This window comes from Staphylococcus auricularis, from assembly GCF_051172115.1.
In the GTDB taxonomy this organism is placed as follows: domain Bacteria; phylum Bacillota; class Bacilli; order Staphylococcales; family Staphylococcaceae; genus Staphylococcus; species Staphylococcus auricularis_A.
Genome location: NZ_JBPIZN010000001.1, coordinates 749,728 through 807,398 on the forward strand (window position 1 = coordinate 749,728; position 57,671 = coordinate 807,398).

Sequence of the window (57,671 nt, forward strand, 5' to 3'; positions counted from 1 at the left end):
AGATATTGAAATAGATGAATATGAAGATGAAGCTACGCATATTGTTGGTTATAACGATGCAGAGGAAGCGATTGCATGCGCCCGTTTTCGTCCCTACTCAAATGACGCAACGATCAAAGTAGAACGTGTAGCGATAGCATCAAATCAACGTGGTCAAGGTCTCGGATTTCAATTGATGCGCTTTATAGAAGAACAAGCGCGTAACGTTGGATATACACAAGCAATATTAAATGCACAAAGTCATGCACAAGGTTTTTATGAACGTCTCGGTTATCAAGTCACTGGCATCCCTTTTCTTGAAGCAAATATCGAACATATCACGATGAAAAAGCTACTTTAGCGCCGGTTCAATTGTTACAGAATTATAAATTGACAAATTTTTTAAAATTTAAATGAAGCGCATCATAGTGGTTCTTAAGCGTCATTCGTACTGTATTATATTCTTTTTTTAAATTACTTTTATATTACAATCTAGTAAAGTCCTGTCGTAGCGCCTTTTCACGTAATATAATAGTGAGTGATTATAGAGAAAAAAGGAGTAATTTTATGGCGAAGAAAAAGTTTTCATATAAAGTGCCTTCCATTGTTGCACTTACTTTAGCAGGGACAGTTTTGGCTACACACCATCAAGCAGAAGCATCTGAAGTAACGCAAGATGACAACAAGAACGTACTCGATGATGAACAAACGTTAAAACATGCTGGTGAGATCAAAGACGAAGTAAGTCAACCTACAGCAAATATTTCAGGGACACAAGTTTACAAAGATCCTTCCGTTATTCATAACGATGACGCAGAGGATGAATCATTACAATATGATGCAGCATTAGATGAACTTGACGCTTCAACTGAAGATGAAGCTGATCATTCTAATGAAGTTCCCGAGGCATCTCAAGCTATAAATCAACAAGATAAAGCACTCCAATCTACACAAGAAACTGAAGAGAATTCAGAAGAAGACATAGAAACTGCTGAGGCAGAAAATGAAGAATCTGAACATGAAGACGTCTCTTCAGAAGAAAATGATGAATCTGATGAAACTGAATTAGAACAACAAGCAGAGAACGATGATACTACAACTGACGAACAACAAGTTTCAGATGACAAAACAGCGTTTGAAACATCAACTCATAATCAAGAAGACGCTGACGAAGCACAAGCTGCCAGTCATAATACATACCAAGATGATGAAGCTTCAGCAGAGGAAAAACAAGAATCAACTGTTCAAGAAGATGAAGCTCATTCATTCGACGACACTACATTAGATAAAGACAAAGCGGATTCAGAATCTAAACAAGATATCGAATCAACTGAAGAAGATTACAAAACATTGAATGAGACTGAAACTTCAAGTGAAGAAGATACTGCTAAACAAGAAAATACAGATGCATCCGAAGCTAACCTTTCTCAAGCAGAAGATGATTCTAAAACAGTAGATGATGCTGAAACTTCTGAACAACCAGAAGCTGATGTAGAAAATCAAGAAGATGCACAAGCTTCTAATAATGCCAATAAACAAAATGAAAATGCGAAACTTAATCAAGTTGAATCTGATAAAACAACAGGCAATGATGAAGTAGAAAATGACGAAGCTAACAAAGAAACAGCTGAACAAGCAACTACTAAAAAATCAGCACAACAAGAACTTGCTAATCATCAACGTCAAGAAGATGACCAAACTGAAGTAGTTAAACCTTCAGATAAAGTCAAAACAGATGAAGAAGAAGGTCAAAATAATGCGCAAGACAAACAACAAGACACTGAAAAAGTTCAAGCAGATCAACCATCTGAGCCAGCAGAAACAACAAATAAATCTGACAAAAACGAAACAACTGAAGCCTCTAACGAATCTGATGAGAATGAAGCGACCGAAGAAGCAAACGATTCTGTTGAAGATGAATCAACTGATGCAACTTCTGAACAAAACGATCAAAATGACGACGATTCAGATGATAACCAATCTATAAAAGATGATGGAGAACAAGCTACTGATGAAGACGACGAATCTGAAGATCAAGCAGAATTATCATCACTTGAAACAGATGAAGAGCAACCAGATAACGACGTAGTTGAATCAAATGAAAATGAAGAAGCAGAATCATCTACAGTAACAACTTATCGCTTAGACGATGATCAAAATACAGATGAAGTACGCCTTCATTTATTAACTTCAAACCAACCTACTATACCTTTAGGCGCTTCTTCTGAACAAGGTAACACTGAAGAAAGCGTGCCAGTGACCTTAAACAGAAGTGCTACTCCACGTGTCGCAACTACACGCCAAGCACAAGTTCAAGGAAGTTCACGTGAAGCAAATGAAAGAGCGACGTCTTCATTACCAAAATATGAGCCACAAGTAGAGTCACCGATCAATGACTATATTCGTCAACAAAACTTCCCTGTTCCTGAATATGAAAATAGTATCGCTGATTTCTTACCGAAAAATAGTTATCGCTATGGACATCCTGAAGGTATTGTGATACACGACACTGCAAATGATAATTCAACGATTGATAGTGAAATCAATTATATGAAAAATAATTACAATGCGGCATTCGTTCATGCTTTCGTAGACGGTGACCACATTATTGAAACAGCAAATACAGATTATGGTGCTTGGGGCGCAGGTCCTTATGCCAATGAACGCTTTATCCATGTTGAACTTGTACACACACATGACTTTGAATCATTTGCACGTTCAATCAATAACTATGCAGATTATGCAGCCACTAATTTACAATATTATGGTTTAGAACCTGACAGTGCAGAATATGATGGACAAGGTACAGTTTGGACACACAATGCGGTATCAAATCACTTAGGCGGTACAGACCACACTGATCCAATTGGTTACCTTGAAGCTAACAATTATTCATATGATGAGTTGTATGACTTAATTAACGAAAAATATTTAATTAAAGAAGGTAAAGTTGCTCCATGGGGTACAGAACCTCATACATCTACAACGCCAAAACCAGCAGACAAACCGAGTCAACCTTCTAATACTACAGACAATCAATCAAGTGGATTAACCGTTACCCCACTCGCTGATGCGATTGGTACCGTTGCAAAAGATAATCACGGTTTATACAGCACGGTCTATGATGAAGTTGGTACACAAAACAACACAATCGGTGGTAATACCTACAAACTATCTAAAAAAGCAACATTAAATGATGATGCGTTCTATCTTATTAATGATGCAGGCAACGACTTAGGCTGGGTTCAAGACGAAGATATTTTAGATAAAAAATACAACACATCTCAAACACACAAAAAAGCTGAAGAAGAAACAAAATCTAGTTCTTCCGACAAAAAAGAATCTTCAAGTAAGAAAGATTCAGCTAAAAAAGACGATTCATCTAGCAAAAAAGAATCTTCAAGCAAAAAAGATTCAGCTAAAAAAGACAACTCTTCTAGCAAAAATGAATCATCAAGCAAAAAAGATTCAACTAAAAAAGACAACTCTTCCAGCAAAAAAGAATCTTCTAGTAAAAAAGATTCAACTAAAAAAGACAGCTCTTCTAGCAAAAAAGAATTTTCAAGCAAAAAAGATTCAGCTAAAAAAGACGATTCATCCAGCAAAAAAGAATCTTCTAGTAAAAAAGATTCAACTAAGAAAGACAACTCTTCTAGCAAAAAAGAATCTTCTAGCAAAAAAGATTCAAGCAAAAAAGACAATGATTCAAACAAAAAAGATACAAATAAACAAAGCACTGTCAAAACAACTTCTGTAAATCAACTTGGAACAGTGAAATCTAATAATAATGGTATCTATGCAACAATTTACGATGACGAAAGTAAACCTGCAGACCATATAACTAACAAAACTTACAAAGTAACTAAAAAAGCAGAATACAACAATGAATCATTTGTTTTACTACAAAACGTTAATCAACCTACCCCAATCGGTTGGGTTAAAACTGAAGATGTGAAAGCAAGACCTTTAGGTAAAACAAAAACTAAAAATGGTGAATACAAAGTTAAACGTAACAACGATGGTCTATACAGCGTACCTATGGGCGGCAAAGAGCAATGCATAGACCCACTTGATGGCGATAAAAATTATAAATTTAAAGCGTCTAAAGCTGTAAAAGTTGGCGATGACGAATACGTTTACGGTAGTGTGAATAACAAAACGGGTTGGATTGCAAGTGATGATCTTAAACAAAACAAATCATCTAACAGTCAAACGAACACATCAAAAGCCGAACCATCACGCCATAAAACATTAGTCATCAATAACAAAGACGGCGAATATTATACTTCACCTAATGCATCTTCTGGTAAATCACTCGCTGATTATTATAACTCAGCATTTTCAATCATCGGTAAAGCGAAAGTAGAAGGTGAAACATGGTATTACGGTACGCTTTCTAACGGTAAAAAAGTTTGGATCAAATCCGACGATTTAGCTAAATCAGTGATTAATTATCTCAAAACAGGTATGACACTTGATGAAGCTGTGTCACTTCAATTCGAAATGGGTGCTAATCCTCAAATTCAACACAACGCTGGTACTTGGGATGATGCAAGTTACGCAGAAGTGAAACAAGCGATGGACACTGAAGGTTTAGCTCATGACGCAACTCAGAAATATCAATTTTTACGTCTAGATAAACCACAAAATATCGCAGTTAATGACCTTAATAAACTGTTAGATGGTAAAGGTATTTTAGCGGGTCAAGGTGAAGCATTCAGCGAAGCAGCGAATACTTACGGACTCAACAAAGTTTACCTTATTTCACACGCGTTATTAGAAACAGGTAATGGTACATCTACCCTTGCCACTGGCGGTAATGCAGATGGCTCAAATAAAAAATATTACAACATGTACGGTATCGGCGCATACGACAATGATGCCATTACAACAGGTTTCAACTACGCGAAAGCACAAGGCTGGGATACAGTGAAAAAAGCGATCGTTGGCGGTGCACAATTTATCGCAGGATCATTTATCCAAGATGGCCAAAACACACTTTACAAAATGCGTTGGAATCCTGATAACCCCGGCACACACCAATACGCAACTGATGTGAACTGGGCACGTCAAAATGCATCCATCATGAAACAAATGTATGATGCCATGGACGAAGCAGGTAAATTCTTCGACGTAGATACGTACAGAAAATAACACCTTATGAGCTAAATCATTCTTGCTTTAGCTCTAACTCAAATATTTTCTCTATAACAAAGTAAAGTCCTCTATTTAGCACACGATGCTAAGTAGAGGACTTTTTGTTTAACGTATGGAAACACTCTACGTTAGTAGAGCGATAATTGTTTCGCTGTCAATTTTTCTAATAATACATTTAATTCGTGTACATCCGCTTCTGTTAAGCTCTGGCAACGTGCTTCAATCAAACGATATCTCGCTTCATTGATTTCGAGAATGAGTGCTCTCGCTTTATCTGTCAGTAAGATTTCTTTACATCTTAAATCTGAATCTGATTGACGGCTCGTTAAGTATCCCAATTGTCTTAACTTCTTAATCCATCGTGACACAATGGATTGTTCTTTACTCATTTTCATCGTTAAATCGTATTGTGACATTACTTCATAATTGTACAGCAATCTTAAAATTTCAAGCTGTTCTACGGACAGATCGGCACGTTGTCCAAAACGGCGGCTGACCAAATTTAACTCATTACTCGTTGTCGTAATGAGTTGTTCTAGTTGTTGATACATCATGTTCTCCCGACCATTTGTTTAATAATTTCACCCATCATTCATAATTATTTAATATTATAATTGGCTTCATAACAATATACAATATTTATTTTCAACATCTTGAATCATTTTGTTGTAATTCTTTTGATAGTTATAATAAATTATATATATACTGCGCCACAAAGGAGTCACACTATGAGTAAAGTCGCACAAAGGGACTATTATTTTGATAATATCCGTGCATTTTTAATATATTTAGTCGTCTTCGGCCATTTATTACAGCCTTATACTGAAGGTAACTCAGACTTAACTGCGCTATATTTACTGATATATAGTTTTCATATGCCTGGTTTCCTATTTATTTCAGGCTATTTTGCGAAAAATGTAGGAAAAGAAGGCTACTTAGAAAAAATTGCGAAAAAACTTTTAGTACCCTATTTCATATTCTTTGTGTTCTTTTCATTCTACTATTATTTCACAGGTAAAAATGACACGTTGACACTCGATCCATTTAATCCGGAATTCGCCTTATGGTTCTTATTAACACTATTTTTCTTCCATGTCATTTTAGTGATCGTGAAAGATTTCAATCCCTATATCGTCTTTCCAGTCGCAATCATCATTTCACTCTTGGCTGGTTTTTCAGAAGATATTAATTCATACTTAAGCTTTTCACGTACAATCGTGTTCTTCCCTATCTTCTACCTCGGTTATTTATTTAATCGATCTCATACAGAACAGTTGAGAAATAAAAAATGGTTGCCAATATCCATCACGATTCTGGTGAGCTTCTTTATCTTTTATTATTTCTATCCGATTAACTCAGACTGGTTATTGGGAAGTACACCTTACGTTTCATTAGGCGAAGCTGAGAATAGTATTTACAGTCCAATCAAACGGCTTTTATTATATGGAGTCATTTTACTGACCATGTTCTCGTTCTTTAATTTAATGCCAGAACGACCCCAATGGTTTACTTATATTGGACGCAGAACCATGCAGGTGTATCTGTTACATGGCATTGTAATTGGTTTAGTCAGAGGTTTAGGCTTACATCCATTTAAAGATCCGACATCACCCCTCACCTACATTTACTTAATCATCGCATCACTCATCATCGTGCTCGTACTATCCAGTCGCTTTGTATGTAAATGGACCAATCCCGTCATCCAATTACAACGACCATCTAAATTCAAAGGTTAAATAAAATCACATCGATTTAGAGGCTGAGAGGCATTTTCCATCTCAGTCTCTTTTTTATGATGATCTCCCTTCGTCATCTCTCTATCGAAAATGAGTTCCACAGTTAACTATAAACGTTTTAACTCCCGTTCTTGCTTCTCTCTATGTTAAAATGAGAATTATTAAAAAATTAAGTCAATAAAAATTGAGTTATGTTTTTTTCAAAAATAACTATACATATGTTCAATAAATCATTTTGAACAATAAAACGCAACAAATGAGGTGAACGCGATGAAACTCGCATTAAATACATATTCTAAATATTTGAGACCGCCGAGTATTCGACAATTTTCCAATCGTATGAAAGGTATCGATGACTGTATCAATCTCACAGTAGGACAGCCTGACTTTCCGATGCCAGACGTCGTTAAACAAGCTTATATTACAGCGATTGAACAAGATCAAACTGCCTATTCGCATAATAAAGGCTTACTTGAAACGAGAGAAGCCATCAGTCAATATTTCGAATCTCGCTACGGATTTACATATGATGCTGAAGGAGAAATTATCGTGACCAATGGTGCTTCAGAAGCATTAGATACTGCATTACGAAGCATTCTAAATGAAGGTGATGAGGTACTCATTCCTGCCCCAACCTATGCAGGCTATATTCCACTTATTGAAATGTTAGGCGCAACTCCAGTATTCATCGATACGTCTGACACAAACTATAAAGTGACACCACAAGCGATTGAAAACCATATTTCTTCACGCACCAAAGCCATTCTCTTGAATTATCCATCGAACCCTACAGGCGTTGTGTTATCTTACCAAGAAGTTTCATCGATTGCTCACACTTTACAACATCATGAAATTTTTATTTTGAGTGATGAAATCTATGCTGAAAATACATTTTCTCAACCGCATGTCTCTTTTGCACAATTTCCTGAGATTAGAGACCAATTATTATTAATTAGTGGATTGAGTAAATCGCACGCCGCAACAGGTATACGGATTGGCTTCTTATTAGGCCCTGCCTATTTAATTGAGAAACTCACGTTTGCGCATGCATATAACTGTATTTGCGCAAATGTACCCGCTCAATACGCAACGATTGCTGCTTTGAACGAAGGCATCACTGCACCTCAAACGATGAATGATGCTTATATCGAACGCAAAAATTATTTGAGTGATAAACTCAAAGCCTTAGGTTTCCAACTCGATGCGCAACCCGAAGGTGCATTCTATATCTTCCCTAACATCTCACACTACACGGAGAACGATTTTGATTTCTGTGTCGACGTCCTTGAACAGGCGCATGTAGCGATGGTTCCAGGCTCATCATTTACTGAAATAGGCAAAGGCCATGTGCGTATTTCGTATGCTTATGACATAGCATCTATTCAAGAAGGGATGGATCGCTTAGAACGTTATTTAAGTACCCGCTATCCGACAAAGTTCAAAAACAGTAGTTCGTATTGAAATAGGTAAAACAATGCTTATATACGAGGTATAGGCCGCCTTATCGTTAAGCTTAGAAAAAAATCGAAACCTTTACGACTGATTAACAAAACACGCTTGTATATTCGCCACTTTTAAACAACCGAACATATATCAATTAGCAAAATAAAAAGCGCGATTGAAAGTCTTTAATCATAGCACTTTCAACTGCGCTTTTTTATGAATACATATTGTCCCTTTGTGTTCGTTTCACTGAACTTAATTTCTTTTGTATCAATTTGAAGCAATCACCTTGTCTAAATGTGGCTTGTCTTAGTCCTCTTTATCAGCATTGTCAATAATGTTATTATCAGTGAATTTACGTAGTATTCTATAATATTCTACTGCGTCTTCTTCACTCATTTTGAACTGTCCAAATACGTGTCTAGAAATTTTATTAAAGTCTTGTTTTAATTTCGTACCTTTTTCAGTTAAATGAATTTGTACTCGTCGTTCATCTTCTTGTGTACGCACACGATTGATCAGTTCTTTTTTCTCTAATCGTTTGATAATCGGACTAATCGTACCAGAATCTAGATAAAGTTCCTTACAAAGCGTCTTAACATAAATCGGTCTGTCATTATCTAAATACAAGAGCATGATATAGTTAGGAAAACTAATATCATACTGTTTCAAATACTGATTGAATTGATTAACTACTTCTTTATGTGAAACATAGATTAAGAAGCAGAGTTCTTTTCTCATTTCGTCATCGTATTGATTTGTCATATACACTCACCTCGTTTAGTTTAATATAGTACGTATATTTATAAGTGTCAAATATATTTAAATGAAAATAAATACCAATCAATTAATTAATGATAAAAACTATATAAATGGATAGACTTTTTTTATAAAATTTTATGAACCATTTTAGACATAAAATAAAAGCGATTGTCAAGTTAAATTCTAAGCTGACAATCGCTTTTAAGCTTAACTTTACTTAAGGGAATTTTGGAAATTGGTCAAAATCAGGTTTGCGTTTTTCTTTAAATGCGTCTCTACCTTCTTTGGCTTCGTCTGTTGTATAGTACAATAGCGTTGCATCTCCAGCCATTTGTTGTAAGCCTGCAAGTCCATCTGTATCAGCATTCATCGCAGCTTTTAAGAAGCGTAAGGCAGTCGGTGAGTGTTGCATGATTTGTTCACACCATTTCACGGTTTCATTTTCGACTTCATCTAATGGTACAACTGTGTTCACTAAGCCCATTTCAAGCGCTTCTTGGGCATTGTATTGACGGCATAAATACCAAATTTCACGTGCTTTTTTATGACCGACGATACGTGCTAAATAGCCAGAACCATATCCAGCATCAAATGAACCAACCTTAGGACCAGTTTGACCGAAAATTGCATTATCAGCAGCAATTGTTAAATCGCAAACTACATTTAATACGTTACCGCCACCGATTGCGTAGCCTCTTACCATCGCGATAACTGGTTTAGGAATCACTCGAATTAAGCGTTGTAAATCTAAAACATTTAATCTAGGAATTTGATCATCACCAACATAGCCGCCGTGACCACGTACTTTTTGATCTCCTCCTGAACAGAATGCTTTATCTCCTTCACCAGTTAAAATGATTACGCCGATGCGTTCATCGTCACGAGCTCGGCTAAAGGCATCTAACATTTCTTGTACGGTATTAGGTGTAAATGCATTGCGCACTTCTGGACGATTAATCGTTATCTTAGCAATGCCATTATAATACTCATATTTAATTTCCTTGTATTCTTTAATTGCCTCCCATGTTCTTGTCATGTTTGTCCTCCTTAATTTATAAAGCTTAATACCATTTTATCAAATCTCGTTGCATCTTCCACGTGAATCGTATGTCCACAGTCAGGAATGTTTTCTTGTTGTACATCCGGAATCTCTTTAGACATCTGATTCGCAATACGGTTGAATTTTTGATCTAATGCACCGGTCATTAATAACGTTGGTACCTCTAATTGTGGGAGTTGTGACCACATATCAGGCATAAAGCCTGTCCCATAATCCTTTAAAGCCTTTGCTAAACGCTCTGGTTGCTGACTTAAACGTTGTTCACGTATGGCGCGTTGTTGTGCTTTGGGTAACTGTTTTTGCGTATAAAATAGCGGGAGTTTCTCCCAATCGTTAACGAAGACTTCTAGCCCTGCTATTTCTAATACTTTAGCTCTAGCAAGATCGACCTTTTGTCGTTCTTCTCGATCTGCCTCGCTCTGGATACCAGGTGACGTACTTTCTAATATGAGTCCAGTTAATGCAATTTTACCATATAATGCATAATAAAGTGCAATGCGACCTCCCATAGAATATCCTTGTAAATAAATGTCGTAACGCTCAAATTGAGACAATGTTTCATCTAAAGCTTGTGCGATGAAAGGGAAATCCCACGTTTGCGTCATATCCGATACGTCTTGACCATGGCCAGGTAAATCAATTGTGAGTACATGGCAGTGCTCAGTAAAATCTTCTATAAAAGGTTCATATGTCGTTTGATCACTGATAAATCCATGTAATAATACTAGGAGTTTCGTTGACGACTCTGGCCCCTCGTAAAAATTATAATAAAGCATGTATCAAATCACCTAACTTCTGATATAAAACCTGATGTTGTGCGTGATTATCGTCACGATCTGTCACTATTTCATAGATGTGTGCACCAAATGAGGATAACTGCGTCATTTCAAACGTTTGTAATGATTCAATGCGTTCAAATGTGAAATCATACAATAGTGCTGCGTGTTTAAAATCGAGACCTGTTGGTGTACCAAATAAGCGTTCGAAATAATTTCCTGCTGCTGAACGTTGGGGTAAATAAGAAAAAATACCCCCTCCATCGTTATTGAGCAAAATAATATTTAATGGAATCTCGTTGAGTTTAGACATTAATAAACCATTCATGTCATGGTAAAATGCAAGATCTCCGATTAATAACGTCACTTTTTTATGTGCTGCCATACCTAATGCAGTAGAAACGACACCATCGATACCATTAGCACCCCGGTTCGCATAGACATTCGCTTTACAATCGATTAATAAGTTATCTATATCGCGGATAGGCATACTATTGCTAACAAATAAATGATCGTCTTTGGTTAATTTTTTCAATAACCGATCAATATATGCCGCTTCATCTGTCGCTTGTTTCATATGTCGTTTTACTTCAGTCCGGCTTTGTTTTTCCAACTGTTGCCATTGACTGAGCCAGTGATGTCTGCGTTTCGCAGGTTGATCTGCTAACGCTCTGAAGAAGTCATTAGCAGACATTTCATACGTGATATGTGGCGGCACTGGGAAACTACCAGGTTCGTCATGATTTTGGACAAGAATTTGATACGCATCTGTGCTTTTCAGCCATTGGTTTAACGCTTTAGAAATGACTGGTTTCCCTACTCGAATTACAAATTGTACATCATCTAGTGGTAAATCCGCACGTAATAATAAATCATACGTTGTGATGACATTTGGATGATCATATTGTCTTAGCTGACTTAATGGATCCGCTAAAATAGGCATCTCATGTATGGTTGCAAAGGTAAAGATTTGATCGATCTCTTGATGTTGCATATCTCCGACGATGATTAACCCGCGTTCTTTTCTAAACAATGCGTTTAAGCGGTCAAACGATGCTGTTTTTTGATATTGCGGGATGGTTTTATGCTGCGTAGTTAACCAATCTGTCATCGACAAATCAGGTGTTAACGGTTCGCGAAATGGGATATTAAAATGAATCGGGCCTCGATGTGGTCCGTAGAAATATTGGCTTGCCTTTTGCATTTGAAATTGTACCGTTTCGACCATATAGTTCGGTTGATCTTCATCAGCAATTTGAAAATCAAATTGAAATGCAGCGTAATTTTGGAACATTTGACTTTGATTAATCGCTTGAGGTGCAGCGATTCCTCTCAGTTCATGCGGGCGATCACTCGTAAGCACGATTAATGGTAAATGACTCATGTGACTTTCAGCGACGGCTGGTGTGTAATTCGCTGCAGCAGTTCCTGACGTACATAATACTGCTACAGGACGTCCACTTCCTTTAATTAATCCTAACGCAAAGAAGGCAGCACTGCGTTCGTCCAGATGAACCCATGATTTCATGGCAGGATGCGCTTCGATTGCAATCGCTAACGGCGTTGACCGGGACCCAGGACTTATCACGACTTCACGTACACCATAGGCATATAATTCAGATACAAATGTGAAGACCTCTTTCGTCAACGCTTCAATATGTTTAGTTGTTGTCATGATTTTCCACTCCTAACGCGCGCATCATCGGTGTAAATTTCACAGCTGTTTCAGCGACTTCACTATCCGCTACAGAGTCACTCACTATACCGCAACCAGCAAATAATGTAGCTTGATTCCCTTTGATTAACATTGAACGAATGGCAACGATAAATTCACAATTATTATAAATATCGATAAACCCAACTGGGGAACCATATAGTCCTCTTGTCCCAAACTCATTCTGTTCAATATACTCTACCGCTTCATCTTTCGGATAACCACCTAACGCAGGGGTTGGATGTAGATAATCTAATAATCCGATATAAGAGCCATCTTTTAATGGTGCTTTGATTTCAGTGTATAGATGATACATAGAATCATTTTTTAGAATATCAGGAATATCATTATATTCTACATCTTCGACATAGTCGTCGATATCATTTAAGATGCTTTTCACGACAAAGCGATGTTCATTTAGATTCTTCTCATCTTCTAAGAAAGCATTGACGTTCGCTTGATCTTTCGCCTCATCATGTGTACGTTTTATTGTCCCTGCCACTGCTTTTGTAGATAAGACATTGTCATTCACTTCCATGAGCTGTTCAGGCGTTTGTGAAAAGAAGATGCTGTCGCCTGATTCTAAGATGAAGATATAGCTATTAAATTCGTTTTGTAATGCGCGTTGTAAAATAATTGGAATATAAATCGGTTTCTCAAATAAATATAAACGACGACGTGCTAACACGATTTTTTTACTTTCATCTAATTGTTCGATGGTTTGTTGTACTAAATCACGCCATTCATCTTTATAGATATCATCTTGTTTTTTGATTGCACCCATGTCTTCAGGTGTAGCTTCAACTGTAGACGTTAAGTGAGAAATAATCGCTTGAAAGTCGCCGATATCAAATGTTTCACGTTCTGTGGTATACGTGATATAAGAATGGTCACCTTTTATTGTTACTAATACTTCAGGTAAAATGAAGTGATTGATGCCAAACTGTCTCCATTCATCATCTGATTTATGTGCAGAAAATTGAAAGCCACCGCATAACTTAAGATGGTGCTGTTCTGAACATGGATGAATGAATGAAATCTCTTTTCTATCTTTTTCCCATTCGTGGAAGATAGATTGTTTTTTTTCTACATCATTTTTATATTTTTTAAGTGCTTTGTAGCCGAAAAATGACATACTGTCATCATTTTTACGAAAATAAAACCGATCATCAAAGTCTGATTCAGTTAATTGAAAAAGTGTCACTGGATTTAAGGCATAGTCTAACTCAGCTTCTACAGAAACCCATTTTCGATTACTTTCATATACAGCTTCGGTAATTTCGTCTACTTTGACTTCCACCGTCATTCATGTCACTTCTTTCGTATTTCTAATTATACTCATTATAAAATTATATCATTTTTAACACAAACAGTACTAGTATCTACCGTGAATCTATCGTTACTGGTCGCATGATTGACCTTTCATAGTTCTTCTATTAAAATTAATTTGATTTATCAATTAAACAAACTAATAGATGAGAGGTAATAATATAATGGTTTCTCAATATCAACAGTATTCTACTGTGCGTAAGTATTGGCAACTCATGAGACCCCATACCTTAACTGCTGCAGTCATTCCTGTGTTGGTCGGAACGGCTACAGCGAAACTGTTCCTCTTAGGTAGTGAAGAACATCTTAAACTATCATTATTCTTAGGCATGTTACTCGCTTGCTTACTGATTCAAGCAGCAACGAACATGTTTAATGAATATTACGATTTTAAGAAAGGATTGGATGACCCGACATCCGTTGGGATTGGCGGCGCCATCGTCAATAAAGATATGACGCCACAAAAAGTGCTCAACTTAGCCATTGCCTTCTACATTATCGCAGCACTTATCGGTATATTTCTAGCCATCCAAAGTTCGCTCTGGATTTTACCGGTTGGACTTGTGTGCATGGCAGTGGGTTATCTATACACTGGTGGACCGTTCCCAATATCATGGACGCCACTCGGTGAGATCTTCTCAGGTCTCTTCATGGGTATGATTATTATTTTAATTTCGTTTTATATCCAAACGGGCGTACTTGATGGTTATGCCGTATGGATGAGTATTCCTATCGTCATTACGATTGGTTTAATCAATATGGCGAACAACATTCGTGACCGTGTTAAAGATAAGGCAAAAGGTCGTAAAACCCTACCCATCTTACTCGGTAAACGTTTATCTATCATCGTAATGGCTGCGATGTATATCATCGCCTACCTATGGGTTGTATTTACAGCATTGTTTAAAATCGAAGGATCATTGTTCTACTTACTCGTATTACTTTCCTTCCCAATGCCTATTAAAGTGATTAACCGCTTCAAGAAAAATGATACACCTGCAACGATGATGCCAGCGATGGCTGCGACAGGGCAAACGAATACAATGTTTGGTCTGCTCTATGCCCTAGGTATTTATATCAGTGGACTACTCGCAGGAATTTAATAAAAATAAAAGAGGTCGAGACAAGTTGTTTCATCTAAACAATCCATGTCTCAACCTCTTTTTTTATATTATTTTAAGAGCATATGATGATGAAGGTGACCATATAAATCAATGTCACTTTCACGTTCAAAACCTAATTTTTTATAGAGTCTTAACGCATTTGTGTTTTCTTCATCGCAGTTTAAACTCCATTTATATTCAGGGTGTTCATTCACCACGTGTTTAATCAATCCTGTAGCAACGCCTCTGCCTCTGTATTCAGGGAATGTTGCGACAGTTTCGATATACCATTCATCATCGTTTGCCTCTTCTAACGGCATCGGTTGACCTAATTCACGAATATCATCGTCCATGTCAATTTGCATCCATGCATCTTCTAGTTGACGCTCATCCTTACCAGGATAAGCTACTAAGCAGCCTGCAACTTCTCCATCAATTTCATCCACCCAAGCGTGACTATAATGACCTCGATAGTTCACATCAACAATACTTTGTTCAAGCACATCGATTAAACGTGATTTTTCAATTTTTTTGACATGTTCTATTTCGAGTTCTTCTAAAATGATGTAATCAAGCTCTGCTAAAGCGGACTTATCAGTTGCTTCGGCCTTTCTAATCATAAATATCCCTCTATCTTTTTAATTTGTGTTACATCTCCAGTATATCTAACTCACATAGGTACCTAAAGTAATCAGCTTTGCACCATGATTTTACTGTATACGTCATGTTGTGATGGTGGCTCCTAGTTAACTGCTTCATAAAAGCCCGTTATGTATAAAAAACTTCCTACAAACACTCATATCAATGTTGTAGGAAGTTGGGTTTCATTTTGACTTGTGTTATTGCTTATAAGTATTTGGCAACAGTCTGATCGATGACGGTCATGTCGTGTCTGCGATAACCACATGCTACTAATAAATTGCCTGGATCTTGTTTATCTTGCTGTAGATCTTGATGGCCTGGCATGTGGTCCCAATGATTAATATGCCACGACCGACAAAGTGCAGCCATTACACGACAAGCATTATCAAGCGATTTGAGGGTACGTGCGCGACTCGTAAAATAGCAAGCCTCTAATCCAATTGCTGCATCATTAGCATGATAACCATACCATTGCACATCTTGAGTCGTGTCATATCTTACATGCCATGCTTTTTCATCAGTAGGTATACAGACGATGGCTTCATGATCATCGACAAAGAGGTGCGCAGAAGCGGTACGAGCTATATCTATATTGTAGGTATTGATATAATAATCGACATTATTTTGTGCAGTACTGTTAATATTCCCAGTATCGTGAAACACAGTAAATATCGGCTGACCTGTCGTCATCTTTTGCCCTGAGCGCCTCGAACCGATGGGTAAAAGTTGCCGATAAACAGGCACACCATTCCAATAAGCTATAAACTATTTCATTCTATCATTCCCCTTTCTTCGCTTGAATATTTAAACGCTGCTTAACTGAATCTGGTACAGGGACATCGAGTGCAATCGCATTTTCTAAAATACTTGTTGCCTCTCCTAAGACAAAGAACAAGACAGAGCTATTGATGAGTAACCCATTCAAATGAAAGATAAGATCAATCAAGTTCGTCATGATAAGTACACAAATATAAGCAATTTTCTTAATGTACCCTAACATCGCACGGCGACTCCAAAGTTCATCCAGATAAAAAGCTTTCAGGACACCAGTAACAATGTCCGCAAACATTAGAATGAATAAGCCATACATGAGTTGATGATTCCCTGAATATAACAAATAATACAGATTAACCACATGAATATCGTAATTCATCATAAGACCTCCCCTCTTATCATTGGTCTATCTTATATATCGAATATTTTGGGACAGGGAGCCAAAAAAGGTCCTACCATATGACATGAACACATTTTCCAAAAAACAAAAAAGAGGAGAAACATCCTCTAGTAGGATGCATCTCCTCATATGCAAAGTATACGAACATAACCACTCTTTAAGGTTCACCTTAGCTTCTTAAAATGGAGTGTTGTATATATCGGTTTGTCGTTTTCACCAGTTAAGTGTCACTAACGAATCATACGTTGTAACTCAAATCTATACCTAAGCGTGGAATAGTAATAAGATCACGACAGCAGCAATCTGAGCGACAATCGTTGTAGCAATGCGTTTCGTGTAAAAATAACTCAATGATAACACGAGTTGTAATAAGAAAATGAAAATCACAATCCACATACTATCTAAATAGATAAATAGTGATGCAGAACACAATGCTGTAATAATGATACTTAACCATGCTGGGAAATTCAGTTTATCTAACTCACGCTGTAAAACGGATCTCATATAAAGCTCATGACATGGCATCACAAATACTAACGTCACAAACATTTGCCATTTATAATAAACACCAGTTCTTGGTAGTTCTCTTATTAATGACGTATATTTAATTTCTGATGAAATCGCAGCTAATATCAGTTGGATTGCAATTAATATCAGTGATGTAATCAGACCAATAAAGATTGATGTCAGTAATCGTTTGGATTCTATATCTCGTTGATAGAACACATAGCTGATGCCTGCAATTAGCATAATACCAGTATATAAATACCAGTACTCTTGTTTTTCACCCCACATAACGATGAGAATAATGTGAAATACAATGAAGCTAAGAATAAACCATATTAAAGCTTTCGAGATTTTTTTCATGTTTTTATCCTTCTTGATCAACTATTTTATATCTTTTATGGTTAATCACCGTTTTTTCAGGTAGATCTAATTGATTGAAGTTATCCATAATAGTTAAATCTACAATGACTGAGTTATCGTTGATTTTTTCTACACGGCCTCTTAAACCGTCATAAAATTCTACAATATCTCCTACTTCTGCTACAGTCATTTTCTAACCTCCTCAAAGTGCTAACTAGATAATATTGTACTAAAAACATTCTAACAAATAAACAAATATCATTGTAAATTTAAAACATTCAAGGATTATACTTTCTTTTGAAAAACAACGATGTAATCGTTGCATTTTTACATAAAATATAGCATAACTAACATAAGGGCTTATATAAAAGGCAAAGGAGTGGAGCACTATGAAATTTGTAAGTAATCACGATATCACAGATCCAACACTCAATTTGGCAATTGAAGAATATGTATTAAAATATTTGCCGAATGATGACAGTTATTTTCTATTCTATGTGAATCGACCATCCATTATTATTGGGAAAAATCAAAATACGATTGAAGAAGTGAACAAATCGTATGTCGACGAACATAACATCGATGTGGTACGTCGTATTTCTGGAGGCGGTGCTGTCTATCACGATACTGGAAATTTAAACTTTAGTTTTATTACAGATGATGACGGTAACAGTTTCCACAACTTTAAAAAATTCGCTGAACCGATTGTAGAAGCATTGAAATCTTTAGGTGTCGATGCTGAAATGTCAGGTAGAAATGATATTCAAGTCGGTAACGCAAAAATTTCAGGAAACGCAATGGTGAAAGTCCAAGATAGAATGTTTAGTCATGGTACACTCATGTTAAACAGTGATTTGAATGAGGTTCAAAATGCATTACGTGTGAACCCTGCGAAAATCAAATCAAAAGGGATTAAATCCGTGCGTAATCGTGTCGCTAACTTAGAAGAATTTTTAGATGAACCGATGGACATTGCGTCGCTTAAACAAATTATCTTGAAATCAATTTTTGGAGAAGCGAGCGCTGAAGAATATGTACTGACAGATGAAGACTGGGAAAAAATCGAAGAATTAAGCCAACGTAAATACAAACAGTGGGATTGGAATTATGGACAAAATCCAAACTATAATTTTGAACGTGAAGAAAAATTTGAAAAAGGCTTCGTACAAGTTAAATTTGACGTGAAAAAAGGACGTATCGAACACGCTAAAATATTCGGAGACTTCTTCGGTGAAGATAACGTCGCAGATTTAGAACATGCCCTAGAAGGTACATTGCATGATTTTGATAGTATTAAAGAAGCGTTATCACCATATGATCTATATCAATACTTTGGTGACATAGATCGCCACGAACTCATTCGTTTGATGTCTTAAGCCGAAATTAGAATATAAATTAAAAGGTCTATTTTCTAATGTGCTACGTCGCATAGAAATAGACCTTTTTTATTCATTCAATGATTGGTGCAAACACGAGTTAATCATCAAAACGATCCTCCAATTGATGATATTCTGTAACATAACGATTAAAATCCTCGCTATTTTTATTTTTGAGTGCTTCATCGATGTATGCTTCTAACTCTTTTTTTCTCACATTGCGCAATGCTTCTTCAATGATATAACCAACACCAATCTCATTGACTTCTTTAATCATTTGTTCAAGCTGATTGCTGTGTGCGTAAGTATAGTGTTCCATATAGTCTCCTCCTTACTCAATTTGTATAGAAATAGTATACATCTTATATGTTTTGAAATCAATGAATTTTCAGATATTTATTTAGTACTTTCACATCGTCAAAAAGATTACAGTTTTTAAAATATAGAAGCGAACTTTTAGCTGATTTTAAATTGTGTTATATTGAAAAAATAATTTAATTTATGCCTTTATTTTACGTTATCGGTCGTATATTATTAATTTACATCCCAACCGAAAAGGAGGCATTTTTATGAATTTTCATTATGTCATTAAACAAGGAGATATGGCTTTAATCCCTAGTGATTCAGTCCATGATATGTTTGAAAGAACTACGATATTAAAGTATAACGATGAGCCCTTCACCGTCAAAGAACGGACTCAGAAGATCATCGAACGTTCTTGCAGATTTTATGGCAGCACCTATGCTTACAAAAAAGAAGATACGATACGTATTACAGGTATTACAAGTAAACCGCCGCTATTATTCACGCCACTGTTCCCTACTTATTTCTTTCCTACCCACTCCGATCGAAAGCAAGAAAATGCATGGATTAACATTCACTACCTTAAATCGATCAAACCCCTCAAAGATAGAAAATGTAAAATCATTTTTGTCGATAAACAAACCGTCACACCTAACGTCTCAGCACATAGTATCAATCATCAATTCCTCAATACAGCCCTCTATTATTATATGATGGATCGTCTCGCAAGTGTCACAACCTTTGATCCAGATGCTCCCATTGACTATTCTAAGCCACAACTTAATATTTACGAAGCACTAGCCAAATACTCAATTTTAGAGAAAAAGTAGCTACCTATCTATTCTTATCTCATTCAGATTGTCCCATGTAAAACCAAAAAATGCGGAGTATTATATTAATTTAGTGTAAATATTCCGCTAATTTTTTTAACTTTACCTCTTGAAAAATTCACTGTAGTTGCTATAATTATATTTGTGCTTGATAAGAGATACATATTCAACAGATTAATCCACAGTAGCTCAGTGGTAGAGCTATCGGCTGTTAACCGATCGGTCGTAGGTTCGAATCCTACCTGTGGAGCCATATGGAAACGTACTCAAGTTGGCTGAAGAGGCGCCCCTGCTAAGGGTGTAGGTCGCGAGAGCGGCGCGAGGGTTCGAATCCCTCCGTTTCCGTTTTGATAATTTCGAGATACCCCAAAACCTTGATATGACAAGGTTTTGGGCTTTTTATTTTGTGACAAAATATAGTAAAATCGAACAAAAAGGACACTTTTGAGGCCTATTCTACAGTGGGCATAGTAAACTCAATAGCCCCCTCCCAATTCGCTGTTAACGTTGTCTTACCGCTTCTACTCATACTTCACTTGTGAGTATCGTCATTTTTAATACAATACTTTATCCTTATCGAGTATACCCCTATTTTACTACGTAACGTTGAAGCCTTTTTTAAGCTCATATTAAAAAACTCATCTTTTTCATCCCTTTTTTGTTAAATATGTCATTTAATCTTAACATTGGCTAAATTATTTTTTGTGTATACTATATTTGGAGGTGTAGACACATGCCACAATTTAACATCATTCATTCCAATGACGTCTACCAAACGATTATTCATGATTTGGAATTACAAGAAGAGAAAAATGCCTATTTAAAATCAAAGTTATTGGAACCTTTTAAAGAAAAATTCAAAATACAGCACATCCCTTTCGATCAACCATTCAACGGGTTTGATGTCATCTCATTTTATAATTCTATGCATATCGCTGCAGATGATCTTAATTCATCTCATCTACCATTAGTAGAACAATTTGACGATGATTTTTGGCAAACGTGTGAGAATGCGATGCAAGAGGCAATCGATTATTTTGAAAATCACGACGTACATCCTACTGTTGAGACGTATACATTTTCAGCCTTTCTCGGCGATGCGCAAAAACCAGCAATGGCTCTCAATAGCAATTACAGTGGTGATGGCGGTATCCCTGGTTACCTCTTTATCTCCCTCGTTCCTAATGATTACACGTTAGCGCGTGTGAAAGCAGCAATTGCGCATGAAATGAATCATAATATCAGATATCAGTTCGTTCAATGGGACGGTGGCTCTTTAGCGGAAATGATTGTATCTGAAGGCTTAGCGGAAAACTTTGTAGAAGCATTGTATGGCTCAGATGTCGTTGGCCCCTGGGCGAAAAACGTAGACGAAACAACACTCAAAGAAACGGTTAAGCCTATGATTAAAGCACACTTGGACATCAACAATTTATTTGAAGCGATGCCTTATTTATACGGCGATGATATGACCGTACAAAGTGGTGGCAAACCTGTAGGACTGCCACATGCGGCAGGTTATACATGTGGTTATGAATTGATTAAGTACTTCATGGAAAAAACGGGCACACCTATTCATGAGGCGACGCAATTGGCTGCGAGTGATATTCTCGCGCAAGTAGAAGACTTCTGGAATGTATGAAATATTTGCGTCCAGCAAGTCGTGAATAACCCTCTACAATTCAACAATAAAGCAAAAAAGACAGCTCATTGAGGCTGTCTTTTTATCGTGTATTAATGTTGTACGGTAAAGTTATTTTTGAGTTTTGGCGTGTAATCCTGTTGCGCAATTTGATCAGCAATTAATTCACCGAGTGTCGTATCTGAAATTTGATGGATATAAGCGTCATGTAACATGTGTTTAAAGCTGCGATAACAATAGTCTGTCATCGTTACACGATAATTATGATCTAACTGTATGCCTTCTAGCGTCACGCGCTGATATGGCGGTGCGCTCATATCAATATGATACTCAAATCCTTGCCAGAACGTACACAGCGTCTCATCCACGATTGTTAAACTCAATCTTCCTTCATTAAAGGCGAGATGCGCATAACTGTATTCAAGTATATTTTTAATATCTTGGCCTTTAATCGTTATATCAGCTGGGTAATCTGGATGTGGGCAGGCGTTATAAATATCATGATGTGTAACCATTCCCAGTAAGCCATGCTCACCATTTTTCGGCATATGGACGCAACTAATCGCATTGGTATAAACGGATTGAATACTATCTTGTAGGAGTTGTGTAAATGGATGCGGGGTTGTCACAACATCTTCTAACCCTTCTATATGCATCTCTACAGGCTTCGCTGCCACACATTCTTCACTCCAATACTCAACTGCCTTTCGATCATAGTGCGTTGTATTCAATAGCATGTCGTCTTCTTCATACTTATTCAAATCAATGACTTGAGGCGTCACGTGCTCGAGTTCGTACGATGTCGTATGCTTGATAAAACTCAACTCAATATGGACCAGTTGTTCTGCATTCTGGCCTGCTTGGACATAGACCGTTTTGTCATCATTGCCAATATACGTCTGGCGTTGATGTCCCGTAATTAATAGATCAATGACCCCTACGCTTTTAATGAGCTTTTCTGCTTCATTTGCATTAAGTGCGCGATCGACGTGAGATTGACTTAAGCGGTCTAAGCCACCGTGGTATATCGCAATGAGGAAATCTGGTGCTTCATTTTCATAAATATAAAGAATCCAACGTTTCGCAGACGTAAGCATCTTCTCAATACGTACTTCCGGTTCGAGTTCAAAGTATTCTCGGTCCATTAAACCTTCCGACGTCAAACCGATAATAGCAACTTTTACCCCGTTGAAAATTTTTGTCGTGAATGGTGTAGAAAAATAAGGTTCTCTTGTTTGTGCATACTCAATATTGGCAGATAACCAAGGAAATCGTGATAATGCCACTGCTTTGGAAAAGAATGATAATCCGAATTTAAATTCTTTCGGGCTAATACCGCTCGCATCGTATTGCATTGCATTCATTAATTTTATTAACGGATGACGTTTATAAGGGGCAACGACTGCATAGTAAAAGGCAGCAATTGATCCTGCGAGACTTCCACCACTATCGAGTAATAAGACGTTATCGTTGTTTTGACGTACTTCTTTTACATAGGTCCCTGCGCGATAAATGTTTGAACCATGGGGCCCATTTAAAAACTGACTGTGCATGTCAGACGTTGCTATAACATCAATTTTTATCGTTTCATTTTTAGCCATCTCCACACCTCCGCTTTATTTTAGTGTATCACGAGTGATGCAATTTTATAACTCACATTCTATTGTCATTTACAAATAAAACCCTCATTGCACTTTTTTAGGTAGCAATGAGGATTTTTAACTTCAATGTACAAGTTGATGAACTCATTTTATTATATTAACCAATTTGAATACGTTCTTTAGGATAGTGATATTTATCTGGTTCACGTCGGCCACCAATCATAATGATGAAGCAGATTAAGCCCACACGACCGATAAACATTAAGATCATGAGTACCACTTTCGATACTTCAGTTAAATCGCCTGTCACACCGAGTGACAGACCACACGTACCGAACGCAGACATGACTTCAAAGAAGATTTGAATGAGTGACATCTGTTCGCCTTCAGAGACGAGCATGACAATCACACTACCAAATGTAAGTATCGTTGCCATGATAAAGACTGCGAATGAACGTTGCACATCTGAAATATGAATCTCGCGGTTAAATGCTTTGATCGAAGAACGTTCATTGGTGTTGTTAAAGTTGAGTAAGAACAAGATCAGAATTGCAAATGTAGTTGTTCGAATCCCACCACCTACTGAACTTGGTGAGGAACCAATGAACATCAATAAACTCATAAGCATGTTCGTTCCGTCAGTAAATTCACTCACATCAATGGTTTGTAATCCTGCACTTCGTGTTGTAGCAGATTGGAATAGCGCATAAAATAATTTCTTATGCCAACTCATCCCTTCAAATACATGATTATTTTCCAAAATTAAAATGACTATAATACCGAAAATAAATAAACCAAAATAAGTTACTGTTGTAATTTTAGTAAATAATGAAAATCTAAAGTTGGTCACCCTATTTTTAATATAAGCTTTCGTTTCTAACAGTACTGGAAAGCCTATTGAGCCGAGAATAATTAAGAACATGACGATCGTTTGCACGAAGTAATCGTTCGCATAAGGAATGAGTGATTTACCAGTAATGTCTAAACCACCATTCGTCGTTGCTGAAACCGACACGAAAATACCTTGCATGACCGCATATTTCAAATCTGGGTTATCTTTATAAAAGTAAAACGCGAGCAACATCGCACCAACGATTTCAATAAACAGAATCGTGCGCACGATGTCGAGGATCAGTTTGACGGTCCCGCTCATACTGTTTTTATTATTGTCTAACATGATTAATTGGCGTTCTCTTATACCGATACGTTTACCTAATACCACCCAGAGTAACGTACCGATCGCCATGACACCAATCCCGCCGATGTTTAAAATCACCATGATGATGATTTGACCAAACATGGTATAGGTATCTGCAATGTTTACGGGTGATAACCCAGTGACACTGACACCTGAAACGGCAAGAAATAAGGAATCTAGTGGGTCTACATCCACCCCGGGTTTATGTACATACGGTAAGTTAAGCAATAAGAACGCCACGATGATTGCAAATAAGTAATACATCACAATCCCTTGTTGAGGACTAGATTTCCTTAATAACTGATTGAGAATGGACAATACGAATTCACCTCAACACTACTTCAGATTTAGTTTCATATTTTTAAGTTTGCCATCTCGATAGATTTTCATATCTAATGTGTTTAAATCTTCTCTATGTTGATTAATCACTTGTTTATATCTTAGTGTGTCTTCAATATCTTTCCCATCTAATTCTACTATGACATCATTTTTTTGCAAATGAGATTTAGAAGCAGGAGAATCTGATTTCACTTCTCCAACGACAACCCCACCATTCACGTCATCTGGAATGTCCATGCTTGATTTCACACTATCATCTAAATCTGCAACGTTCGCAATTTTTACGCCTGTTTCTGGATAAGTGACTTTACCTTTAGATTCCAACTCTTTTGCAATGTCCATCACATCATTAATTGGTAAAGCAAACGCAATGCCTTCTACATTATCCATATCAATTTTTAGAGAGGCAATTCCGACGAGTTTGCCTTTGTTATCGATCACTGCACCACCTGAATTACCTGGATTCACGGGCGCATCCATTTGAATAGCATGAATGAGTTCATCATCTTGACCATCTTTATCGACGTCGACCGGCACATGTCGATCTAAACCTGAAACAATGCCTTCACTGACACTGCCTTTAAAATCAACACCTAATGGATTACCCACTACGATAATCGGTTCACCTAATACAAGCGCTTTAGAATCACCGATTGGCATTTTTTTCACATTGTTATCTGATTTAAGTTTCACTTTGACAACAGCGACATCAGAATTTTTATCTTTACCGATGACTTCACCAATAGCTGTATCCTTTTCGTCATAGGTAATTTTTTGTTTTTTATGTGAGCCGACCACATGTTCATTGGTCAAAATGTATGCGATGTTCCCGGATTTCTTATAAACGACACCAGAACCCAGTTCGTCATCTTGTTTCGTACCTTGTGTTTCTTTTTCTGTAGAAGATTGATTGTCGGATGTATTATTTTCTACTGTCACGACAGAATCTACAGCATTATTCGCATTTTTCATCGTTTCAGTATATTCTTTATCTCCATCGTCACTGAAAATATTCGGCTTATCATTATTGTGATTCACATTGTTAAAGATTAAAAAGATTAACAGACACAATAAAATCACGCCTAACGCAATGACGAGTTTAGGCCAGTGTTTTTTAAAGAACGCTTTCACACCTTCCAGCATGTCATTCAAATCAAATTCGGACTCGCGATTATGATCTTTGTCGCTTTTATGATTACCGAATAATGGTGTACCTGATTTTTGCGCTTTTGTGCTTTGCGTTTTCTCCTCTGCTGCTTGAGTATGCTGATCATTATGAAGACTGCTATACGGTGTCCGTTGTTGATCTGATGGTGTATCCAGTTGGGCATCTTCATCCGCACGAGTTTGTGATAACGTATCATCGGTCGATTCAGTCGCTCGTTCATCTACATTCAAACCGTTTCTTCGTTTATTATTTGCAAGAGCAGCACCGATTGCATCATCTTCATCACGGTGGTCAAACGTGTGTGGTTCAGCAGTTTCATCTGTTTCTGCATCATATTCATCTGAACGGTTTGGTGTGTCTTCTAATTCGTTTGGTCGCGTATGATCCTCACTTTCAATTTCTTCATCTGTAGAGGTTGAAAATGAACCCGCATCCTCTGTTGTCTCTAGCGAATCATCAGACGTGGATTCCTCGTCTAGATCTTTGTCCGAAGTTTGTGATGCTGTATCACTTGCTTCGCGTTCTGAATCAGAAAGTGTATCTTCGATATCATCATTATCATTAACACTTGAATAAGGTACGCGTTTTTGCTCAGAAGGTGTCTCCGTTTCATCTATGTAATTTGCCTGATCATCACGGGAAGTGTGATCATCTTGCGTTAATTTTTCAATGCGTGCTTTTTCTTCGTTTTCTGCTAAACGTGCTCTATTCTTCTCAGCTAATTGTCGCTCACGTTCAGCTGAGGCTTCCGCTTCACGTTGATTGGCTTTAATACGTTGTTCACGCTCTTCATTATGGAAGAATTCACGTCTCTTACGGCGATATTGTGATTTAGGTATCACGTGTTTCTTATCTCTATCCACCAAAAATCCTCCTTACCTCGTTGTGCACTGACCACTATGTATCACACGATACGCTTCATACATATAAAGATGTGGTCACATTTTTAATCAAAATTGTTCTATCCCTATATTATGCCATAGACGCACGAACTTTGCTTAATTAAATCATTGTCCCTGCGCATAAAAAATAAACTCGTCATAAGTTGATTCAAACTTTACTTCATTATGTGAAGCAACGCTCAAAAATCAACCTTAGACGAGTGTGTACGATTAACTATTTTGTTTTTTATTATGGCGTAATGATGTTAACCATCCGATAAGGACAAGTAAAATCATGACAGACCAGAAGATCGTTTGCCATAACGCACTGTGTGGGAAGTCATGTGGTAATATGCCGATATCCTCATGTGCTAAGACGAGTACGACCAGTTTCACACCTACCCATCCGACGATTGCGAAGGCTGCACCTTCTAAACCAGGATATTTGTTGAGTAAGTCCACGAACCAGTTCGCTGCAAAACGCATTAAGATGACACCGATCATACCACCTAAGAACATGACGATAAATTGACCTAAGTCCATACCGCCGAAATGAATGCCTACTGTTGGTAATGTCATTGCAATTGCCATCGCTGCAAGCATAGAATCTATCGCAAAGGCAATATCTGCAAATTCAACTTTAAATACGGTAGCCCAGAATTTACCAGCACTGACAGGAATTTCTTGTCCGCTATCATCAAAGTGGTGATCATCGCCCACTTCATGCGGATGTTCATCTTTATTTTTAAAGAAATTATATAGATTTTTACCTGACATATAGAGTAAGTATACGGCACCTAAAGCTTGAATAAACCAGAAATTAACAATAATACTAATTAAGAACAATGCAATGAAACGAAATACAAAGGCACCGAGTAAGCCGTAAAACAGTGCTTTTTTACGTTGCTTAGGTGGTAAATGTCTCACCATGACTGCCATAACGACAGCGTTATCAGCAGCTAACAGCCCCTCGAGGAATACTAAGACGAAGAGCACCCATAAATAGGGCAGGATTAAACTCACATCCATGTTGCACAACTCCTTTTAAATAAATACAAAAATAGAGACCTGTGCTATAGAATGTTTAACGACATTGGACTCAACTTGTATTGAATCCAACATCAATCACGTGTTCTATAGCAAAGGTCTCACTTAGTAAAACGAGTTTACTCTCAATACCGGAAGCGCAGACTTCGTAATGACGATAAAGAGATTCTGTCCGAATCAAAATTGGATGTTCCTTCAATTGAACAGATAAGTTACTCCCCTCTGACTATGTTAGCCACAGGTATTTTATTTTGATTGTATTATACACAATCTTAGCGCTTATAACAAACTATATAGTTTGATTTCAGGAAATTTATCTTCAAACCAGCGTGTAGCAAATTCATTTTCAAACAAGAATAATAAATGATCGTAACGGTCTTTCACGAGTATAGAGCGTGACGTATTCATCTTATCTTGAATATCTTCCTCATTTTCAACCCAGCGTGCAATTTTTTGGCCGACAGGTTCCATAACAATATCCACGTTATATTCGTTCTTCATGCGATGTTCAAAGACTTCAAATTGAAGTTGACCCACTGCACCAAGGATGATTTGGTTCGTGTGAAGGGTTTTATAATATTGAATGGCACCTTCTTGCACGAGTTGCTCAATCCCTTTATGGAAGTGTTTTTGTTTCATTACGTTTTTGGCTGAAACCTTCATAAAGATTTCCGGTGTGAATTGTGGTAAATCTTGGAAACTGAATTTTTGATTACCATTCACGAGCGTATCACCGATTTGATAGTTTCCTGTATCGTAAAGTCCGACGATATCACCGGCAACAGCTCGGTTCACTGTTTCTTTATCATCCGCCATAAAGGAAGTTGATCGCGTGATTTTTTGTTTTTTCTTCGTGCGTTGAAGCTGAACATCCATACCACGTTCAAATTCCCCACTCACCACACGCATAAATGCGATACGGTCACGGTGTTTAGGATCCATATTCGCTTGAATTTTGAAAATGAATCCTGAGAAATCTGGACTAAATGGACTGACTTCAACATCTTCATTTGTCTGACGAGCACTTGGCATCGGTGCATAATCCACGTATACATTTAAGAAGTTTTCTACACCGAAGTTCGCTAAGGCAGAACCGAAGAACACAGGTGTAAGTTCACCGTTAAGTAATGCATCATTATCGAATTTTTCACCTGCTTCATCTACAAGCATCAATTCTTCTATCGCTTGTTCAAACGCACTATCTTGTTTGATTTCATGATCTTCTTCTAATTCAAAATCATCATTTAAATGAAGGATATTTTCTTCATCTCTAAAAGGTTCGATTGTTTTAGAAGCACGATCGATAATACCAAAGAAACTTTGTCCCATGCCGATTGGCCAATTCATCGGATATGTATCGATATTGAGTGTTTCTTCTATTTCATTTAATAATTCAAATGGTTCTTTACCAACACGATCCAATTTATTAATGAAGGTAAAGATTGGAATACCACGCATTTTACATACTTTAAATAATTTAAGCGTTTGTGGTTCAATCCCTTTGGCACAGTCAATTACCATCACTGCGCTGTCTACAGCCATTAACGTACGATACGTATCTTCTGAGAAATCCTCGTGCCCTGGTGTATCTAGAATGTTAATGTGATAATTGTCATAATTAAATTGCATGACAGAACTTGTCACAGAAATCCCACGTTCTTGTTCGACTTTCATCCAGTCACTCGTTGCGAATTTCCCTATTTTCTTACCTTTAACTGTACCTGCTTCACGAATCGCACCACCAAAAAGGAGTAGCTTTTCAGTTAAAGTAGTTTTTCCCGCGTCCGGGTGGGAAATAATCGCAAATGTTTTTCTTGATTCGATTTCATTATTAATACTCATTCATTTGCTCCTTTGTCTTCAAATATCCAATTGCTTATATAAGAGGCAAGCAACGTTGCTTGTGATTCATCCATTTCACTAAATAAATGCATGACAAGTGTATCTTCTATTTCACTTTGAGATGCTTCTTCCGATAACTCGATCGACCATTCAAAATCTGGAATAGCGATCAAATAAACATGTTCGTCCGGTAGATGCGCGATGTACGTACGCGCATTACCAAATACATCAGGTAGTGACCTAATCTTCAACCGGGCCACCACCGTATTTTTCATAAGCCGCTTCTAATCCGATTAAATCATCTCTATGCGGTACTTTAACATGACCAGGCATGATTTGATAAGGTTCTCTACCTTTAGAAGCTAATACAACCGTATCCCCAGGTTCAGATACTTCAATTGCATGTCGTATGCCTTCAGCTCGATCTTCAAATTCTACATATTGATCATGTGTCGCGCCTTTAGCTAATTCAGCCGTCAACATTTTTGGATCATCATTTGCTGGGTTATCAGGCGTGAAAATGACGTAATCTGCCTGACAAGCGACTTGACCCATCTCTTGTGTTTTCGACATATCACGTTCCCCAGCCATACCGACGAGGAAAATAAGTTTTTGTTTAACGAAAGGTTTTACAGCTTCGATCAATTTGTTCATGCCATCTGCAGTGTGTGCGTAATCAATGATTAAATCGATCGGTAAGTCTCGATCTAACACTTCAAGACGACCTTCCACAGGTTCGGCTGATTCTACCGCTTTGATGATCGTTTCAAAAGTAGTGCCTTTACTCCAAATCGCAATCATCGCAGCCATTAAGTTAGAAATATTAAATTTACCAATGTACGGCGACTGCACATGATACGTGCCTTCAGGTGTGACAAAATCAAACGCCACGCCTTGTAATGACTCTTCAATGTTTTGCGCTGTAAACTGTGCGTCCTGATCGATACCGTACGTCAACACTTCATAAGGTGTGACCGAAGCTAAATACTCTGAAAACGGATCATCATTGTTTAAGACAACCGCTTTATCTTTACTTAAGTCTTCACCGAGTTGACTGAACAAGAGTGATTTAGCATGACCATATGCTTCCATAGACCCATGAAAATCAAGATGATCTTTTGTAAGATTTGAAAAGATCGCTACATCAAATTCAACACCACGAAGACGACCGAGTGCTAAACCATGACTTGAAACTTCTAATGTCATCGCTTCAGCACCTTGTTCAACGGCTTGGTTGATTTTCTTCGTCAATGTGACGGTTTCAGGTGTGGTATTTACACCTTTTGATTTCTCTTCATTAATTTGAAAACCATTTGTACCGAGATAGGCACTGCCTTTATCCATTCTTCTATGAACATTATGGATCATTGTCGCTATAGATGTTTTTCCGTTTGTTCCAGTGACGCCGTAAGTCACGAGTTGTTGGCTTGGGTAATGGTATAATTCATTTACAAGTAAGCTCGCTACGCGTAATGTATCCGGAACAACGACTTGCGTGATGTCACTGTTTAAATCTTGGGCTTGATTCACGACAACGATCTCACAACCCGCATCTGCAACTTGCTGACAAAATTGATGACTATCCACCGTATAGCCTACAGAAGCAACAAATATACTCCCCGCTTCAGCTGTACGTGAATCCGTTGTAATATCATTCACTTCTTTATCTAATGAACCAATGACTTGTTTGACTTTGATTTTGCTAAATAATTCGTTTGCTTTCAACAGTGAACGCTCCTTTTTCTCAATAGTTCTATTATACACGTTTTTCTTGATGGTTAACATCATTCAACTATGTCAATTTATCTCTATAAATATTTTTATTTCATTATATTGAAGCTTTCGACTTTGAAAATGAAAAATTGAAGATAGCTTCACTTTATTTTCTACTTATTTATATGTATTTTATTAACTTAAGATGATTTCAATGTTAAAATTTTATTTAATATTTATGAAATGAGGGTAAACTTCATTACAATCCTGTCATTAAGTGTTAAGATAACCTTGAAGAGATAGTTATTTATATACTTTCATTTGCATTTAATATGAAACATATATAACCATATCATAAAACAGTATCATGCGTGAGTTCCGATATTATTGCTTCCACATGCTAATAAAATAAGTTACACTTACGAGGCGTGTAACAAAAATACTGGAGGGTGACTTCATCTCTATGGTTACTCAAAATAAAAAAATACTCATTATTACAGGTTCATTTGGTAATGGCCATTTGCAAGTAACACACAGTATCGTAAATCAATTGAATGAAATGAATATCAGCAATCTATCTGTGATTGAAAACGACTTATTTTTAGAGGCACATCCAATATTAACGTCTATCTGTAAAAAATGGTACATCAATAGCTTTAAATACTTTAGAAATATGTACAAAAATTTTTACTATAGCCGTCCTGACAAATTGGACAAGTGTTTCTATAAATACTATGGTCTCAATAAATTAATCAATCTGTTATTAAAAGAAAAACCAAACTTAATCTTGCTCACATTCCCTACTCCGGTAATGTCTGTGTTAACAGAACAATTTAACATCAACATTCCAATCGCAACGGTGATGACAGATTACAGATTGCACAAAAATTGGATAACCCCTCAATCTGAAAGATATTATCTCGCTACCAATGACCTTAGAGATGAATTTGTAGCTGCCGGTGTCCCTAGAGAAAAATTAAAAGTAACTGGGATCCCAATTTCAGATAAATTTGAAGAAGATATCGATCGAACTGCTTGGCTCACGCAAAACCAACTCGATCCAGATAAACCGACGATCCTCATGTCAGCAGGTGCATTTGGGGTCTCTAAAGGATTCGATGAAATGATCAATGACATCCTGTTACGGAGCCCGCATGCACAAGTCGTCATGATTTGTGGACGGAATAAAAAACTAAAACGCACACTTTCAACACAATTTAAAGATTATGACAATGTGCTCATCCTTGGTTATACCAATGATATGAACGAATGGATGGCTTCCAGTGAACTGATGATCACGAAGCCAGGTGGTATCACCATTTCTGAAGCCCTCACCCGTCGTATCCCACTCGTATTCTTAGATCCTGCGCCAGGTCAGGAGTTGGAAAATGCGCATTACTTCGAGGATAAAAACTTTGGGAAAATTGCTCAAAACGCAACCGAAGCCATTGAAATCGTCGGTGATTTGATCAATGACATGGATCGATTAAATCGCATGACGCAAAATATGACAGAAGCAAGAATTCAGTATACAACTTATAAACTTTGTAGAGATTTACTCGACTTACTCTATCATTCTGGTGCGAGTGAAAAAGTTTATGGAAAGATACCTTTATATGCAAAGCTCTTCGTTAAATCATAGATCAAATCGAACTTTCATTATCATGCTCGTCATCTTATTCTTAATGGAATTCGGACGAGGAATGTATATCTTAAGTTATTTATCTATCTTGCCGACTGCAACTTCCATTGCAGTGAGTGTGACATCGGTAGCCATCTCGCTGCACTTCATCTCAGATGCTGCGACCAACTTTGTCATCGGGTTCTTACTTAAACGACTCGGTGCGAAACTCGTCTTAACACTCGGGTTCTTGCTCGCTTTTGTTAGTTTATTCTTAGTCATTTGGATGCCGACGAATCCGATTGTGTTGCTCGTTAGTGCAATCGTGCTTGGTATCGCCGTGAGCCCAATATGGGTCATCATGCTTGCAAGTGTGGACGAGGCTAGACGTGGTAAAGAAATGGGCTATGTCTATTTCTCATGGTTAACCGGTCTCCTCTTAGGTATGGTGTTAATGAACTTGTTATTCAAATTCCATCCTACACGCTTTACATTCTTAATGTCCTTAGTCGTCTTAATCGCATGGATATTATTTTACTTCGTGAAAATACGACTTACCAATTATCAAACGAAGCCAGTGGGTGAACAACTAGGGCAAATTGTGCATGTAATGAAACGGCACATGATTCTCTTCCCTGGTATTCTGTTACAAGGTGCCTCTATTACTGCCCTTGTGCCTATCTTACCTACATATGCGACAAAAACAGTGGGCGTATCCACTGTTGAATATACAATTGCACTCGTCATCGGGGGTATTGGATGTGCGTTTGCGATGTTATTCTTATCTAAAATGATTGACCACAATGGTAAAATGTTTATGTATAGCATGATTTTCGGCGGTTTCATCATGTATGCGGTGATGATTTTCGCACTCTCAATCATTACTAATATTTATGTCGTATGGGTATTAGCCATCTTCATCGGCTTAATGTACGGCCTGTTGCTTCCTGCATGGAACACCTTTATGGCAAGCCACATTGATCCTGCAGAACAAGAAGAGACTTGGGGTATTTTCAACAGTGTCCAAGGTTTTGGATCAATGCTTGGACCATTAGTCGGTGGTCCCCTTTCTGATTTAACAGGAAGCGTCAACAATACGTTTTATTTCTCTGCCCTTGTGTTCGTATTCCTAGCCATCTTCTACGGGGTTTATTTCTTCAAAAATCGTAAACCGAGCACAAAATAAAAGTATCTTAAAATATAGAAATGGTGTGACGTGCTTGAGTTACAAGCATATCACACCATTTTTGTTTATGTTATCCGTTTGAATGAACAGTATATCTTGTGTCACTTGAATAAAGCTCAACCTAATTTGTACGTATCAATGACGTCCCATTTATCTGCTTCTTCATCAAATGATAAGAGTGATAAAGTATCCACTGTTTCTTTAATATCGACACCTGCTAATTTAACTTGTCCATAAACATCTTCAAATTCTTGGCTAGTTAAACCTTGAACGATTGTGAAGTGTGGTACAAATGGATGTTCTGGTTTGCCGTAGAAGTCACCGTTGTTGAATTGGTCAAATAATTGTTCCAACGCTTCTGTTTTTTCTACTTTAAAATAAATCACATTATTAGTTGGAGCAAAGCTTGACGCTTTTGTGGCATGTATATCTACAGCGGGAATCCCTTCCACTTTAGATTGAATTGTTTCTTTGACTTGATCTAATTCAGAGTCTTGAATTTCAAAACTACTTTTAATCGTCACATGCGGTAAGATTTGAGCATAGTGAGAATCATAACGTTTACGGTAAGCATTCACTTCATCTTGGAATGGTTGAGATGGTATTAATGCTAATCCTAACTTCATTGAAACTCCTCCTTTGTTTAACATATTACTATTATATCAAAATTCAAATAACTTCGTCACTTTTAATCGTATTTATGACGATATCTTTGCACTTCACAACTTATGTTTACTCATTTCTTAGGAAATACAATAATAAGTTATCGAGTAAGCCTTGCCATGATTTCCATCTATGACCACCCTCAAACTCTTCATAGTGATGTGTAATCTCTGTCGCAGCAATGTATTCATGTAGCTGTCGATTCGGTGTTAAAAAGTCTGCACGTTTTCCAGTCGTAGGTAATGCAAAATCATTTTCTTCCTTCCCAACTGCTTGCCATATTGTTAAATTGGATTTGAATTGACAGCGATCCAGCAATTGAGTGAGGACGTCATCATGTTGCGGACTCAAGACACCGACTTGACTAAAAATACGTGGATACGATAACGCAGTCAACAGTGCAATACTTCCTGCTAAACTATCCCCTAACAAGATGCGGCTATTCGCTAAACGATAAGTTGGAAATTGCGCTTCAATATAAGGTAACAACTCATGCGCCATCGCTTTTACAGTAAGTGGTGCGCGCTCTCCCTGAGGATGAAATTCTTCACGTCGCTTATCGACCGTTTCATAATGAAAGCCTACAAAGATCGCATTATCGATCTGGTCGGTTTGGCGTAACTTTTCATACTTACGATGAATTTGACCAAAGCTGAAAAAATCACGACCATCAAAACAAAAAATAACTTTGTATTGTTGGAGCGCAGAATAAGATTTCGGTAAATAAATGGATAACGTAATATCCCTGTTTAATATGTTACTTGGAAAATGAACACGAGTAACTTCTCCTGGTTTAAATGTTGTCACAAAATGCGCCCCCTCGTACTTTTCCTTCATTGTACCAAGAGACGCATTGATTTTAAACGTATGACATTGAATTGTGTTTAGTGTTTTTCTTTTGAATCAAATTTCTCAGCTTTCAGACGTGCAGGATAATCTTTTAACCAAAAAACTGCATTCGGTAATTCAGCTGGGTTTGGTTTGTAAATCGCATATCGACCTGAACCCAATGATTTTTTCTGCTTCTCATAATCACGCAATGCACTTAAAGCAGGTTTACACAATATCCAGATCGCAATAATGTTTAACCAAGCCATCATACCTACCCCTAAATCACCCATGCTCCATGCTAAGTCGGCTGTTTTTACTGCCCCATATACCGCAGCAAAGATGAGAAGTAAACGCGTGATGTTGATCCATAGCTTTGTTGTTCCTTTAGACGCGCTACGTGTTAAATATGCAATATTCGTTTCTGTAATGTAATAGTATGCAAGGATTGTTGTAAATGCGAAGAAGAACAACGCAATCGCAATGAAGTAAGAACCAAGGCCAGAGAATGTCGGATCAAAGTGATAATGGCTACCTTGGAATGCTTTATCGATACCTGCTTGTGCATACATTGCAGTACCTGAATAATCTCTACCGCCCTCTGACATTTGTACGAATATTCCGTTATCTTTTAGTAAAGTTGGGTTTCCTTTAGCGTCTGTACCGCCATCTGTCACGTTGTATGTACCAGAAATTAAAATAATTAACGCAGTAGCCGTACAAACAAATAATGTATCGACATAAACTGAAAATGCTTGTACTAAACCTTGTTTAGCTGGGTGAGAAACTTCCGCCGCTGCAGCCGCATGTGGCCCTGTCCCTTGACCAGCTTCGTTAGAGTATAATCCACGTTTCACACCGATTTCAATCATCGCACCAAAGATCCCACCAAATGCAGCTTCCATGCCAAATGCAGATTTGAAAATAAGTGCGAACAACGCTGGTACTTGGTCGATATGTAACACGATAATAACCAGTGCCATAATGATGTAAATGATTGCCATAAAAGGTACGACAGCAGTCGCTACATTCGCAATCGATTTTACCCCACCAAAAATGATTAACGCGAGTAAGATTGCTAAGATCACTGCTACAATCCATGGCTCAATTTGGAACGCATTTTTCATTGAACTCGCAATCGCATTAGATTGAACCCCAGGTAATAAGAGACCTACTGAAATAACTGTCACAATCGCAAAGATAATACCATAAATACGACCTAAGCGCCCTTTGATCCCATATTCGATGTAAAATGCAGGACCCCCACGATACTCGCCACGTTCTTCTCTCTTAAAGATCTGACCAAGTGTAGATTCGATAAAGGCACTACTCGCGCCAAGAAACGCAACAACCCACATCCAAAAAATCGCTCCTGGTCCACCGATAAAGATCGCGGTAGATACCCCGACGATATTACCTGTTCCGACACGACCTGCTAAAGACAGTGCAATCGCTTGGAAACTTGAGATCCCTGTAGGTGATTTTTCCCCTTGAAACATGAGACGAATCATTTCTTTAAAATGCCTCACCTGGAAGAATCGCATCATCAATGTGAATAAAGTACCAGTAATTAATAGACCGAAGACGAGTGGTTTACTCCACACAATTTCATTCAGCCACGCTACGACATTCTCTAACATAAAACTTCCCCCTTTAATAAACCAAATAAAGATTAAGAATTTTCTATCATTATACACAAACTTCAAGTTCCGTACAATGCATTTTTTATTTTATCCTTTGTTTCTTTTATTTAATAATAATATATAGTTATGTAGTATGATTTGATTCAGTAATACAACACACTATTTATTTGCATTCGTAAAAAATTGATATGTTTTTATGATTCAAAGAGTCGCGCGAGTCTAAATAAAATAATCCTTTATTTTAAACTTTTGTTCACAGCGTATTTAAGATATACTTGTTTATGTTGTAATATATTAAATTAAAATAGGAGGAGCGCTTCTATGCTGAAAAAGGTTTGGTTCCGCGCGGGGATCGCATTATTAATTTTATTCCTATTGATTAAATTAATAATGGAAGTACATGAAGTCTTTATCCCGTTTGTAATTATTTTACAATCCGTGTTACTACCATTATTATTAAGCGGATTCTTATTCTATATCTGCTTACCATTCCAAAAGATACTTGAAAAACACAAAGTGCCAAGATGGGGCAGTATCTCACTCATCTTTGTTGGTTTAATCATCCTCGGTGGTATCGTTATTGGTATCATCGGACCGTTGATTTACGAACAAATTGAGAACTTGATTAGACATATCCCAGCACTTCAAAGTGAAATTCAACATCTCGTTCAACTCGTGTTAAATCAAATGGATCGTTTACCAAATGAAGTAACAGAACGTATCCATAGCGTGATCAAATCATTGAGTAACAACGTGATGGATATTCTATCTAACTCAATAGGATATGTGACTTCGTTCATTTCAACATTATTCTTACTTATCATGGTACCTTTCTTCTTAATTTACATGCTTAAAGACCATGAACGTTTCATCCCGTTCATCGCACGTTTATTTAAAGGGGAAAGAAAAGTCTTCGTTACACGTTTATTAAAAGACTTAGACCATACATTAAAATCTTACATCCAAGGCCAAGTTACAGTAAGTATTATCTTAGGTATCATTCTTTACATAGGATATACAATTGTTGGCTTGAACTACACATTACTCCTCGTCATGTTCGCATGTGTTGCCAACATGATTCCGTTCTTAGGACCATGGATGGCATTCGCACCAGCTGCGATCATCGCAATCATCCAAAGTCCTGCAACGTTTATATGGGTATGTATCATTACATTAATCGCTCAACAACTTGAAGGTAACGTCATCACACCAAATGTTATGGGTAAATCACTCAGCATTCACCCACTTACAATTATTGTAGTGATACTTGCTGCTGGTAACTTAGGTGGATTCGTACTTATCTTAGTCGCTGTACCATTATATGCAGTCATTAAAACAGTGGTTGTTAATATCTTTAACCATCGACAACAGATTGTTGACAAAGCAAATAGCGATGTGAAGGATTAGCAACATATCCATACAAAAAGGCTATGAGACTGAGATCGATCAGTGTCATAGCCTTTTCTTTGTTATAATCTCAAAACTCGGTGCGATTGACCCCCCCCCAGCACCGTATTGTCTTATCGTTCTCCGTTAATTTCTTCATTCAAAGTTTGTAAAAAGGTCCTCATCGTTTCGGTTCTTTCTGAAGCAATACGTTTCCCCATATCCGTATTCATCGAATCTTCAAGATGTAATAATTTCTCATGAAAATGATTCACAACACTCGCACGATCTCTATAATTCTCCTCAGTAAGCTCATCTAATGATCGTGGCGCAGTTTCATCATACATAGGATGTCCTTTTGTACCACCATAGTAAAAAGCGCGTGCAATACCTATGGCTCCTAAAGCGTCGATTCTATCCGCATCTTGCACGATTTACCCTAAACGATTGAGCGCTTTCGGATGCTCTAAATTTTTGGCATAGGACATGTTTAAAATAATATCCATTATCTGTTGTTGATCTTCAGCCAATGCACCCGCTTCTTTTAATACTGCAGTCGTTTCCTCTATTGCTGCTTCAACATCTGCGACCACTTTATCATCTATCGTATCGTGCAAATATACGGCTGCTAAGATAATTTCTCGTCCTTTTTCATCGACATGTTCAGATTGAGCTATTTTTAAAGCAATCTTCTCAACTCTTTGAATATGTGTTAAATCATGTCCCGTTTGATCAGTAGAAAGCTTTTGTGTCATATAGTCTCGTATTTTTTGTAATTGCATAACATCATTCCTTCTTGAATATTAACTGTGATAACTCGCGCGATTATCTGATTAATGCTACCCCCATCGAATTAACGCATAAAAAAGGAAGGGAACCCATCACGTCATTCGTTCCCTTCCTTCAGCATTGTATATAATCTATTATTTTGTAGCGTGGAATCCAGCATCCACGTGAATGTTTTCGCCAGTTACACCGCTCGCTAAATCACTGAGTAAGAATGCAGCAGTTTTACCAACTTCTTCTTGGTCAACATTACGTTGTAATGGTGAACGTTGTTCAATTTCTTTAAGAATTGAATTGAAGTTACCGACACCTTTTGCACTTAATGTGCGGATTGGACCAGCTGAAATCGCATTGACACGGATATTGTCTTGTCCAAGATCTAATGCGAGGTATTTCACACAAGCTTCTAAGCTCGCTTTCGCAATACCCATCACGTTATAACTTGGAATTGCGTATTCGCCGCCGATGTATGTTGTCGCAACGATACTACCGCCATCTTTCATAATTTTGCTTGCTTCACGTGCTACGATTGTCAGTGAGAATGAACTGATATCTTGTGCTAATAAGAAACCATCACGAGAAGTCTCGCTGAAGCGTCCACGTAATTCTTCGACATTCGCAAATGCGATAGAGTGGTAGAGACCATCGATTTGACCTACTTCTTCACCGATTTTCGCAAAGCCATTGATGACATCATCATCTTTTTGAACATCGATTTGATACATTTTTGGTTCATCTTGATTAAGTTGATCTAATAATTTTTCCAATTCTTTACGGCTGCGATCTTTACGATAAGTAAATACCAATTTCGCACCTAATTGGTCTAATACTTTGGCAACCCCAAAACCGATACTGCGTTTATTCGCAATACCCATAATGACATAAGTTTTTCCTTCTAAACTAAACATATGAGAACTCCTTTTATTTAACTTTACTTAAAATTCATTCACGGTTATTTTAACATTGTCACAAGCCTTTAAACAATTTATTTATTGTTATTCATGTGAAACAACGGATAAGCTTTAATAATAAAATTCTAATTCGCGTTTTAATTCATCTACATATTCTTTCGAACCTGTGACGATCAAGCGGTCACGATAACGCAATTGTGTATCCCCATGTGGCACGATAGATTCATTGTTATGTATAATTCTGACGAAGATAATATCGCCACTGAATGGGAAGTGTCGTAACTGCATATGATCATATTGATGATTCAACATCGCAATTTCGTAAAGTGATGTCTCAACATTACTTAACAAGTTCAACATGTTTGGTGTTTCAATTAAGCCTTTAAGTAAAATCTTATTACTCATATAACTACTGAAGATTTCAACACCCATTTTATGCAGTTCAGGGTCTTCCGTATCCCCTTCTAGACGACAGATGACGCGTTTTACACCTTGTTGTTTCGCCATTTTAGCTACATTTTTATTAATTTCATCATTATTTGTGGAACAAACGACGATATTTCGATCAAACAGACCTAAGCGTGTCAGTATTTCTGGATCGTAATCTGTAATTTCTATCAGGTCGATATCTTCCGGCAGATTTCGTGTTTTACTCAAATCATTACGGAAATACAGTGAAACTGCATAAAGTTGTGAAGACAGATTTTGCGCTATAGGAATCGTTAATTGGTTTTTCCCGATTAAACTAACTTCAATACGACGTGTCGCTTCTTCTGGCATTGGGAATAATTTTTTAAATACAACCGGTACAATCACGCAAGTAATGACGGCACTCAAGATTAAAATACCAGATGTTTCACTAGAAATCGTTTCTAGTTGTTCTGCAATTTTCGCTGATGCAATGACGAGCGATAACGTAGATGTTAAGAGAAAACCAGATGCGATCGTCGTACGATGATCAAACCAGCGATGAATATAGTAAACAGGGATTAATTTAGAAATTAAAAATGCTACCATTAAAATCGGAATGATCAATAGTAATTTCGGCTCTTTTATCAATGAAGGTATATCTAAATCAACACCGACCATGATGAAGAAGATTGGAATAAAGAATCCATAACCAAATGAGTCTAATTTTTCGACCATATCTTCTGCAGGTCCTAGTAATGAGACGACAACCCCAGCAAGGAACGCACCTAAAATATTTTCTGCACCGACACCTTCTGCGAGTGCTACAAGCAAGATGATCAACGCGAAAACGGCTCTAATACCGATTTGTGTCGTACCATCCATCAGTTTATGTAAAAACTTCGCCTTCTTGAACAAACCGCCAATAAAATAAAAGATGACGGTGAATACGCCGAGGATACCGATTAACCATAGAGACGCACCGCCCGAAGCGTTGAGTGCCCCATAAAATGTTAATAGAATCATCGTAACTAAATCAGCCAGTACTGCAACGAGTAAGATAAACTGACCAATGGTTGTGCGCATGATGTTCATTTCTTTTAATGTAGGGACTACCACACCTAAAGAGATAGTGGAAATAATAATCACCATTAGTAAGACATCATCGATTAAACCAAACCATTTGAAGAGATATGCAAAAAGCACGGAGATAATCATGATGAGCATAAAGACAGTCAGTGCGAGTTGGAAATGACCTGGCATCGACTTTTTCTCTCTCGCTTCTGCTTTACTAGATGTATCTTTTTTAAATGCTTTAAAGTCGATTTCTAACCCGCTTAAGAACATGAGGAAAATAAAACCAAGTGTCGATAAAATATTTAATACGTTGTCTTTCTCAACGAGATCTAAGAAAGAATGACCGATGACGATACCCATTAATATTTCTGCGACGACAACAGGGATGAATGTAATATTAAGTCGATTTACAATGATCGGTGTAAAGAACGCTGCTAATACAACAATGACTAACGATACAAATTCCATAGGTCACCCCTCTATACTAAATAAGACATAAATGTGGTCGCTAAACCGAAATAGATTAACATGCTGACGATATCATTGATCGTCGTAATAAATGGACCACTCGCTACAGCAGGGTCAATATTAAATTTATTCATGATGAGTGGAATGATTGAACCGACTAACGTACCTACTGTCATTGCGACAGTTAAACTGCCACCGACAATCAGTGCTAAGATTGGTTCACGATATAAAATAATGATGATTAAACATAAGATGATGGCACAGACAAAGCCACTCAAAAATCCGCTTCCCGCTTCTCTTAAAGCAACCTTAAATTTACTTTTTTCATCGATTTCACCGGTAGAAATGTTACGTACAGACACGGCCAATGATTGTGTCCCAGAGTTTCCGGACATCCCACTAATGATTGGGATAAAGGCTGCCAGTAATGCCACTTGTGATAACGTTTCTTCAAACGAACCTAAAATCGTCGCTGTAATCATACCTAAGAATGTGAGTACAATTAACCAAGGTAGACGCTGTGCAGATGTTTTAACGATTGATGTATTAGTCGCATCGACGTCAGAGACACCGGCTAAACGAGAGTAGTCCTCACTTGCCTCTTCATCCATAACGTCTAAGATATCATCGATTGTGATAATCCCGAGTAAATGATCTTGGTAATCCAGTACAGGGATGGCGATGAAATCATAGTCCCTCATTTTTTGAGCGACATCTTCTTGGTCATCTGCTACATTCACGCTGATCACACGCTCTTGCATGACATCTTCTATGTATGCGTCGTTTTCTGCAGTGATTAAGTCTCTGAGTGAGAGCACCCCAACGAGTTGTTTGTCGTTGTTAACTGCATATATCATATAAATAGTTTCTGCATCAGGTGCTTGTTCTTTCACCTGTAATAATGCTTCTCGAACTGGCATGGTTGATTTGAGAGAAATATACTCGGTCGTCATGATACCACCGGCCGTATCCTCTTCATAATGCAGCAATGCCTTGATTTCTTTGCTGTCCTCTTGATTCATCAAGGTTAAGAGGCTGACTATTTTCTGTTTGGATAGATGATTCATAATGTCCACGGCATTATCGTACGACATATCTTCTAAGACTTTGCTCGCATAATTGGCGTTAATCGTCTCAAATAAATCCTCGTACGCTTCATCATCCATTTCCAATTGGTCGAAGAATTCCGCCACTTCTTGTGGAGATAGTACTTCGAATATTGCTTGGCGTACTTCATCATCACTATCTTCAAAGTATTCACTTTGTTCATACGTATGCATGGACAAAAATTCTTCTCTGAAGTCGTCGATGTTATTTTCGCTTAAAAGTTGGTCTAATAACGATTTGTTATAAACCTCTTCATCATCCAATAATTTTGTATCATTATCGTTAGTCACCGTAAGCCACCTCCATAGTCTAAATGATAAAAATAAATCTGCATACATTGTTAACTATATTATGAATGTTGTTAAATGAAAACCGCATTGCCTAAAATTAAAAAATATTTTACACAGTTGAGATGAAACCGTCATACCATCTCAAAGAGTGTTTCAATAGGTTGGTACTGATCTTTAATCTGAATCTCCTCACCTGTGATAGGGTGTTGAAATGCGACAGCAGTACATCGCAGTAGCTGATGTGCATACATACCTGTAGGGCCCCCATATAACCCATCGCCGACTAATGGATGTCCGATATGCTGAAAATGAACACGTATTTGATGGGTTCGTCCTGTATAAAGCTGTACCGCGCATAGGCTGTATTCGCCGTTAAACTGTAAACGTTTAAAACCTGTCTTTGCATATTTACCTTTTTCAAAATCTACCGTTCGCTCTATAATACTTGTCGCTTTACGTGCAATCGGTGCTTCGATCACACCTTTTTCAGGCACTTCTCCTTCGCAAATACATAGATACTGTTTATGAATCGGTACGGTCGACATCAAATGATGGATAAAGCCATGTTTTGAGAACATAACAATCCCTGACGTATTACGATCGAGTCGTGTAATAATATGTGGCACTTCAGAAGCTGATTGCTGTAAATGTCCCAGTGCTTGTTCGACTAAACTGTGATGTGGATGTTCTCTTGAAGGCAATGTATTCTGCCCTGCATTTTTTGATACGATCAACAAGTAATCATCTTCATATAAAATATGTAAATCACTTTTCTCTGGCCTGAGACTCTCACTCGGATGCTCTTCAGGTAGCTTGACCGTTAACGCATCATTCACCGTCAGTTCCTTTCTCACAGTCACAGGGTTACCATTAACAATTAAAGCGCCATTACGTTTAATGGCGCTCATCACTTTCTTTGAATACTGATGTCGTTGTAAAAAAGATTTGACCGTTTCTTCTTGTGTGATGCGGTACTCAAACTGCATTATTCGTCATCCTCACTAGAAATGAATGAATCATGCACACGTTTCCAGAATGGGAAAGGTCTAAAGCGAGCAAAACGAATCTTTTCATTCGCAACACGGTATTGAATCGCATTGACATCTCTATGTTTAATACTCACATGATCGATCGTTGTCAAAATGGAATCGTGATTGACCGGTTTAATTAAACATGTATGGTGTTTCGGCAAGACAAGCGGAGAGCCTACAGTACGGAAGACTCTGTTATTAATCGAAGCAATTTCAGCAATCTGAATGACTTCTAATGAAGGGTGTATCAACGCACCACCCAGCGCTTTGTTATATGCGGTTGAACCCGATGGCGTTGAAATACATAACCCATCACCACGAAAGCGTTCGAAGTGTTTGCCTCTAATATTGACGTCTACTACCAGTGTCGAACCATTTTCGGTCTTCATCGTTGCCTCATTTAGTGCGAGGTAACGTGTCTCATATCCATTATTGTTGTAACGCACAATGATTTCTAAAAGTGGGTATTCGATCACTTGGAACTCAGAATTATTAATTTCGATAATTAATTTTTCGATTTCATGAGGTAGCCAGTCAGCGTAGAAGCCAAGATGTCCTGTATGTATCCCTACAAACGCACAGTCTGATAACAAATGACTATAACGATGGAAAGCTTGTAATAATGTCCCGTCACCACCGACAGAAATGACAATTTCTGGATTTTCTTCATCTTGAACCATTTGAAAATCTGACATGTGATTAATCATCTTTTGCTTCAATGCATTCGACTTTGAATCACCTTTTGATAATATTGCATAGCGCATGATTACACCCCATTCGTCAAAATTTTACTTTTTCGACCGCTTTTTCGAATAATATTTTTGTGCCTCTTGTATTTCATCTTTAATCTCTGACATTTCTTCATCGAGTAGGAAGGCTGCTTCTGCTGCACGTTCTAGTCGATGCTGAATTTCTGGTGGATAGTCTCCATCATATTTATATCTCAAAGTGTGTTCAATGGTTGCCCAGAAATTCATCGCCAGTGTACGAATCTGGATTTCCGCTAAAATTTGCTTATTACCACTTAACGTTTCGATGGGATACGCGATGATTACATGATAAGAACGGTACCCACTTTGTTTTGTATTACTGATATAGTCCCGTTCTTCCACCACTTCGAAGTCTTTACGCTGTCTTAACAGGTTCACGACCACCGCAATGTCGTCTACAAACTGACACATAATACGTAATCCTGCGATGTCATACATTTCTTCATGTAAGCGATCAAAAGAGATGTTACGTTTGTTAGCTTTATCAATAATACTTGTTAACGGTTTAACACGACCTGTAACAAACTCGATCGGTGAAGCATTATCACCGACTTCGTATTGCTTTCTGAGCCCTTTTAATTTAATTTTTAATTCATCTACTGCTTGTTTGTATGGAGCTAAAAACTGATCCCATTGATTCATATTGCCTCACTCCGCTTCAGTCAACTCTCACATCATCATTTTTTATCCGAGTTCAAAAATAGTTTCTACTTCTTGAACGAATTCTTTACCATAATTAGAATTTCCTTCAATATTTTCAAGTATGTAATCCAATTCATTATCGAATTGTTCTAACACTAAGTCATCATTAACTACAATTTGTTTACCTTTATTTTCATGTAGCATGGACCACGTTTCTCTCACAAAGATTAAATAAGAATACGATTGACCATCGTCTAAAATATAGGCAAGACCATAGTTATCGCTATCTACCAACATTTGTCCCGCTTCTGTAAAGCCTTCAGTCGATTTGTCAGTATAGCACAAAATTTGGTTATCTTTAACTTTCATTTCATTCACATATATACGCATACCGAGTTTAATCCTCCTTGTTCCTATTCATTTTAACATAATTTAAGACGACTTCACACGCGCAACCTCCATCATATCGTTTAGTTTAAACTGTCCGTTGCTCCCATGTTGAAAATGTTGAATCACATGCTTAATGGCGCCTTATCTCGTAGGGTGAATTATTTTAAATATACATTGAACTGAGGCATAATAAGGCTTAAGAGGTGATTAGATGTCGACACATAACGAAATCGAATTTAAACAACTGTTAACTCAAGCTCAGTATAACAGTATTTATGACACATACTTCCAATCACAGACACCCTTTGTTCAAACAAACTATTATATAGAAACATCAGATTTTACACTTCGTGAACATCATTCTGCCTTACGCATTCGTGAGCATGATGATCAATATGAAATGACATTGAAAGTACCTGCAGAAGTTGGCTTAACCGAATACAACCATGATGTAGATCTAGTACCTCACATAGATCAAATTATCCAACCAGATGAGTTACCTGATGATATTTTAAACCAACTTAAAACAATGGATGTCGATCTATCAGATTTAACAATACTAGGTTCACTGACGACGGAACGCATGGAACGGAAACTCGGGGATAATTTGTTAGTACTAGATAAAAGTAGCTATTTGGATCGTGTAGACTACGAATTGGAATTCGAAGTTGAGGATCACGATCAAGGGAAACAACGATTCGACGAAATACTTAAAGAATTCGGTATGACACACGAAAAACCGAACAATAAAGTCCAACGCTTTTTCACTCGTAAATCAGAGCTGAACCATAGACATTGACCGGTTATTGTCAAAAGTCAAATTACTTCCAAATGTAAAAATTCATGTTATATTAGTATTATATTATTTAGATATGGTGAAGAAAATGAACCAAACACCTTATGACATCATTGGACCTGACGCACTTTATGATATGATTGATCATTTCTATCGATTAGTAGAACAAGATGATCGACTCAACCATTTATTTCCAGGAGATTTCGAAGAAACAAGTCGTAAACAAAAGCAGTTTTTAACCCAATTTCTTGGAGGGCCCAAGCTATATACTGAAGAACATGGCCACCCGATGTTGAGAAAACGGCATTTAGCGTTCAGAATCACAAACGCCGAGCGTGATGCTTGGTTAGAAAATATGTATATCGCAATTCAAGCAGCACAATTGCCTGCTGGCGTTAGCGATTACTTGTATGAACGATTATGTTTAGTTGCCAATCATATGGTCAATACCGAAATTTAATTGTAGGTGGAATTAACATGACTGAAGAATTAAAAATGATACAAGAAGATAGTCGTGAAGATATAAATCTTTCACCTGTGAATAAAATTGAAATCTATTCCTTTTTCGACCCGTTCAGTAAAGATTGCTTCAAGTTGTCTGCAATCCTTTCAAAATTACGGCTCGAATATCAAAAATACATTCGTGTTAGGCATATACTGAATCCATCATTACGTATATTGACGAAATGTCAGGCACAAAGTACGTCTAATGATGATAATATCGCACTTGCTTATAAAGCTGCTGAATTGCAAGGTAGAATTCGTGCAGAACGTTTCATCCATTTAGTGCAGAATAAAATTATTCCAAACCAAGAAATTATTACGGAAGATGTTGTTTCTGACTGTATTTGCCATGCAGGTTTAGACTATGAAGTGTTTAAAGAAGACCTTCACTGTCAAAAATTACGCGAAAGCCTACAAGTTGATTTACACATCGCACGTGAGATGGATATAAATGAAGCCCCTTCCCTTGTCTTCTTTAATGAAGATGTACAAGAAGAAGGTCTCAAAGTAGAAGGTCTTTATCCATATCACATTTATACTTACATTATTAATGAATTGATGGGCGTGGCGATTGAGAAAAAATTACCACCACCATTAGAAGAATATATTAAACAGCAACAGCTTGTGACGAAGCAAGAATTATTAACGATATATGAATGGCCAGAAAAAGTACTGAATAAAGAACTTAAAAAATTAATGTTTCAACAAAAAATTGAAAAAGAACCTTCCCCAGAAGAACACTTCTGGAGATCAAAAATATAATGAATTTGCTGAGATAAATGTTGAACGAAATAGAAAGAAGCACAGACCATTTGGGTTTGTGCTTCTTTTTATGTCTTTATTATTAAATATGCATTTGTGACACTATATATATGTATATTTGAAGTTTTTATCACTGGTATTTTTGCGGAATCATTATAATAGGTATGGTGTATTAAAATAAGGCATAAAAAAACGCCGTGTTTATTAACACGGCGCTAAACAAAGGGGATGGGAGAAATTTTTCACTTCAAACAAAGGGGTATGTTTGTTATGTGATTAATTTCATGTTCATAATATAACATGCACGAAAGCCCCTATCAATAGAAAAATCTCCACAAATTAAATTTGTCACAAACTCGTCATATTGTAAGCGATTACCTTATTTTTTCGCATTCATGAGTTCTTCGAAGGCATCTAATTTTTGTTCGAAAACTTTGCAAGCTTGTTCAATAGGTTCAGGTGTTGTCATATCGACACCAGCATTTTTCAAGATTTCAATTGGATAGTTAGAGTTACCTTTTTTTAGGAATTCGTTAATGTAACGTTCAACTGCAGGTTCACCTTCAGTTAAGATTTGGTGACTCAAGCTTTGTGCTGCACTGTAACCTGTCGCATATTGATAAACATAGTAGTTCATGTAGAAGTGAGGAATACGTGACCATTCTTTACTGATGTGTTCATCAGTTTCTACAGTATCACCAAAGTATTCACGGTTTAATTTCGCATATTCTTCGTTCATACGATTTGGTGTTAGTGGTTCTCCTGCTTCTTCGATTTGGTGGATTTTATGTTCAAACTCTGCGAACATTGTTTGACGGAATAACGTCGCTCTGAAGCGTTCTAATTCTTGGTTTAATAATAATAAGCGATGATCATCATCTAAATGTTTATCCATGTAATCGCTGAGTAATGCTTCGTTACATGTTGAAGCAACTTCTGCGACAAAGATAGTGTAATCACTTAAGTTAGAAGGTTGGTTTTGTCTACTGAAGTAACTGTGTACAGAGTGACCAAATTCATGCACTAACGTGAATAAATCTGACACTGTATCTGACCAGTTTAATAAGATGAATGGATTAGTGAGATGGGCACCTGAAGAGTAACCACCTGAACGTTTACCTTTATTTTCATAAACGTCAACCCAGCCATTATTTAAACCTTCTTTAACGACATTCATGTATGTTTCACCCATTGGTTTTAATGCTTCTAACATCCATGATTTTGCTTCTTCATATGGCATATCAAATTTCACATCTTTAACTAACGGTGTATACATGTCATACATTTTCATGTCGTCGATGCCGAGTAATGATTTACGTAGTTTAGTGTAACGGTGTAATAAAGGTAAGTATTCATGAATGGTTTTAACTAAGTTATCATGTACTTTTTCTGGAATGAAGTTACTGCTTAACGCTGCTTCACGTGCAGATTGATATTGGTGTGAACGTGCGTTAAATACATTTTTCTTCACTTCCCCAGCAAGTGTAGCACCTAATGTATTATTGTATGCGCCATATGCTTCGTAGAGGTTATTATATGCTGAGCGACGTAATTCACGGTCGTCAGATTCTAATAATTTCACAAAAGTACCTTGCGTTAATGGATGTTTGTTGCCTTCACTATCCACGGCATCTTCAAATTCTAAGTCTGCATTACTAAACATGCCATAAACATTGTCTGGTGTTGATAATGCATCTTGTGCTTCTGTTAATAATTTTTCTTTATCAGCGCTCAATACGTGTCGACGGTTTTCATTGATTAGTTTTAAGTCAAATTCATAACGTTTTAAGTCATCGTTTTGTTCAACATATGATTTGATGGTTGCTTCGTCAATTTGTAAGATTTCTGGTACTAAGAAACTCCATGCAGAACTAAATTTGATAATCAATTGGTGCGCACGGGATTCAAAGCCAGTGTATTTATCATTTGATGTATCTTGGTCTTGTTTTAAGTGTGCGTATACATACACTTTTTCAAGTTTTGTACCGATTTCATCTTCAGTTGAAAGTGCTTGGTATAATGTATCTGCATCATCACCAAGATGGCCTTTGAATTGTTCTTCTACGCCAAGTTGGTCTTCAACTTCTTTAAAAGCCGCTTCCCATGCATCATCGTCTTCAAAGATTGTTGTTAAATCCCACGTATATTCAGGATATTTACGTTCTTGCTCTTCTCTTGATAATTGTTGACTCATAATATGTAAACCTCCTAATGATTATGATTATCCATATTCTCTCATTTTATAGCTTTTTTTGCACGCTATAATATTTCAATTGTTGATAGAGGTGTATATATTGTTTAATGGTGTGCTTAATGAGTTGTTGTTGGTTAAAATTGCTTGCGAAAGCTCTTGGTTTCAGCAATTGAAGAAAGTGATGAATATCAAATTGATCTTTTTCTATCAACAAGATTATTTGTAATTGCCAATAAATAGGATGATCTTGAATGTATAATTGATTTGGTAAAATGAATCCACAGAAGTGACAAACATCTTTCTCTGTAAAACGCAGCTGATATTGAGCACTCAATGTAGGTTGATGAACACTCTGTTGCCGTCTACAACCTTTTAAATAGTGACAGATCTTCTCGTCGCTTAATTTAAGGAGTTTAGCTGTAGGTTTCGTCACGCTTGGTTTAAATAATGTAGTTAAATCAGCAATCCGTCTGCGCGCGTAAAATCGATTGCCACCTAAATGTTGAATGGCCTCATAGATGTATAAACGATGAGCATCACCACACCATGCGTACAATTCACGTGTTTGTGTATCGATACATGCACTTTCGTACTGAGAAAGTTTAATCTCGTGCTTATAATAGACGGGATTCGCAATCACCCACCTTGCCTCGAAACCTGCTTCTATGAGTCCTTGTGTACGTTGTTGTAACACTTTGACAGGTATGTTGGAAAACTGGATTTCCAGTACATATTGATCATCAATAATCAAATCAGGATACTGATTAACCTCAGAGATATGAGGTTCTATTTTGACTTTATAGCCGGCTGCCTTCAACTGTTGTGCCAGCATATATTTTGCATCATAGTGTGCCATGTTCTCACCATATGAACAAGATCCATCATCATGTGTCATATGTGCGAAGTGAGGTCTGGTTTTCATTCCTTGCTTTAAAATGAGTGGCCGTTCGCAATGAGGACAAAAGTAATCCCCTCTTTTAACTGCATCTCCCGCCCATACATATTGTTGATTAACATCTTTCGCAAATAACAGCTGTTTCTCCCTCCCACTTAAAGTGCTTTTAAGCCGCTTTACATCTATACACGATTAATGCAAACTTTTTACTTCTCTTTTATGTGAATATTTGATTCAGGGTGTAATCGTGCCATATGATATGAACTTTCTCCAAACGCAAAAAAGCCAATTGAATGTGCTTTCAATCGGCTTTCTAAAAAGAATAATTTAATTTTTATCTCCATGACAATCTTAATCCAATCATACGAATCTCCTATTTATGCTTCTGTATCTGGAAAGTAACGACGTACTTGCGCTGTTACATTGTGGCTCATGATGATTTTACCGTAATCATTTAAGTAGAGCTCTGAACGGTCAGAAGGTGAAGCAAATTCAAGCAACTGACTATAGTAATCATTGATTTCATCTTGTGTAACGTTGTGATCGAAATATGTCGCATAATAAAATTCGTTATCGAGAGTGAACAATAAATCTTCAAATTCATCTATAGCTTGATTGTTATGGTAAGCATAGTCAATGACTTCTTCAAGATCATTGAATTTTACGAGCGTCATATGCACATCTTCTTGTTCTGTCTCTTTAGATGCTTCTGCCGCTGCTTGTTGTTGTTTACGTTGCTCAAATAGGTCTTCTAAGCTATCATGTTGATCGATTGTATTGGATAATAAGTCACTGATTTGTGTGTCAAATTGACTTTCAGATTCTTCGTCAGTCATATTGTTAAAGTCGTCATTTTTAGATTTAGAAATTGTTACTTCCACACCTTTTTCAAAAGCGTGTACTTGTATCCATAATGGACCTTCGACACCGAAATCTTCTTCTTCGTTAATTTCTTCCATCATATTCCAAAAGAATTCTTCTCCACGTTTACGATTTGACCATAAGTCTTCACGTTTAAATCCTCTGGCTTCTATATCATTATACGTTATAAAAAGTTTCACTGTTGTGTCGTCAACTCGTTCTATTCTCATATCATCTCACTCCTTACAGTCGATGAATAGTATCCATATTGTATTAGAACGCAGTAAAAATTACAATCCATTTGTTTAAATATGTTTGATAAGCTTTGTTGAATACCTATAATAACATATACCCTCTATGTGAGCTAGAAAACAGCACAAGCCCACCCTTTATAAGCCTTGTGTTTTGAAATCATCCTATCTTGTAAGATATAGTAAAAACCATAAAGCAATCAATATGTATATCAATTACTTTATGGTTATCAATTAAATGTATGTTTTTGATTAATCTACCATACGTTGCGCTTCTTGTAATTGGAACGTACGAACTTTTCTTGGTAAGAAACGTCTGATTTCATCTTCGTTATATCCAACTTGTAGACGTTTTTCATCTAAAATGATTGGACGTCTTAATAAACCAGGATTATCTTGAATGATTGAATATAAATCTTGAAGTGGCAATGCATCGATATCTACGTTTAATTTTTGATATGTTTTAGAACGTGTTGAAATGATTTCGTCCGTTCCATCTTCTGTCATTTTTAAAATTTGTTTGATTTCGTCTACAGTCAAGTGTTCAGAAAAAATGTTTCGCTCCGTATACGGAATGTCATGTTCTTGTAACCATGCTTTCGCTTTACGGCAAGATGTGCAACTTGGTGAAGTAAATAATGTTACCATACATCTCACTCTCCTATTATATGAATAATATTCATTGTTCACATTATTTTTATGATTAAGAAATATTGTGTAATCTGTTGAGTTTCTCAACCTTATGTCTACATTATACCCATTTAACATTAAAATTAAATGAAAATTTCTTAATTTTTTAGAATACTTTTTCAATGGGCTCGAAGTCCGTATTCATAATGTGAGATAAAGTTACATTTTTTATTATAACACATGTCACAAATGAATGAAATAGTGTTATAATAGTTAAAAATAGAACATCTTATTTAGAAAGTAGGCAACTATTATGGAAACATTATTTTCAGGTATCCAACCTAGCGGTATTCCGACTCTCGGAAATTACATCGGAGCATTAAAACAATTCAGTGAAGTACAAGACGATTACGATTGTTACTTCTGTATTGTTGACCAACATGCGATCACAGCTCCACAAGATCGCGTGAAATTACGTGAACAAATCAGACAATTAGCAGCGATTTATCTCGCTTCAGGGATTGATCCAGAGAAATCTACCCTCTTTATTCAATCCGAAGTTCCCGCACACGTACAGGCAGGTTGGATGTTGACTACAATTTCTACCATAGGTGAACTAGAACGTATGACTCAGTTCAAAGACAAAGCCCAGAAACAAACAGAAGGTATTCCAGCTGGTTTACTTACGTATCCACCACTTATGGCTTCAGATATTGTGTTGTACGATACAAACATCGTGCCAGTAGGTGAAGACCAAAAACAACATATCGAGCTTACGCGTAATCTTGTTGAACGCTTTAATTCACGTTACGATGACATTCTTGTTAAACCAGAAATTCGTATGCCTAAAGTAGGCGGACGTGTTATGAGCCTTCAAGATCCTACAAGTAAGATGAGTAAGAGTGATAACAATCACAAAAACTACATCTCATTACTCGAAGATCCTGCAGCAGCGGCTAAGAAAATTAAAAGTGCTGTCACTGATTCAGATGGTGAAGTGAAATATGACGTCGAAAATAAACCTGGCGTTTCAAACTTACTCTCTATCTACTCTAGCTTAACTGATGAATCAGTAAGTGACTTAGAAGCGAAATACAAAGACTCTAATTATGGTGAGTTTAAAAATGACTTAGCAGAAGTCGTTAAATCATTCTTAACAGACTTCCAAGAACGCTATGAAAACTACTACAACTCAGACAAATTAGATGAAATCTTAGACTTAGGTCGCGATAAAGCACAACAAACATCAGAAAGAACATTACAAAAAATGGAAGATGCGATGGGATTAGGTCGTAAAAGAAACTAATTTCATCTCAATTGAGATATGAGTAACCATCACTGTATCTCTCATTTTTCCAACACAAATTACCTCCAATTGGTATCATGTCAATTGGAGGTTTTGTTTTGTCGTTTATACAAAAAGAGAAGCTGGGACAACTTAATGTCCCAGCTTTCTTAGGTGAGAGAATAGATAGACCATCGTCATCTACACTCTCTCCTATTTGAATTAGTGAACTTATCTCACGATACTTATTTCTCGTCTTTCTTTTTACCTGTTTCACGATCGATAGACTTGTCGATATAAGTATGTTTATACGATACATCCCCACCTACTTTGTGGAATTGTATATTTTTGATTTGAGGATTCAATAATTTTGTACCACCTGTTTGATAAATTGGTGCAATAGCTGCATCATTTAACATGAGCTCTTCTGCATCTTTCAACGCACGGTCACGTTCTTCAAGTCTTGTTAATAACTTACCGTTCGCATCTTTTATCAACTGGTCATACTCTTTATTCTTCCAGTGAGACGTATTTTGTGGGTTTTCACTTGTCATTGTTTCTAAGAATGTCAGTGGGTCCGCGTAGTCAGGTCCCCATCCAGCCATAGCCGCTTCGTACTTACCTTGAGCCATAGCACTGATTCTTTGTTTACCAGGCATCGTTTTGATCTTCATATGCAATCCTGGTAAGTTTCCTTCTAGTTGACTCTTCAGATATTCGGCATCAATTTTAGAGTCTGGCGTATCATTGGTAATAAATGTGAAAGAAATTTCATCCTGACCGAGTTCTTTTTTCGCTTTTTCTAGATGTTTTTTCGCCTCTTCAGGATTATATTGTAACGGTGAGTTCACACCATCAGCAAAATCTTCTCCATTTGGCGATTTGAATGTTTCTCTAGGTACAAATTGGTTTAAAGGTCTTGAACCATTGTTTAAAACCTCTTTCACATATTCTTCTTTATTAATCGATTTCGCAATCGCTAATCTCAAATCTTTATTCTTGAATACCGGTACGTCCTCATTCATGCTGACATACCATGTAGATGCGATTAACTGTTTGAAAACAGCTGGGTCTCCTTCGTATTTATCAACCTGTTCTGAAGAAATACCTGTATCATCGACAGAGTTCGTTTCATATAACGAAGCACCGGCTTGTTGGTCTTTGATGACTTTGTAATTAATTCTTTCTAGTTTAACCACGTCTTTATCCCAGTATTGATCGTTTTTAACGATTTCTACTTTATCGTCTGGTGCCCAGTTTTTAATTTTAAATGGACCGTTATAAACTGTTTTTTCTTCAGTCGTACCATATTGTTCACCATATTTTTTAACCGCATTCTGGTTCACAGGCATAAATGTACCAAAGGCAAGTAATTCATTAATATACGGTAATGGTTTCGTTAATTCGATTTGTAACTTGTATTTATCTAAGGCTTTAACACCTAATTCCTCTGGTTTTTTCTGACCTTGATTGATTTCAGCTGCATTTTTCAAATCAAACATGATAAATGCATATTCTGAAGCCGTTTCTGGTGCAACAACACGACGCCAAGAGTAGACGAAGTCGTCAGCTGTGATTGGCTCTCCATTAGACCATTTCGCATCTTCACGTAGATCAATTGTTAATGTCTTACCACCGTTTGATTTCTTCGGCATGGATTTCGCTACGCCTGGAATCGCTTGGTCTTCAGCATCTAAAACATACAAGCCTTCATAAACTTGGTTCATAATTTGGAAAGTTAAGCTATCTGTTGCTTGTGATGCATCTAATGTTGTCATATCTCCTGATAACGCTTTACGATAGACTTGACCTTCGTCATCGTAGATACTGCCTGCATTCGCGCCGCATGCAGTCGTTACCAACACAGATGCGAGTAAGACACCGGCTAATTTTAAACGCTTTAATTTCATAATAATCCCCCTTCCTCTTTAATTTACAACCGTTGTATCTACGGTTCTGAGTTGTTTTGCTTCTTCATCCGTTACGAATACATAATGTCCTGGTCTGACCTCTTGCAAGGATCTACTGTCATTTAACGCATCATCGTGTTTGTACTCGATACGTTTTCTCGTTCTTTCACTTTCTGGATCGGGTTGAGGAACAGCAGAAAGTAAAGACTTCGTATAATCGTGTAATGGATGATTGTATATTTCTTCAGCAGTTCCAAGTTCGACGATTTTACCACGGTTCATTACGGCAATACGGTCTGAAATGTATTTAACCATTGATAAATCATGGGCAATAAACAGGAAGGTGATGCCGCGTTCTCGCTGTAACTTAAGCAATAAGTTGACCACTTGCGCTTGAATAGATACGTCGAGTGCCGATATCGGTTCATCTGCAATAATAAATTCTGGTTCAACTGCTAAAGCACGCGCGATTCCGATACGTTGACGTTGTCCACCTGAAAATTGGTGCGGATACGCATTAAAACGTTTTTCCGCATTCGGTAAACCGACTAAATTCAGGATCTCAAGCGCACGTTTTTTCGCATCTTGCTTACTGTAATTACGGTGTTTAATGAGCGGTTCCATAACTTGTTCCCCTATTTTCATCGTAGGGTTGAGAGAAGTCATCGGGTCTTGGAAAATCATAGATATTTCT

General features: G+C 37.2%; 52 protein-coding genes, 2 tRNA genes and 1 pseudogene (2 of these 55 only partly in view). 17 read left to right on the forward strand and 38 right to left on the reverse strand.

Features of this window, described 5'->3' with window-relative positions; genetic code table 11:
• Together ACSBRB_RS03625 and ACSBRB_RS03630 are read left to right on the forward strand one after the other, a co-directional pair.
• Positions 1 to 340 carry the 3' portion of a GNAT family N-acetyltransferase gene (locus tag ACSBRB_RS03625; protein WP_435031655.1) on the forward strand. It extends 92 nt beyond the left edge of the window, so the window shows 340 of its 432 coding nt (coding positions 93–432); its start codon lies off the left edge, out of view; the stop codon is at positions 338 to 340.
• Positions 341 to 546: 206 nt separating this feature from the next.
• A complete protein-coding gene (locus ACSBRB_RS03630; RefSeq protein ID WP_435031656.1) occupies positions 547 to 5,133 on the forward strand; it encodes an N-acetylmuramoyl-L-alanine amidase in 4,587 nt (1,528 codons plus the stop codon).
• A gap of 131 nt (positions 5,134 to 5,264) precedes the next feature.
• On the opposite strand, the gene ACSBRB_RS03635 is transcribed toward ACSBRB_RS03630, so the two are convergent.
• Positions 5,265 to 5,687, reverse strand: a complete 423-nt coding sequence (locus ACSBRB_RS03635) for a MarR family transcriptional regulator (RefSeq protein ID WP_435031657.1) — start codon at positions 5,685 to 5,687, stop codon at positions 5,265 to 5,267.
• Positions 5,688 to 5,864: 177 nt separating this feature from the next.
• Between ACSBRB_RS03635 and ACSBRB_RS03640 the strand changes: the two genes are divergently transcribed.
• Positions 5,865 to 6,872: an acyltransferase family protein gene (locus tag ACSBRB_RS03640; protein WP_435031658.1), complete on the forward strand. Its 1,008-nt coding sequence runs from the start codon at positions 5,865 to 5,867 to the stop codon at positions 6,870 to 6,872.
• 270 nt (positions 6,873 to 7,142) lie between these two features.
• Positions 7,143 to 8,333 carry an aminotransferase class I/II-fold pyridoxal phosphate-dependent enzyme gene (locus ACSBRB_RS03645; RefSeq protein ID WP_435031659.1) on the forward strand — a complete coding sequence of 397 codons (1,191 nt, stop codon included), beginning with the start codon at positions 7,143 to 7,145 and terminating at the stop codon, positions 8,331 to 8,333.
• Between the two features lie 291 nt (positions 8,334 to 8,624).
• Here ACSBRB_RS03645 and ACSBRB_RS03650 read toward each other — a convergent pair whose 3' ends face one another.
• From ACSBRB_RS03650 to ACSBRB_RS03670, 5 genes are all read right to left on the reverse strand, one after another.
• The gene (locus ACSBRB_RS03650; RefSeq protein WP_435031660.1) at positions 8,625 to 9,080 is read right to left on the reverse strand and encodes a MarR family winged helix-turn-helix transcriptional regulator; all 456 of its coding nucleotides are present in this window, start codon (positions 9,078 to 9,080) and stop codon (positions 8,625 to 8,627) included.
• A 214-nt stretch (positions 9,081 to 9,294) separates the two neighbouring features.
• The gene (gene menB, locus ACSBRB_RS03655; RefSeq protein WP_435031661.1) at positions 9,295 to 10,113 is read right to left on the reverse strand and encodes a 1,4-dihydroxy-2-naphthoyl-CoA synthase; all 819 of its coding nucleotides are present in this window, start codon (positions 10,111 to 10,113) and stop codon (positions 9,295 to 9,297) included.
• Positions 10,114 to 10,124: 11 nt separating this feature from the next.
• Entirely contained in the window at positions 10,125 to 10,913 is a 789-nt protein-coding gene (gene menH, locus ACSBRB_RS03660) for a 2-succinyl-6-hydroxy-2,4-cyclohexadiene-1-carboxylate synthase (RefSeq protein ID WP_435031662.1), read from the reverse strand.
• A complete protein-coding gene (gene menD / locus ACSBRB_RS03665; RefSeq protein ID WP_435031663.1) occupies positions 10,900 to 12,588 on the reverse strand; it encodes a 2-succinyl-5-enolpyruvyl-6-hydroxy-3-cyclohexene-1-carboxylic-acid synthase in 1,689 nt (562 codons plus the stop codon). Before menD ends, menH begins: the two co-directional genes overlap by 14 nt.
• Positions 12,575 to 13,933 carry an isochorismate synthase gene (locus ACSBRB_RS03670; protein WP_435031664.1) on the reverse strand — a complete coding sequence of 453 codons (1,359 nt, stop codon included), beginning with the start codon at positions 13,931 to 13,933 and terminating at the stop codon, positions 12,575 to 12,577. Before ACSBRB_RS03670 ends, menD begins: the two co-directional genes overlap by 14 nt.
• A gap of 187 nt (positions 13,934 to 14,120) precedes the next feature.
• Here ACSBRB_RS03670 and ACSBRB_RS03675 point away from each other — a divergent pair, with 187 nt between their 5' ends.
• The gene (locus tag ACSBRB_RS03675) at positions 14,121 to 15,059 is read left to right on the forward strand and encodes a 1,4-dihydroxy-2-naphthoate polyprenyltransferase (protein ID WP_435031665.1); all 939 of its coding nucleotides are present in this window, start codon (positions 14,121 to 14,123) and stop codon (positions 15,057 to 15,059) included.
• 68 nt (positions 15,060 to 15,127) lie between these two features.
• Here ACSBRB_RS03675 and ACSBRB_RS03680 read toward each other — a convergent pair whose 3' ends face one another.
• The 5 genes from ACSBRB_RS03680 to ACSBRB_RS03700 all read right to left on the reverse strand — a co-directional run bounded on the left by ACSBRB_RS03680 (position 15,128) and on the right by ACSBRB_RS03700 (position 17,932).
• The gene (locus ACSBRB_RS03680; RefSeq protein WP_435031666.1) at positions 15,128 to 15,679 is read right to left on the reverse strand and encodes a GNAT family N-acetyltransferase; all 552 of its coding nucleotides are present in this window, start codon (positions 15,677 to 15,679) and stop codon (positions 15,128 to 15,130) included.
• A 226-nt stretch (positions 15,680 to 15,905) separates the two neighbouring features.
• Positions 15,906 to 16,391 carry a peptidoglycan recognition protein family protein gene (locus ACSBRB_RS03685; RefSeq protein WP_435031667.1) on the reverse strand — a complete coding sequence of 162 codons (486 nt, stop codon included), beginning with the start codon at positions 16,389 to 16,391 and terminating at the stop codon, positions 15,906 to 15,908.
• Between the two features lie 88 nt (positions 16,392 to 16,479).
• On the reverse strand, positions 16,480 to 16,854 hold the full coding sequence (locus ACSBRB_RS03690; RefSeq protein WP_435031668.1) for a phage holin family protein: 375 nt from the start codon (positions 16,852 to 16,854) through the stop codon (positions 16,480 to 16,482).
• Positions 16,855 to 17,139: 285 nt separating this feature from the next.
• Positions 17,140 to 17,742, reverse strand: coding sequence for a CPBP family glutamic-type intramembrane protease (locus tag ACSBRB_RS03695; RefSeq protein ID WP_435031669.1), 603 nt, complete (start codon positions 17,740 to 17,742; stop codon positions 17,140 to 17,142).
• A 4-nt stretch (positions 17,743 to 17,746) separates the two neighbouring features.
• Complete coding sequence (locus ACSBRB_RS03700; protein ID WP_059106500.1) at positions 17,747 to 17,932, reverse strand: YkvS family protein; 186 nt, start codon at positions 17,930 to 17,932, stop codon at positions 17,747 to 17,749.
• Between the two features lie 199 nt (positions 17,933 to 18,131).
• On the opposite strand from ACSBRB_RS03700, the gene lplA reads away from it, so the two are divergent.
• Positions 18,132 to 19,118, forward strand: a complete 987-nt coding sequence (gene lplA / locus ACSBRB_RS03705) for a lipoate--protein ligase (RefSeq protein WP_435031670.1) — start codon at positions 18,132 to 18,134, stop codon at positions 19,116 to 19,118.
• A gap of 100 nt (positions 19,119 to 19,218) precedes the next feature.
• On the opposite strand, the gene ACSBRB_RS03710 is transcribed toward lplA, so the two are convergent.
• Positions 19,219 to 19,437 carry an IDEAL domain-containing protein gene (locus ACSBRB_RS03710; RefSeq protein ID WP_435031671.1) on the reverse strand — a complete coding sequence of 73 codons (219 nt, stop codon included), beginning with the start codon at positions 19,435 to 19,437 and terminating at the stop codon, positions 19,219 to 19,221.
• 244 nt (positions 19,438 to 19,681) lie between these two features.
• Here ACSBRB_RS03710 and ACSBRB_RS03715 point away from each other — a divergent pair, with 244 nt between their 5' ends.
• The 4 genes from ACSBRB_RS03715 (at position 19,682) to ACSBRB_RS03730 (ending at position 21,893) form a co-directional block, all read left to right on the forward strand.
• Positions 19,682 to 20,251 carry a competence protein ComK gene (locus ACSBRB_RS03715; RefSeq protein WP_435031796.1) on the forward strand — a complete coding sequence of 190 codons (570 nt, stop codon included), beginning with the start codon at positions 19,682 to 19,684 and terminating at the stop codon, positions 20,249 to 20,251.
• Between the two features lie 178 nt (positions 20,252 to 20,429).
• A tRNA-Asn gene (locus ACSBRB_RS03720) sits at positions 20,430 to 20,504 on the forward strand.
• 3 nt (positions 20,505 to 20,507) lie between these two features.
• Positions 20,508 to 20,596 (forward strand) — tRNA-Ser (locus ACSBRB_RS03725).
• A gap of 388 nt (positions 20,597 to 20,984) precedes the next feature.
• A complete protein-coding gene (locus tag ACSBRB_RS03730; protein ID WP_435031672.1) occupies positions 20,985 to 21,893 on the forward strand; it encodes a DUF2268 domain-containing putative Zn-dependent protease in 909 nt (302 codons plus the stop codon).
• 92 nt (positions 21,894 to 21,985) lie between these two features.
• On the opposite strand, the gene ACSBRB_RS03735 is transcribed toward ACSBRB_RS03730, so the two are convergent.
• From ACSBRB_RS03735 to ACSBRB_RS03765, 7 genes are all read right to left on the reverse strand, one after another.
• Positions 21,986 to 23,494 carry a bifunctional metallophosphatase/5'-nucleotidase gene (locus tag ACSBRB_RS03735; RefSeq protein WP_435031673.1) on the reverse strand — a complete coding sequence of 503 codons (1,509 nt, stop codon included), beginning with the start codon at positions 23,492 to 23,494 and terminating at the stop codon, positions 21,986 to 21,988.
• A 157-nt stretch (positions 23,495 to 23,651) separates the two neighbouring features.
• Complete coding sequence (locus ACSBRB_RS03740; RefSeq protein WP_435031674.1) at positions 23,652 to 25,010, reverse strand: TrkH family potassium uptake protein; 1,359 nt, start codon at positions 25,008 to 25,010, stop codon at positions 23,652 to 23,654.
• Positions 25,011 to 25,028: 18 nt separating this feature from the next.
• Positions 25,029 to 27,062 carry a S1C family serine protease gene (locus ACSBRB_RS03745; protein WP_435031675.1) on the reverse strand — a complete coding sequence of 678 codons (2,034 nt, stop codon included), beginning with the start codon at positions 27,060 to 27,062 and terminating at the stop codon, positions 25,029 to 25,031.
• A 249-nt stretch (positions 27,063 to 27,311) separates the two neighbouring features.
• Positions 27,312 to 28,109 carry a TerC family protein gene (locus ACSBRB_RS03750; RefSeq protein WP_435031676.1) on the reverse strand — a complete coding sequence of 266 codons (798 nt, stop codon included), beginning with the start codon at positions 28,107 to 28,109 and terminating at the stop codon, positions 27,312 to 27,314.
• Positions 28,110 to 28,406: 297 nt separating this feature from the next.
• Positions 28,407 to 29,969 (reverse strand): peptide chain release factor 3, encoded by a 1,563-nt coding sequence (locus ACSBRB_RS03755; RefSeq protein ID WP_435031677.1) that lies wholly within the window; start codon positions 29,967 to 29,969, stop codon positions 28,407 to 28,409.
• On the reverse strand, positions 29,966 to 30,220 hold the full coding sequence (locus ACSBRB_RS03760) for a YueH family protein (RefSeq protein WP_435031678.1): 255 nt from the start codon (positions 30,218 to 30,220) through the stop codon (positions 29,966 to 29,968). The genes ACSBRB_RS03755 and ACSBRB_RS03760 overlap by 4 nt, the downstream gene beginning before the upstream one ends.
• Positions 30,210 to 31,694 (reverse strand): UDP-N-acetylmuramoyl-L-alanyl-D-glutamate--L-lysine ligase, encoded by a 1,485-nt coding sequence (locus tag ACSBRB_RS03765; RefSeq protein WP_435031679.1) that lies wholly within the window; start codon positions 31,692 to 31,694, stop codon positions 30,210 to 30,212. The genes ACSBRB_RS03760 and ACSBRB_RS03765 overlap by 11 nt, the downstream gene beginning before the upstream one ends.
• 451 nt (positions 31,695 to 32,145) lie before the next feature.
• On the opposite strand from ACSBRB_RS03765, the gene ACSBRB_RS03770 reads away from it, so the two are divergent.
• On the forward strand, positions 32,146 to 33,324 hold the full coding sequence (locus tag ACSBRB_RS03770; RefSeq protein ID WP_435031680.1) for a diglucosyl diacylglycerol synthase: 1,179 nt from the start codon (positions 32,146 to 32,148) through the stop codon (positions 33,322 to 33,324).
• Positions 33,299 to 34,489: a lipoteichoic acid biosynthesis MFS flippase LtaA gene (ltaA, locus tag ACSBRB_RS03775; protein ID WP_435031681.1), complete on the forward strand. Its 1,191-nt coding sequence runs from the start codon at positions 33,299 to 33,301 to the stop codon at positions 34,487 to 34,489. The genes ACSBRB_RS03770 and ltaA overlap by 26 nt, the downstream gene beginning before the upstream one ends.
• A gap of 116 nt (positions 34,490 to 34,605) precedes the next feature.
• Here the strand turns inward: ltaA and ACSBRB_RS03780 are convergent, their stop codons facing one another.
• The 3 genes from ACSBRB_RS03780 to ACSBRB_RS03790 form a co-directional block, all read right to left on the reverse strand.
• Complete coding sequence (locus ACSBRB_RS03780; protein ID WP_278926387.1) at positions 34,606 to 35,115, reverse strand: YjcG family protein; 510 nt, start codon at positions 35,113 to 35,115, stop codon at positions 34,606 to 34,608.
• Positions 35,116 to 35,221: 106 nt separating this feature from the next.
• Positions 35,222 to 35,959, reverse strand: a complete 738-nt coding sequence (locus ACSBRB_RS03785) for an esterase family protein (protein ID WP_435031682.1) — start codon at positions 35,957 to 35,959, stop codon at positions 35,222 to 35,224.
• 77 nt (positions 35,960 to 36,036) lie between these two features.
• Complete coding sequence (locus ACSBRB_RS03790; protein ID WP_435031683.1) at positions 36,037 to 37,620, reverse strand: alanine/glycine:cation symporter family protein; 1,584 nt, start codon at positions 37,618 to 37,620, stop codon at positions 36,037 to 36,039.
• Positions 37,621 to 37,944: 324 nt separating this feature from the next.
• On the opposite strand from ACSBRB_RS03790, the gene cozEa reads away from it, so the two are divergent.
• Positions 37,945 to 39,030 carry a lipoteichoic acid biosynthesis protein CozEa gene (gene cozEa, locus ACSBRB_RS03795; RefSeq protein ID WP_435031684.1) on the forward strand — a complete coding sequence of 362 codons (1,086 nt, stop codon included), beginning with the start codon at positions 37,945 to 37,947 and terminating at the stop codon, positions 39,028 to 39,030.
• 113 nt (positions 39,031 to 39,143) lie between these two features.
• Here cozEa and ACSBRB_RS03800 read toward each other — a convergent pair whose 3' ends face one another.
• From ACSBRB_RS03800 to ACSBRB_RS03840, 9 genes are all read right to left on the reverse strand, one after another.
• Positions 39,144 to 39,440, reverse strand: coding sequence for an HD domain-containing protein (locus ACSBRB_RS03800; RefSeq protein WP_435031685.1), 297 nt, complete (start codon positions 39,438 to 39,440; stop codon positions 39,144 to 39,146).
• Positions 39,441 to 39,443: 3 nt separating this feature from the next.
• A complete protein-coding gene (locus ACSBRB_RS03805) occupies positions 39,444 to 39,791 on the reverse strand; it encodes an HD domain-containing protein (protein ID WP_435031686.1) in 348 nt (115 codons plus the stop codon).
• Positions 39,792 to 39,932: 141 nt separating this feature from the next.
• Positions 39,933 to 40,703: an enoyl-ACP reductase FabI gene (gene fabI / locus ACSBRB_RS03810; RefSeq protein WP_435031687.1), complete on the reverse strand. Its 771-nt coding sequence runs from the start codon at positions 40,701 to 40,703 to the stop codon at positions 39,933 to 39,935.
• 114 nt (positions 40,704 to 40,817) lie between these two features.
• The gene (locus ACSBRB_RS03815) at positions 40,818 to 42,659 is read right to left on the reverse strand and encodes a cation:proton antiporter domain-containing protein (protein WP_435031688.1); all 1,842 of its coding nucleotides are present in this window, start codon (positions 42,657 to 42,659) and stop codon (positions 40,818 to 40,820) included.
• 11 nt (positions 42,660 to 42,670) lie between these two features.
• Positions 42,671 to 44,056 (reverse strand): magnesium transporter, encoded by a 1,386-nt coding sequence (gene mgtE / locus ACSBRB_RS03820; protein WP_435031689.1) that lies wholly within the window; start codon positions 44,054 to 44,056, stop codon positions 42,671 to 42,673.
• Positions 44,057 to 44,187: 131 nt separating this feature from the next.
• Positions 44,188 to 45,042 (reverse strand): RluA family pseudouridine synthase, encoded by an 855-nt coding sequence (locus ACSBRB_RS03825; RefSeq protein ID WP_435031690.1) that lies wholly within the window; start codon positions 45,040 to 45,042, stop codon positions 44,188 to 44,190.
• Entirely contained in the window at positions 45,042 to 45,851 is an 810-nt protein-coding gene (locus tag ACSBRB_RS03830) for an NAD kinase (RefSeq protein WP_435031691.1), read from the reverse strand. The genes ACSBRB_RS03825 and ACSBRB_RS03830 overlap by 1 nt, the downstream gene beginning before the upstream one ends.
• Before the next feature lie 24 nt (positions 45,852 to 45,875).
• Positions 45,876 to 46,499, reverse strand: coding sequence for a GTP diphosphokinase (yjbM, locus tag ACSBRB_RS03835; RefSeq protein WP_059106476.1), 624 nt, complete (start codon positions 46,497 to 46,499; stop codon positions 45,876 to 45,878).
• Between the two features lie 42 nt (positions 46,500 to 46,541).
• A complete protein-coding gene (locus tag ACSBRB_RS03840) occupies positions 46,542 to 46,889 on the reverse strand; it encodes a UPF0738 family protein (protein ID WP_059106475.1) in 348 nt (115 codons plus the stop codon).
• Positions 46,890 to 47,100: 211 nt separating this feature from the next.
• On the opposite strand from ACSBRB_RS03840, the gene ACSBRB_RS03845 reads away from it, so the two are divergent.
• The 3 genes from ACSBRB_RS03845 to yjbH all read left to right on the forward strand — a co-directional run bounded on the left by ACSBRB_RS03845 (position 47,101) and on the right by yjbH (position 48,951).
• A complete protein-coding gene (locus ACSBRB_RS03845) occupies positions 47,101 to 47,688 on the forward strand; it encodes a CYTH domain-containing protein (protein WP_435031692.1) in 588 nt (195 codons plus the stop codon).
• 85 nt (positions 47,689 to 47,773) lie between these two features.
• Positions 47,774 to 48,145 (forward strand): truncated hemoglobin YjbI, encoded by a 372-nt coding sequence (locus ACSBRB_RS03850; protein ID WP_435031693.1) that lies wholly within the window; start codon positions 47,774 to 47,776, stop codon positions 48,143 to 48,145.
• A 17-nt stretch (positions 48,146 to 48,162) separates the two neighbouring features.
• On the forward strand, positions 48,163 to 48,951 hold the full coding sequence (yjbH, locus tag ACSBRB_RS03855; protein ID WP_435031694.1) for a protease adaptor protein YjbH: 789 nt from the start codon (positions 48,163 to 48,165) through the stop codon (positions 48,949 to 48,951).
• Between the two features lie 379 nt (positions 48,952 to 49,330).
• Here the strand turns inward: yjbH and pepF are convergent, their stop codons facing one another.
• The 5 genes and pseudogenes from pepF to spxA form a co-directional block, all read right to left on the reverse strand.
• Positions 49,331 to 51,145 carry an oligoendopeptidase F gene (gene pepF / locus ACSBRB_RS03860; protein WP_435031695.1) on the reverse strand — a complete coding sequence of 605 codons (1,815 nt, stop codon included), beginning with the start codon at positions 51,143 to 51,145 and terminating at the stop codon, positions 49,331 to 49,333.
• Between the two features lie 46 nt (positions 51,146 to 51,191).
• Positions 51,192 to 52,001, reverse strand: a complete 810-nt coding sequence (locus ACSBRB_RS03865; protein ID WP_488199620.1) for a competence protein CoiA family protein — start codon at positions 51,999 to 52,001, stop codon at positions 51,192 to 51,194.
• Positions 52,002 to 52,037: 36 nt separating this feature from the next.
• Positions 52,038 to 52,226: pseudogene (locus tag ACSBRB_RS10760) on the reverse strand (competence protein CoiA family protein); the annotation flags it as partial.
• Between the two features lie 191 nt (positions 52,227 to 52,417).
• Positions 52,418 to 53,131 carry an adaptor protein MecA gene (mecA, locus tag ACSBRB_RS03870; protein WP_435031696.1) on the reverse strand — a complete coding sequence of 238 codons (714 nt, stop codon included), beginning with the start codon at positions 53,129 to 53,131 and terminating at the stop codon, positions 52,418 to 52,420.
• A gap of 273 nt (positions 53,132 to 53,404) precedes the next feature.
• A complete protein-coding gene (gene spxA, locus ACSBRB_RS03875; protein ID WP_059106468.1) occupies positions 53,405 to 53,800 on the reverse strand; it encodes a transcriptional regulator SpxA in 396 nt (131 codons plus the stop codon).
• Positions 53,801 to 54,095: 295 nt separating this feature from the next.
• Between spxA and trpS the strand changes: the two genes are divergently transcribed.
• A complete protein-coding gene (trpS, locus tag ACSBRB_RS03880; RefSeq protein ID WP_278926399.1) occupies positions 54,096 to 55,088 on the forward strand; it encodes a tryptophan--tRNA ligase in 993 nt (330 codons plus the stop codon).
• 224 nt (positions 55,089 to 55,312) lie between these two features.
• Here the strand turns inward: trpS and ACSBRB_RS03885 are convergent, their stop codons facing one another.
• Both ACSBRB_RS03885 and ACSBRB_RS03890 read right to left on the reverse strand, forming a co-directional pair.
• Positions 55,313 to 56,977, reverse strand: coding sequence for a peptide ABC transporter substrate-binding protein (locus ACSBRB_RS03885; RefSeq protein WP_435031697.1), 1,665 nt, complete (start codon positions 56,975 to 56,977; stop codon positions 55,313 to 55,315).
• Between the two features lie 18 nt (positions 56,978 to 56,995).
• Positions 56,996 to 57,671, reverse strand: the 3' portion of a protein-coding gene (locus ACSBRB_RS03890) for an ABC transporter ATP-binding protein (RefSeq protein WP_435031698.1). The gene runs 275 nt beyond the window's last position; 676 of the gene's 951 nt are visible here — the last part of the coding sequence; its start codon lies beyond the right edge, outside the window; its stop codon occupies positions 56,996 to 56,998.

Excerpts from the sequence above, each read along its gene's own strand:
- ACSBRB_RS03630 (WP_435031656.1), top strand. The coding sequence starts at position 547 with ATGGCGAAGAAAAAGTTTTCATATAAAGTGCCTTCCATTGTTGCACTT.
- ACSBRB_RS03635 (WP_435031657.1), bottom strand. The coding sequence starts at position 5,687 with ATGTATCAACAACTAGAACAACTCATTACGACAACGAGTAATGAGTTA.
- ACSBRB_RS03640 (WP_435031658.1), top strand. The coding sequence starts at position 5,865 with ATGAGTAAAGTCGCACAAAGGGACTATTATTTTGATAATATCCGTGCA.
- ACSBRB_RS03645 (WP_435031659.1), top strand. The coding sequence starts at position 7,143 with ATGAAACTCGCATTAAATACATATTCTAAATATTTGAGACCGCCGAGT.
- ACSBRB_RS03650 (WP_435031660.1), bottom strand. The coding sequence starts at position 9,080 with ATGACAAATCAATACGATGACGAAATGAGAAAAGAACTCTGCTTCTTA.
- menB (WP_435031661.1), bottom strand. The coding sequence starts at position 10,113 with ATGACAAGAACATGGGAGGCAATTAAAGAATACAAGGAAATTAAATAT.
- menH (WP_435031662.1), bottom strand. The coding sequence starts at position 10,913 with ATGCTTTATTATAATTTTTACGAGGGGCCAGAGTCGTCAACGAAACTC.
- menD (WP_435031663.1), bottom strand. The coding sequence starts at position 12,588 with ATGACAACAACTAAACATATTGAAGCGTTGACGAAAGAGGTCTTCACA.
- ACSBRB_RS03670 (WP_435031664.1), bottom strand. The coding sequence starts at position 13,933 with ATGACGGTGGAAGTCAAAGTAGACGAAATTACCGAAGCTGTATATGAA.
- ACSBRB_RS03675 (WP_435031665.1), top strand. The coding sequence starts at position 14,121 with ATGGTTTCTCAATATCAACAGTATTCTACTGTGCGTAAGTATTGGCAA.
- ACSBRB_RS03680 (WP_435031666.1), bottom strand. The coding sequence starts at position 15,679 with ATGATTAGAAAGGCCGAAGCAACTGATAAGTCCGCTTTAGCAGAGCTT.
- ACSBRB_RS03685 (WP_435031667.1), bottom strand. The coding sequence starts at position 16,391 with ATGACGACAGGTCAGCCGATATTTACTGTGTTTCACGATACTGGGAAT.
- ACSBRB_RS03690 (WP_435031668.1), bottom strand. The coding sequence starts at position 16,854 with ATGAATTACGATATTCATGTGGTTAATCTGTATTATTTGTTATATTCA.
- ACSBRB_RS03695 (WP_435031669.1), bottom strand. The coding sequence starts at position 17,742 with ATGAAAAAAATCTCGAAAGCTTTAATATGGTTTATTCTTAGCTTCATT.
- ACSBRB_RS03700 (WP_059106500.1), bottom strand. The coding sequence starts at position 17,932 with ATGACTGTAGCAGAAGTAGGAGATATTGTAGAATTTTATGACGGTTTA.
- lplA (WP_435031670.1), top strand. The coding sequence starts at position 18,132 with ATGAAATTTGTAAGTAATCACGATATCACAGATCCAACACTCAATTTG.
- ACSBRB_RS03710 (WP_435031671.1), bottom strand. The coding sequence starts at position 19,437 with ATGGAACACTATACTTACGCACACAGCAATCAGCTTGAACAAATGATT.
- ACSBRB_RS03730 (WP_435031672.1), top strand. The coding sequence starts at position 20,985 with ATGCCACAATTTAACATCATTCATTCCAATGACGTCTACCAAACGATT.
- ACSBRB_RS03735 (WP_435031673.1), bottom strand. The coding sequence starts at position 23,494 with ATGGCTAAAAATGAAACGATAAAAATTGATGTTATAGCAACGTCTGAC.
- ACSBRB_RS03750 (WP_435031676.1), bottom strand. The coding sequence starts at position 28,109 with ATGGATGTGAGTTTAATCCTGCCCTATTTATGGGTGCTCTTCGTCTTA.
- ACSBRB_RS03755 (WP_435031677.1), bottom strand. The coding sequence starts at position 29,969 with ATGAGTATTAATAATGAAATCGAATCAAGAAAAACATTTGCGATTATT.
- ACSBRB_RS03770 (WP_435031680.1), top strand. The coding sequence starts at position 32,146 with ATGGTTACTCAAAATAAAAAAATACTCATTATTACAGGTTCATTTGGT.
- ltaA (WP_435031681.1), top strand. The coding sequence starts at position 33,299 with ATGCAAAGCTCTTCGTTAAATCATAGATCAAATCGAACTTTCATTATC.
- ACSBRB_RS03780 (WP_278926387.1), bottom strand. The coding sequence starts at position 35,115 with ATGAAGTTAGGATTAGCATTAATACCATCTCAACCATTCCAAGATGAA.
- ACSBRB_RS03790 (WP_435031683.1), bottom strand. The coding sequence starts at position 37,620 with ATGTTAGAGAATGTCGTAGCGTGGCTGAATGAAATTGTGTGGAGTAAA.
- cozEa (WP_435031684.1), top strand. The coding sequence starts at position 37,945 with ATGCTGAAAAAGGTTTGGTTCCGCGCGGGGATCGCATTATTAATTTTA.
- ACSBRB_RS03805 (WP_435031686.1), bottom strand. The coding sequence starts at position 39,791 with ATGCAATTACAAAAAATACGAGACTATATGACACAAAAGCTTTCTACT.
- fabI (WP_435031687.1), bottom strand. The coding sequence starts at position 40,703 with ATGTTTAGTTTAGAAGGAAAAACTTATGTCATTATGGGTATTGCGAAT.
- ACSBRB_RS03815 (WP_435031688.1), bottom strand. The coding sequence starts at position 42,659 with ATGGAATTTGTATCGTTAGTCATTGTTGTATTAGCAGCGTTCTTTACA.
- ACSBRB_RS03825 (WP_435031690.1), bottom strand. The coding sequence starts at position 45,042 with ATGCAGTTTGAGTACCGCATCACACAAGAAGAAACGGTCAAATCTTTT.
- ACSBRB_RS03830 (WP_435031691.1), bottom strand. The coding sequence starts at position 45,851 with ATGCGCTATGCAATATTATCAAAAGGTGATTCAAAGTCGAATGCATTG.
- yjbM (WP_059106476.1), bottom strand. The coding sequence starts at position 46,499 with ATGAATCAATGGGATCAGTTTTTAGCTCCATACAAACAAGCAGTAGAT.
- ACSBRB_RS03840 (WP_059106475.1), bottom strand. The coding sequence starts at position 46,889 with ATGCGTATATATGTGAATGAAATGAAAGTTAAAGATAACCAAATTTTG.
- ACSBRB_RS03845 (WP_435031692.1), top strand. The coding sequence starts at position 47,101 with ATGTCGACACATAACGAAATCGAATTTAAACAACTGTTAACTCAAGCT.
- ACSBRB_RS03850 (WP_435031693.1), top strand. The coding sequence starts at position 47,774 with ATGAACCAAACACCTTATGACATCATTGGACCTGACGCACTTTATGAT.
- yjbH (WP_435031694.1), top strand. The coding sequence starts at position 48,163 with ATGACTGAAGAATTAAAAATGATACAAGAAGATAGTCGTGAAGATATA.
- pepF (WP_435031695.1), bottom strand. The coding sequence starts at position 51,145 with ATGAGTCAACAATTATCAAGAGAAGAGCAAGAACGTAAATATCCTGAA.
- ACSBRB_RS03865 (WP_488199620.1), bottom strand. The coding sequence starts at position 52,001 with ATGGCACACTATGATGCAAAATATATGCTGGCACAACAGTTGAAGGCA.
- mecA (WP_435031696.1), bottom strand. The coding sequence starts at position 53,131 with ATGAGAATAGAACGAGTTGACGACACAACAGTGAAACTTTTTATAACG.
- spxA (WP_059106468.1), bottom strand. The coding sequence starts at position 53,800 with ATGGTAACATTATTTACTTCACCAAGTTGCACATCTTGCCGTAAAGCG.
- trpS (WP_278926399.1), top strand. The coding sequence starts at position 54,096 with ATGGAAACATTATTTTCAGGTATCCAACCTAGCGGTATTCCGACTCTC.
- ACSBRB_RS03885 (WP_435031697.1), bottom strand. The coding sequence starts at position 56,977 with ATGAAATTAAAGCGTTTAAAATTAGCCGGTGTCTTACTCGCATCTGTG.